Annotated in this window: 59 protein-coding genes and 3 tRNA genes (2 of these 62 only partly in view); 25 read left to right on the forward strand and 37 right to left on the reverse strand. The window is 62.0% G+C overall.

The window, feature by feature from the left end; all coding sequences use genetic code 11:
* From J5M71_RS07380 to J5M71_RS07405, 6 genes are all read right to left on the reverse strand, one after another.
* Positions 1–250, reverse strand: the start of a protein-coding gene (locus J5M71_RS07380; protein ID WP_063912591.1) for a cupin domain-containing protein. 917 nt of this gene lie to the left of the window's left edge; 250 of the gene's 1,167 nt are visible here — the first part of the coding sequence; its start codon is at positions 248–250; its stop codon lies beyond the left edge, outside the window.
* 81 nt (positions 251–331) lie between these two features.
* Positions 332–1,702, reverse strand: coding sequence for an adenylosuccinate lyase (purB, locus tag J5M71_RS07385; RefSeq protein ID WP_063912590.1), 1,371 nt, complete (start codon positions 1,700–1,702; stop codon positions 332–334).
* A gap of 200 nt (positions 1,703–1,902) precedes the next feature.
* Positions 1,903–2,529, reverse strand: coding sequence for a high frequency lysogenization protein HflD (gene hflD, locus J5M71_RS07390; protein WP_015270973.1), 627 nt, complete (start codon positions 2,527–2,529; stop codon positions 1,903–1,905).
* On the reverse strand, positions 2,526–3,650 hold the full coding sequence (mnmA, locus tag J5M71_RS07395) for a tRNA 2-thiouridine(34) synthase MnmA (protein ID WP_207831179.1): 1,125 nt from the start codon (positions 3,648–3,650) through the stop codon (positions 2,526–2,528). Before mnmA ends, hflD begins: the two co-directional genes overlap by 4 nt.
* A gap of 60 nt (positions 3,651–3,710) precedes the next feature.
* Entirely contained in the window at positions 3,711–4,151 is a 441-nt protein-coding gene (locus tag J5M71_RS07400; RefSeq protein WP_207831181.1) for an NUDIX hydrolase, read from the reverse strand.
* A gap of 191 nt (positions 4,152–4,342) precedes the next feature.
* On the reverse strand, positions 4,343–6,568 hold the full coding sequence (locus J5M71_RS07405) for an NADP-dependent isocitrate dehydrogenase (protein WP_207831183.1): 2,226 nt from the start codon (positions 6,566–6,568) through the stop codon (positions 4,343–4,345).
* 428 nt (positions 6,569–6,996) lie between these two features.
* Between J5M71_RS07405 and icd the strand changes: the two genes are divergently transcribed.
* Positions 6,997–8,253 carry an NADP-dependent isocitrate dehydrogenase gene (icd, locus tag J5M71_RS07410; RefSeq protein ID WP_207831185.1) on the forward strand — a complete coding sequence of 419 codons (1,257 nt, stop codon included), beginning with the start codon at positions 6,997–6,999 and terminating at the stop codon, positions 8,251–8,253.
* Between the two features lie 72 nt (positions 8,254–8,325).
* Here icd and cspD read toward each other — a convergent pair whose 3' ends face one another.
* Positions 8,326–8,580: a cold shock domain-containing protein CspD gene (gene cspD, locus J5M71_RS07415; protein WP_207831187.1), complete on the reverse strand. Its 255-nt coding sequence runs from the start codon at positions 8,578–8,580 to the stop codon at positions 8,326–8,328.
* Positions 8,581–8,810: 230 nt separating this feature from the next.
* Between cspD and clpS the strand changes: the two genes are divergently transcribed.
* Positions 8,811–9,173: an ATP-dependent Clp protease adapter ClpS gene (gene clpS, locus J5M71_RS07420; RefSeq protein WP_013973290.1), complete on the forward strand. Its 363-nt coding sequence runs from the start codon at positions 8,811–8,813 to the stop codon at positions 9,171–9,173.
* 30 nt (positions 9,174–9,203) lie between these two features.
* Complete coding sequence (gene clpA / locus J5M71_RS07425) at positions 9,204–11,474, forward strand: ATP-dependent Clp protease ATP-binding subunit ClpA (protein ID WP_207831189.1); 2,271 nt, start codon at positions 9,204–9,206, stop codon at positions 11,472–11,474.
* Between the two features lie 83 nt (positions 11,475–11,557).
* On the opposite strand, the gene infA is transcribed toward clpA, so the two are convergent.
* The 3 genes from infA to aat form a co-directional block, all read right to left on the reverse strand.
* Entirely contained in the window at positions 11,558–11,776 is a 219-nt protein-coding gene (infA, locus tag J5M71_RS07430) for a translation initiation factor IF-1 (protein WP_002553999.1), read from the reverse strand.
* 102 nt (positions 11,777–11,878) lie between these two features.
* Positions 11,879–12,586, reverse strand: a complete 708-nt coding sequence (locus J5M71_RS07435; protein WP_207831191.1) for an arginyltransferase — start codon at positions 12,584–12,586, stop codon at positions 11,879–11,881.
* Positions 12,587–12,642: 56 nt separating this feature from the next.
* Entirely contained in the window at positions 12,643–13,323 is a 681-nt protein-coding gene (aat, locus tag J5M71_RS07440; protein ID WP_207831193.1) for a leucyl/phenylalanyl-tRNA--protein transferase, read from the reverse strand.
* A gap of 440 nt (positions 13,324–13,763) precedes the next feature.
* Between aat and J5M71_RS07445 the strand changes: the two genes are divergently transcribed.
* From J5M71_RS07445 to cysG, 6 genes are all read left to right on the forward strand, one after another.
* Positions 13,764–16,256 (forward strand): DNA translocase FtsK, encoded by a 2,493-nt coding sequence (locus J5M71_RS07445; protein ID WP_207831195.1) that lies wholly within the window; start codon positions 13,764–13,766, stop codon positions 16,254–16,256.
* A gap of 62 nt (positions 16,257–16,318) precedes the next feature.
* The gene (gene lolA, locus J5M71_RS07450) at positions 16,319–16,954 is read left to right on the forward strand and encodes an outer membrane lipoprotein chaperone LolA (protein WP_063912582.1); all 636 of its coding nucleotides are present in this window, start codon (positions 16,319–16,321) and stop codon (positions 16,952–16,954) included.
* 12 nt (positions 16,955–16,966) lie between these two features.
* Positions 16,967–18,292 (forward strand): replication-associated recombination protein A, encoded by a 1,326-nt coding sequence (locus J5M71_RS07455; RefSeq protein ID WP_013973284.1) that lies wholly within the window; start codon positions 16,967–16,969, stop codon positions 18,290–18,292.
* A complete protein-coding gene (crcB, locus tag J5M71_RS07460; RefSeq protein WP_207831197.1) occupies positions 18,289–18,663 on the forward strand; it encodes a fluoride efflux transporter CrcB in 375 nt (124 codons plus the stop codon). The genes J5M71_RS07455 and crcB overlap by 4 nt, the downstream gene beginning before the upstream one ends.
* 30 nt (positions 18,664–18,693) lie before the next feature.
* A complete protein-coding gene (serS, locus tag J5M71_RS07465; protein WP_025339770.1) occupies positions 18,694–19,974 on the forward strand; it encodes a serine--tRNA ligase in 1,281 nt (426 codons plus the stop codon).
* Positions 19,975–21,366, forward strand: a complete 1,392-nt coding sequence (cysG, locus tag J5M71_RS07470) for a siroheme synthase CysG (RefSeq protein WP_207831199.1) — start codon at positions 19,975–19,977, stop codon at positions 21,364–21,366.
* A 33-nt stretch (positions 21,367–21,399) separates the two neighbouring features.
* Here the strand turns inward: cysG and J5M71_RS07475 are convergent, their stop codons facing one another.
* The 7 genes from J5M71_RS07475 to J5M71_RS07505 all read right to left on the reverse strand — a co-directional run bounded on the left by J5M71_RS07475 (position 21,400) and on the right by J5M71_RS07505 (position 26,396).
* Complete coding sequence (locus J5M71_RS07475; protein ID WP_207831201.1) at positions 21,400–22,359, reverse strand: glutathione S-transferase family protein; 960 nt, start codon at positions 22,357–22,359, stop codon at positions 21,400–21,402.
* Positions 22,360–22,451: 92 nt separating this feature from the next.
* The gene (locus J5M71_RS07480) at positions 22,452–23,456 is read right to left on the reverse strand and encodes a glycosyl transferase family protein (protein WP_207831203.1); all 1,005 of its coding nucleotides are present in this window, start codon (positions 23,454–23,456) and stop codon (positions 22,452–22,454) included.
* The gene (locus tag J5M71_RS07485) at positions 23,453–23,788 is read right to left on the reverse strand and encodes a TusE/DsrC/DsvC family sulfur relay protein (RefSeq protein WP_025339766.1); all 336 of its coding nucleotides are present in this window, start codon (positions 23,786–23,788) and stop codon (positions 23,453–23,455) included. The genes J5M71_RS07480 and J5M71_RS07485 overlap by 4 nt, the downstream gene beginning before the upstream one ends.
* Positions 23,785–24,081, reverse strand: coding sequence for a sulfurtransferase complex subunit TusB (gene tusB / locus J5M71_RS07490; RefSeq protein WP_207831205.1), 297 nt, complete (start codon positions 24,079–24,081; stop codon positions 23,785–23,787). The genes J5M71_RS07485 and tusB overlap by 4 nt, the downstream gene beginning before the upstream one ends.
* On the reverse strand, positions 24,081–24,440 hold the full coding sequence (tusC, locus tag J5M71_RS07495; RefSeq protein ID WP_063912576.1) for a sulfurtransferase complex subunit TusC: 360 nt from the start codon (positions 24,438–24,440) through the stop codon (positions 24,081–24,083). Before tusC ends, tusB begins: the two co-directional genes overlap by 1 nt.
* 1 nt (position 24,441) lies before the next feature.
* Positions 24,442–24,834, reverse strand: coding sequence for a sulfurtransferase complex subunit TusD (gene tusD, locus J5M71_RS07500; RefSeq protein WP_144173979.1), 393 nt, complete (start codon positions 24,832–24,834; stop codon positions 24,442–24,444).
* A gap of 182 nt (positions 24,835–25,016) precedes the next feature.
* Complete coding sequence (locus J5M71_RS07505) at positions 25,017–26,396, reverse strand: uracil-xanthine permease family protein (protein ID WP_207831207.1); 1,380 nt, start codon at positions 26,394–26,396, stop codon at positions 25,017–25,019.
* Between the two features lie 83 nt (positions 26,397–26,479).
* On the opposite strand from J5M71_RS07505, the gene J5M71_RS07510 reads away from it, so the two are divergent.
* A complete protein-coding gene (locus tag J5M71_RS07510; RefSeq protein WP_207831308.1) occupies positions 26,480–26,725 on the forward strand; it encodes a hypothetical protein in 246 nt (81 codons plus the stop codon).
* On the opposite strand, the gene J5M71_RS07515 is transcribed toward J5M71_RS07510, so the two are convergent.
* Positions 26,706–27,377: a Bax inhibitor-1/YccA family protein gene (locus J5M71_RS07515; RefSeq protein ID WP_046614862.1), complete on the reverse strand. Its 672-nt coding sequence runs from the start codon at positions 27,375–27,377 to the stop codon at positions 26,706–26,708. The genes J5M71_RS07510 and J5M71_RS07515 overlap by 20 nt on opposite strands.
* A gap of 134 nt (positions 27,378–27,511) precedes the next feature.
* Between J5M71_RS07515 and J5M71_RS07520 the strand changes: the two genes are divergently transcribed.
* Positions 27,512–27,599: transfer RNA gene (locus J5M71_RS07520), tRNA-Ser, on the forward strand.
* Positions 27,600–27,813: 214 nt separating this feature from the next.
* Here J5M71_RS07520 and J5M71_RS07525 read toward each other — a convergent pair.
* The 3 genes from J5M71_RS07525 to J5M71_RS07535 all read right to left on the reverse strand — a co-directional run bounded on the left by J5M71_RS07525 (position 27,814) and on the right by J5M71_RS07535 (position 30,056).
* The gene (locus J5M71_RS07525) at positions 27,814–28,197 is read right to left on the reverse strand and encodes a hypothetical protein (RefSeq protein WP_207831209.1); all 384 of its coding nucleotides are present in this window, start codon (positions 28,195–28,197) and stop codon (positions 27,814–27,816) included.
* Positions 28,198–28,533: 336 nt separating this feature from the next.
* Entirely contained in the window at positions 28,534–28,719 is a 186-nt protein-coding gene (locus J5M71_RS07530; protein ID WP_063912572.1) for a hypothetical protein, read from the reverse strand.
* 293 nt (positions 28,720–29,012) lie between these two features.
* Positions 29,013–30,056 carry an alpha/beta hydrolase gene (locus J5M71_RS07535; RefSeq protein ID WP_207831212.1) on the reverse strand — a complete coding sequence of 348 codons (1,044 nt, stop codon included), beginning with the start codon at positions 30,054–30,056 and terminating at the stop codon, positions 29,013–29,015.
* 207 nt (positions 30,057–30,263) lie between these two features.
* Between J5M71_RS07535 and J5M71_RS07540 the strand changes: the two genes are divergently transcribed.
* Positions 30,264–30,617 carry an SH3 domain-containing protein gene (locus J5M71_RS07540; protein ID WP_063912570.1) on the forward strand — a complete coding sequence of 118 codons (354 nt, stop codon included), beginning with the start codon at positions 30,264–30,266 and terminating at the stop codon, positions 30,615–30,617.
* Here J5M71_RS07540 and J5M71_RS07545 read toward each other — a convergent pair.
* Together J5M71_RS07545 and J5M71_RS07550 are read right to left on the reverse strand one after the other, a co-directional pair.
* Positions 30,602–31,180 carry a cysteine hydrolase family protein gene (locus J5M71_RS07545; RefSeq protein WP_207831213.1) on the reverse strand — a complete coding sequence of 193 codons (579 nt, stop codon included), beginning with the start codon at positions 31,178–31,180 and terminating at the stop codon, positions 30,602–30,604. The two genes, J5M71_RS07540 and J5M71_RS07545, sit on opposite strands and share 16 nt — an antisense overlap.
* Before the next feature lie 700 nt (positions 31,181–31,880).
* Positions 31,881–32,786, reverse strand: a complete 906-nt coding sequence (locus tag J5M71_RS07550) for a LysR family transcriptional regulator (protein ID WP_207831215.1) — start codon at positions 32,784–32,786, stop codon at positions 31,881–31,883.
* A 98-nt stretch (positions 32,787–32,884) separates the two neighbouring features.
* On the opposite strand from J5M71_RS07550, the gene J5M71_RS07555 reads away from it, so the two are divergent.
* Positions 32,885–33,646: a TSUP family transporter gene (locus J5M71_RS07555; RefSeq protein ID WP_207831217.1), complete on the forward strand. Its 762-nt coding sequence runs from the start codon at positions 32,885–32,887 to the stop codon at positions 33,644–33,646.
* Between the two features lies 1 nt (position 33,647).
* Here J5M71_RS07555 and J5M71_RS07560 read toward each other — a convergent pair whose 3' ends face one another.
* The 4 genes from J5M71_RS07560 to J5M71_RS07575 form a co-directional block, all read right to left on the reverse strand.
* Positions 33,648–35,072: a GGDEF domain-containing protein gene (locus J5M71_RS07560; RefSeq protein ID WP_207831286.1), complete on the reverse strand. Its 1,425-nt coding sequence runs from the start codon at positions 35,070–35,072 to the stop codon at positions 33,648–33,650.
* Between the two features lie 139 nt (positions 35,073–35,211).
* On the reverse strand, positions 35,212–37,041 hold the full coding sequence (locus J5M71_RS07565; protein WP_207831219.1) for an SLC13 family permease: 1,830 nt from the start codon (positions 37,039–37,041) through the stop codon (positions 35,212–35,214).
* Positions 37,042–37,179: 138 nt separating this feature from the next.
* Positions 37,180–37,563 (reverse strand): glycine zipper domain-containing protein, encoded by a 384-nt coding sequence (locus tag J5M71_RS07570; protein ID WP_025339704.1) that lies wholly within the window; start codon positions 37,561–37,563, stop codon positions 37,180–37,182.
* 73 nt (positions 37,564–37,636) lie between these two features.
* Positions 37,637–37,828 carry a hypothetical protein gene (locus tag J5M71_RS07575; protein ID WP_003257401.1) on the reverse strand — a complete coding sequence of 64 codons (192 nt, stop codon included), beginning with the start codon at positions 37,826–37,828 and terminating at the stop codon, positions 37,637–37,639.
* Positions 37,829–38,034: 206 nt separating this feature from the next.
* Between J5M71_RS07575 and J5M71_RS07580 the strand changes: the two genes are divergently transcribed.
* Positions 38,035–38,385: a hypothetical protein gene (locus tag J5M71_RS07580; protein WP_207831221.1), complete on the forward strand. Its 351-nt coding sequence runs from the start codon at positions 38,035–38,037 to the stop codon at positions 38,383–38,385.
* 186 nt (positions 38,386–38,571) lie between these two features.
* Complete coding sequence (locus J5M71_RS07585; RefSeq protein WP_207831223.1) at positions 38,572–39,393, forward strand: class I SAM-dependent methyltransferase; 822 nt, start codon at positions 38,572–38,574, stop codon at positions 39,391–39,393.
* On the opposite strand, the gene J5M71_RS07590 is transcribed toward J5M71_RS07585, so the two are convergent.
* The 4 genes from J5M71_RS07590 to J5M71_RS07605 all read right to left on the reverse strand — a co-directional run bounded on the left by J5M71_RS07590 (position 39,394) and on the right by J5M71_RS07605 (position 42,562).
* Positions 39,394–40,161 carry an SDR family oxidoreductase gene (locus J5M71_RS07590; protein WP_063912563.1) on the reverse strand — a complete coding sequence of 256 codons (768 nt, stop codon included), beginning with the start codon at positions 40,159–40,161 and terminating at the stop codon, positions 39,394–39,396.
* 36 nt (positions 40,162–40,197) lie between these two features.
* Positions 40,198–41,265, reverse strand: coding sequence for a phosphotransferase family protein (locus J5M71_RS07595; RefSeq protein WP_207831225.1), 1,068 nt, complete (start codon positions 41,263–41,265; stop codon positions 40,198–40,200).
* Positions 41,266–41,477: 212 nt separating this feature from the next.
* Positions 41,478–41,795 (reverse strand): SCP2 sterol-binding domain-containing protein, encoded by a 318-nt coding sequence (locus J5M71_RS07600; protein WP_046614879.1) that lies wholly within the window; start codon positions 41,793–41,795, stop codon positions 41,478–41,480.
* Positions 41,796–41,851: 56 nt separating this feature from the next.
* Positions 41,852–42,562, reverse strand: a complete 711-nt coding sequence (locus J5M71_RS07605) for a histidine phosphatase family protein (protein WP_063912561.1) — start codon at positions 42,560–42,562, stop codon at positions 41,852–41,854.
* Between the two features lie 197 nt (positions 42,563–42,759).
* Here J5M71_RS07605 and sohB point away from each other — a divergent pair, with 197 nt between their 5' ends.
* The 4 genes from sohB to J5M71_RS07625 all read left to right on the forward strand — a co-directional run bounded on the left by sohB (position 42,760) and on the right by J5M71_RS07625 (position 45,990).
* Entirely contained in the window at positions 42,760–43,779 is a 1,020-nt protein-coding gene (sohB, locus tag J5M71_RS07610; protein WP_207831227.1) for a protease SohB, read from the forward strand.
* A gap of 154 nt (positions 43,780–43,933) precedes the next feature.
* Positions 43,934–44,007 (forward strand) — tRNA-Cys (locus J5M71_RS07615).
* Between the two features lie 238 nt (positions 44,008–44,245).
* Complete coding sequence (locus J5M71_RS07620) at positions 44,246–44,971, forward strand: hypothetical protein (RefSeq protein ID WP_207831229.1); 726 nt, start codon at positions 44,246–44,248, stop codon at positions 44,969–44,971.
* Positions 44,972–45,363: 392 nt separating this feature from the next.
* Positions 45,364–45,990, forward strand: a complete 627-nt coding sequence (locus J5M71_RS07625; protein WP_347709863.1) for a LysE family translocator — start codon at positions 45,364–45,366, stop codon at positions 45,988–45,990.
* Between the two features lie 46 nt (positions 45,991–46,036).
* On the opposite strand, the gene J5M71_RS07630 is transcribed toward J5M71_RS07625, so the two are convergent.
* A complete protein-coding gene (locus J5M71_RS07630; protein WP_207831231.1) occupies positions 46,037–46,345 on the reverse strand; it encodes a chorismate mutase in 309 nt (102 codons plus the stop codon).
* A gap of 359 nt (positions 46,346–46,704) precedes the next feature.
* Here J5M71_RS07630 and J5M71_RS07635 point away from each other — a divergent pair, with 359 nt between their 5' ends.
* Positions 46,705–47,430: a hypothetical protein gene (locus J5M71_RS07635; protein ID WP_207831233.1), complete on the forward strand. Its 726-nt coding sequence runs from the start codon at positions 46,705–46,707 to the stop codon at positions 47,428–47,430.
* A gap of 312 nt (positions 47,431–47,742) precedes the next feature.
* On the opposite strand, the gene J5M71_RS07640 is transcribed toward J5M71_RS07635, so the two are convergent.
* Entirely contained in the window at positions 47,743–48,411 is a 669-nt protein-coding gene (locus J5M71_RS07640; RefSeq protein WP_207831289.1) for an SOS response-associated peptidase family protein, read from the reverse strand.
* A 184-nt stretch (positions 48,412–48,595) separates the two neighbouring features.
* Between J5M71_RS07640 and J5M71_RS07645 the strand changes: the two genes are divergently transcribed.
* The 3 genes from J5M71_RS07645 (at position 48,596) to J5M71_RS07655 (ending at position 51,486) form a co-directional block, all read left to right on the forward strand.
* Positions 48,596–49,810 (forward strand): aldose 1-epimerase family protein, encoded by a 1,215-nt coding sequence (locus J5M71_RS07645; protein ID WP_207831235.1) that lies wholly within the window; start codon positions 48,596–48,598, stop codon positions 49,808–49,810.
* 267 nt (positions 49,811–50,077) lie between these two features.
* Complete coding sequence (locus J5M71_RS07650; RefSeq protein WP_207831237.1) at positions 50,078–50,461, forward strand: cytochrome c; 384 nt, start codon at positions 50,078–50,080, stop codon at positions 50,459–50,461.
* Between the two features lie 560 nt (positions 50,462–51,021).
* On the forward strand, positions 51,022–51,486 hold the full coding sequence (locus tag J5M71_RS07655) for a GNAT family N-acetyltransferase (RefSeq protein WP_233686869.1): 465 nt from the start codon (positions 51,022–51,024) through the stop codon (positions 51,484–51,486).
* Positions 51,487–51,535: 49 nt separating this feature from the next.
* On the opposite strand, the gene J5M71_RS07660 is transcribed toward J5M71_RS07655, so the two are convergent.
* Together J5M71_RS07660 and adhP are read right to left on the reverse strand one after the other, a co-directional pair.
* On the reverse strand, positions 51,536–51,772 hold the full coding sequence (locus J5M71_RS07660) for a hypothetical protein (RefSeq protein ID WP_207831239.1): 237 nt from the start codon (positions 51,770–51,772) through the stop codon (positions 51,536–51,538).
* Between the two features lie 29 nt (positions 51,773–51,801).
* Positions 51,802–52,815, reverse strand: a complete 1,014-nt coding sequence (gene adhP, locus J5M71_RS07665; protein WP_207831241.1) for an alcohol dehydrogenase AdhP — start codon at positions 52,813–52,815, stop codon at positions 51,802–51,804.
* Positions 52,816–53,386: 571 nt separating this feature from the next.
* On the opposite strand from adhP, the gene J5M71_RS07670 reads away from it, so the two are divergent.
* On the forward strand, positions 53,387–53,584 hold the full coding sequence (locus J5M71_RS07670; protein WP_207831243.1) for a hypothetical protein: 198 nt from the start codon (positions 53,387–53,389) through the stop codon (positions 53,582–53,584).
* Position 53,585: 1 nt separating this feature from the next.
* Here the strand turns inward: J5M71_RS07670 and J5M71_RS07675 are convergent, their stop codons facing one another.
* Positions 53,586–53,999, reverse strand: coding sequence for a DoxX family protein (locus J5M71_RS07675; protein ID WP_207831245.1), 414 nt, complete (start codon positions 53,997–53,999; stop codon positions 53,586–53,588).
* A gap of 104 nt (positions 54,000–54,103) precedes the next feature.
* Positions 54,104–54,188: transfer RNA gene (locus J5M71_RS07680), tRNA-Leu, on the reverse strand.
* Positions 54,189–54,390: 202 nt separating this feature from the next.
* Here J5M71_RS07680 and J5M71_RS07685 point away from each other — a divergent pair.
* Positions 54,391–54,637, forward strand: partial view of a hypothetical protein gene (locus J5M71_RS07685; protein WP_207831247.1) — the 5' portion only. Its footprint extends 29 nt past the window's final position; the window shows 247 of its 276 coding nt (coding positions 1–247); the start codon lies at positions 54,391–54,393; the stop codon falls past the right edge of the window.

Genomic DNA, 54,637 nt, shown 5'->3' on the forward strand with positions numbered 1-54,637 from the left:
GCAACTCGGCGAAGGTCTCTTCGGTGAACGGGCCGCGACGCAGCTCCCACGGGTGCGCGCCGTGCTCGAGCACGATACGCGACTCTACTTCCTCTTCCAGAGCCAGGCCGGCCAGCTCGTCGGGGTCGATCGGGCTGATGAAGTCCGGGAAGGCCTGGCGCACCAGCAGCGGCTTCTTCTGCCAGTAGTCGCGCATGAATTCGCGGGCCGAGATGCCGCCGAGCAGCTGCAGTGGAGTATCAGGATTCATGTTCAACCTATTGAAAAAATGTAATTTTCGTCCGGGAATAAAAACGCCCGGGCAGGCCGGGCGTTGAACGCGACGGTCAGCTTAGATGCGTTTGGCCTGTGCTGCCGCGTTGCCGATGTAGGTAGCAGGGGTCAGCTGCTTGAGCTCGGCCTTGGCGTCGGCTGGCATGTCCAGGCCGTCGATGAAGGTCAGCAGCGCTTCCGGGGTGATGCCCTTGCCACGGGTCAGCTCTTTGAGCTTCTCGTAGGGGTTTTCGATGTTGAAGCGGCGCATCACGGTCTGGATCGGCTCGGCCAGCACTTCCCAGCAGGCGTCCAGGTCGGCGGCGATGCGGGCTTCGTTGACTTCCAGCTTGCCGATGCCTTTCAGGCTGGCTTCGTAGGCGATGACGCTATGGGCAAAGCCTACGCCCAGGTTGCGCAGCACGGTGGAGTCGGTCAGGTCACGCTGCCAGCGCGAGATCGGCAGCTTGCTGGCCAGGTGCTGGAACAGCGCGTTGGCGATACCCAGGTTGCCTTCGGAGTTTTCGAAGTCGATCGGGTTGACCTTGTGCGGCATGGTCGACGAGCCGATTTCGCCGGCAACGGTCTTCTGCTTGAAGTAGCCCAGCGAGATGTAGCCCCACACATCGCGGTCGAAGTCGATCAGGATGGTGTTGAAGCGGGCGATGGCGTCGAACAGCTCGGCGATATAGTCGTGCGGCTCGATCTGGGTGGTGTACGGGTTGAACTGCAGGCCCAGCTCGTCTTCGATGAAGGCGCGGGCGTTCTGCTCCCAGTCGATCTGCGAGTAGGCCGACAGGTGGGCGTTGTAGTTGCCCACGGCGCCGTTGATCTTGCCCAGCAGCGGCACGGCGGCAACCTGGGCGATCTGGCGCTCCAGGCGGTACACGACGTTGGCCAGCTCTTTACCCAGGGTGGTCGGCGAAGCCGGCTGGCCGTGGGTGCGCGACAGCATCGGCACGTCGGCATGGGCGTGGGCCAGGGCGCGGATGGCATCGGCGATCTGGCGCATCAGCGGCAGCAGCACTTCGTCACGGCCGGCGCGCAGCATCAGGGCGTGGGACAGGTTGTTGATGTCCTCGCTGGTGCAGGCGAAGTGGATGAACTCGCTGACCTTGGCCAGCTCAGGCAGCTTGGCAGCCTGCTCCTTGAGGAGGTATTCGATCGCCTTGACGTCGTGGTTGGTGGTGCGCTCGATTTCCTTGACGCGTTCGGCGTGCTCGAGCTTGAAGTCGGTGGCCAGGCTGTCCAGCAGGGCGTTGGCTTCGGCGGAGAATGCCGGCACTTCGCCGATCTGCGGGTGGGCGGCCAGGCGCTGCAGCCAGCGCACTTCGACCAGGGCGCGGAAACGGATCAGGCCGAATTCGCTGAAAATAGGGCGCAAGGCCTGGGTTTTGCCGGCATAACGGCCGTCTACAGGGGAAACCGCAGTGAGCGAAGAGAGCTGCATGGGGTGTTCTCGGACAGTCAGGCTTTTGGAAGGGCGCATATCATACATGAATTTTGCGCCCGAGTCGGGTGGCTGACCAAAGGTCGGGCCATTAAAAGCATGTCGCGGCCCTTGTGGGGCGGGTTTACCCGCGAATACGTCGGCTGATCCAGCATCGCATTCGCGGGTGAACCCGCTCCCACAGGGGTGGGGGTCGCCTGTCAGGAAGGCGAACGCATCATGTCGTACAGTTCGTTGAGCAACTTGCGCCGGCTGAACACCAGCTGCCAGCGGTGCCCGCCCAGCTGGCGCCACAGGCGCGCGGCGCGGATGCCGGCCAGCAGCAGGGCGCGGATCTTCGAGGCGTTGCTGGCCTGCTGCAGGAAGCGCATGTCGCCATGTACCTGGATGCGCTGGCGCAAGGTGCTCAGGGTGTCCTGGTACAAGGCTCCACTGGATGCAATGACGTTTTCATGAACCAGGCCGAAATGCTCGGCCTGGGACTGGATTTGCGGCAGGCGGTTGCCGATGGTGTCGAGCAGGTCGCCGCGCTTGTTCAGCTGGCGCTCCAGGCCCAGCATCGACAGGGCGTAGCGCAGCGGCTCGCGCTGCAGGCTGCTGGGGTCGCGCTCCAGCGCGCCGACCAGCGCGCGGTAGCCGTCGCGCAGGTTCAGGTCGTCACCACCGAATACCTCCAGGGTGTCCTTGGGGTCACGCACCAGCAGGCTGCCCAGCATGCAGCCGATGTTGGCCTCGCTGGCCTGGCCGGTGCGGGCGATGCGGTCGACCAATACAGCGGCCTGGAACACACCGCCCAATGCAATCAGCTGCTCCTGCAGGTTGCTCATGCGCGCGGGCTCCAGGGCTCGGCGGCTTCGATCACGCCGCCACCCAGGCACACTTCGCCGTCGTAGAACACCACCGACTGGCCCGGGGTAACGGCGCGCTGCGGCTCGTCGAACACCGCGCGGTAACCGCTTTCGGTCAGCGCCAGGGTGCACCGTTGGTCGCTCTGGCGGTAGCGTACCTTGGCGGTCAGCTGGCGCGGGCTGCTGAGGTCGACCGGGTTGACCCAGAAAATTTCCGAAGCCAGCAGGGCGCGGGAGAACAACCATGGGTGTTCGTTACCCTGGCCGACCACCAGCACGTTGCGGGTCAGGTCCTTGTGCAGCACGTACCACGGCTCGTCGCCGGCGTCCTTCAGGCCGCCAATGCCCAGGCCCTGGCGCTGGCCGATGGTGTGGTACATCAGGCCGTGGTGGCGGCCGATCACTTCACCGTCGGTGGTTTCGATGTCGCCTGGCTGTGCCGGCAGGTACTGCTTGAGGAAGTCGCTGAAGCGGCGCTCGCCGATGAAGCAGATGCCGGTGGAGTCCTTCTTCTTGGCGGTGGCCAGGCCGTGTTTTTCGGCAATGGCGCGGACTTCGGGCTTTTCCAGCTCGCCGACCGGGAACAGGGTGCGGGCAATTTCCTTGCCGCCGACGGCGTGCAGGAAGTAGCTCTGATCCTTGTTCGGGTCCAGGCCCTTGAGCAGTTCGGTGAGTTCACCGGTGTCGCGGCGGCGCACGTAATGGCCGGTGGCGATCAGGTCGGCACCCAGCGACAGGGCGTAGTCGAGGAACGCCTTGAACTTGATTTCGCGGTTGCAGAGGATGTCCGGGTTGGGCGTGCGGCCGGCCTTGTACTCCTCGAGGAAGTGCTCGAACACGTTGTCCCAGTATTCGGCGGCGAAGTTGGCGGTGTGCAGCTTGATGCCGATGCGGTCGCACACGGCCTGGGCGTCGGCCAGGTCTTCACGGGCGGTGCAGTATTCGGTGCCGTCGTCTTCTTCCCAGTTCTTCATGAACAGCCCTTCCACCTGGTAGCCCTGCTCCATGAGCAGAAGGGCGGAGACAGAAGAGTCCACGCCGCCGGACATGCCGACGATGACGCGGGTCTTGGCGGGGTCTTTGAGTGCTGGGCTGGTCATGGTTACCGGTGTGTATCAAGGGGGGAAAAACGTCGATTCTATCAAACCTGCGGCGGCGCGTCAGTCGCGCAGCAGGTCGAGGCTGTGCAAGGGGCCTTTGAGGTAGTCGTCGAGGCAGCGTGGCACCAGTTCGCTGCGCCAGCGGGCGGGGTCGGCCAGCAGTTCGTCGCGGGTCAGCCACACGGCGCGGACAATGTCGCGGTCCAGTGCCAGGTCGGCGTGATGGCGCACGGGGCGGGCGGCGAAGCAGATGCGCTGGTAGGTCACGCCGTTGCTTGGTGCGGTGTACAGGTAGATGCCGACCACGCCGGTGAGCTCGACTTCCCAGGCGGTTTCTTCGAGGGTTTCGCGCAGGGCGGCCTGGGGCAGGGTCTCGTTGGGTTCGAGGTGGCCGGCGGGTTGGTTGAAGACGTGTTGGCCTGCCTTGAATTCTTCGACGAAGAGGAACTTGCCCTCGTGTTCGACGATGGTGGCGACGGTGATGTGGGGTTGCCAGGTCATGAGCAGCTCCTTAGAGGCCTGCACAGCCCTTGTGGGAGCGGGTTTACCCGCGAATGCGTCAGTGGATTCGCCATCGCATTCGCGGGTAAACCCGCTCCCACAGGGTCCGCTCTGGCGGCCAGAAATCGTTTATCCAGAAAGCACAAACCCCGGTGCGTGGCCGGGGTTTGTGCTGTTACTTCAAGCGAGCCTTACAGGGCGGCAATGGCGCTGTTGAGGGTCTGGCTTGGGCGCATCACCTTGGCGGTCAGCTCGGCATCCGGGGCGTAGTAGCCACCGATGTCGGCCGGCTTGCCCTGGACGGCGTTGAGCTCGGCGACGATGGTCTCCTCGTTCTCGGTCAGGGTCTTGGCCAGTGGCGCGAAGCGTGCCTGCAGGGCAGCGTCGTCGTTCTGCGCAGCCAGGGCCTGGGCCCAGTACAGGGTCAGGTAGAAGTGGCTGCCGCGGTTGTCGATACCACCGACTTTGCGCGACGGCGACTTGTTGGTGTCGAGGAACTTGCCAGTGGCCTGGTCCAGGGTGTTGGCCAGCACTTTGGCGCGCGGGTTGTCGTAGGTGTTGCCCAGGTGCTCCAGGGAAGCGGCCAGGGCCAGGAATTCACCCAGCGAGTCCCAACGCAGGAAGTTCTCTTCCACCAGCTGCTGCACGTGCTTCGGTGCCGAACCGCCAGCGCCGGTTTCGAACAGGCCGCCGCCGTTCATCAGCGGTACGATCGACAGCATCTTGGCGCTGGTGCCCAGCTCCATGATCGGGAACAGGTCGGTCAGGTAGTCACGCAGCACGTTGCCGGTCACCGAGATGGTGTCCTTGCCTTCGCGGATGCGGGCCAGGGAGAACTTGATGGCGTCGACCGGTGCCAGGATGCGGATGTCCAGGCCACTGGTGTCGTGATCCTTCAGGTACTTCTGCACCTTCTCGATCATCACGCCGTCGTGGGCGCGGGCCGGGTCCAGCCAGAACACTGCCGGCGTGTTGCTCAGGCGGGCACGGTTGACGGCCAGCTTGACCCAGTCCTGGATCGGCGCGTCCTTGACCTGGCACATGCGGAAGATGTCACCGGCTTCGACGTTCTGCTCGAGAACGACCTTGCCTTTGCTGTCGATCACGCGCACCACGCCGTCGGCCTTGATCTGGAAGGTCTTGTCGTGGGAACCGTATTCTTCGGCCTTCTGTGCCATCAGGCCGACGTTCGGCACGCTGCCCATGGTGGTCGGGTCGAAGGCACCGTTGGCCTTGCAGTCTTCGATGGTGGCCTGGTAGATGCCGGCGTAGCAGCGGTCCGGGATGATCGCCTTGGCATCCTGCAGTTCGCCGGCGGCGTTCCACATCTTGCCCGAGTCACGGATCATGGCCGGCATCGAGGCGTCGACGATGACGTCGCTCGGCACGTGCAGGTTGGTGATGCCTTTGTCGGAGTTGACCATGGCCAGGGCCGGGCGCTGGGCGTACAGGGCCTGGATGTCGGCTTCGATCTCGGCCTGCTTCTCGGCTGGCAGGTCCTTGATGCGGGCGTACAGGTCGCCGATGCCGTTGTTGGCGTTGAAGCCTACTTCAGCCAGGGCGGCGGCGTGCTTGGCCAGCACGTCGTTGTAGAACTCTTCGACGATGACGCCGAACATGATCGGGTCGGAGACCTTCATCATGGTGGCTTTCAGGTGCACCGACAGCAGCACGCCGGAGGCCTTGGCATCGGCGATCTGCTCGGCGATGAAGGCTTTCAGGGCCTTGCGGCTCATGGTGGCGCAGTCGATGACTTCGGCGGCTTTTACCGCGGTCTTTTCTTTCAGCACGGTGGTGCTGCCGTCTTTGCCGACCAGCTCGATGCGCAGGCTGTCGTCAGCTTCGATCAGTGCGGCTTTTTCGCTGCCGTAGAAGTCGCCCTGGGTCATGTGGGCAACGTGCGACTTGGAGTCGGCAGCCCAGGCGCCCATCTTGTGCGGGTGCTTGCGGGCGTAGTTCTTGACCGACAGCGGCGCGCGGCGGTCGGAGTTGCCTTCGCGCAGTACCGGGTTCACGGCGGAACCCTTGATGCGGTCGTAGCGGGCGCGGGATTCTTTCTCTTGCGCGGTGGCCGGCTCGTCGGCGTAGTCAGGGATGTTGAAGCCCTTGCCTTGCAGTTCCTTGATCGCGGCTTTCAGCTGCGGTACCGAGGCGCTGATGTTCGGCAGCTTGATGATGTTGGCTTCAGGGGTGGTAGCCAGCTGGCCCAGTTCCGCCAGGTGATCGCCTACTTGCTTCTCTGCGCCCAGTTGCTCCGGGAAGGCGGCGAGGATGCGGCCAGCCAGGGAGATGTCGCGGGTTTCGACGGCGATGTCAGCCGAAGCGGTGAAGGCTTCGATGATCGGCAGCAGCGAGTAAGTGGCGAGGGCGGGGGCTTCGTCGGTGAAGGTATAGATGATCTTGGAACGGGTGGGCATGCGGGTTAACTCTCTGTGTGCTGAGCGTGCTCGAGTCTCGTGCTGCGCAGGGTAGGCGCATCGCCCTGGCAGCGCCATGAGCGGAAAGTCGAGAGGCTGCGAGCGGTGATGGTGGATGCATCAGTCGAGCGTCAAGTGCTGAGCTGCGGTAACAACCCAGGCTTCGTGGCCAGGCTTTGTGTCCATTCATGGCCGAGGGCGGTCCGCATTTTTCCTAGGGATCGCCCCGATGACCCTTCGGTCGCGGCGCAGTATACCAAACCATTCGGGCTAATCAGCAAGGCCAAGTGATATCGGCCCATTTATAAGACCAAAGACTAAGCGGCAATGTGGCGGGTTGTCGCATGCCTTGCAGGTCCGCAGATGTGGTTTAGGCTCATTGCATCACTTGATGTCCAAACCACACCCGACAGCGGAGTAGTGCAAGCATGGGATACCAGAAAATCAAGGTTCCGACCGACGGCGCCAGGATCACCGTCAATGCCGACCATTCGCTCAACGTGCCTGACAACCCGATCATTCCTTATATTGAGGGCGACGGGATTGGCGTCGATGTCTCGCCGGTCATGATCAAGGTGGTCGACGCCGCCGTGCAGAAGGCCTACGGCGGCAAGCGCAAGATCGCCTGGATGGAGGTGTACGCCGGCGAAAAAGCCACCCAGGTGTACGACCAGGACACCTGGCTACCCCAGGAAACCCTTGATGCCGTGCGTGATTACGTGGTGTCGATCAAGGGGCCGCTGACCACCCCGGTGGGTGGTGGCATCCGTTCGCTCAACGTGGCCTTGCGCCAGCAGCTCGACCTTTACGTGTGCCTGCGCCCGGTGCTGTGGTTCCAGGGCGTGCCGAGCCCGGTGAAAAAGCCTGGCGATGTGGACATGGTGATCTTCCGCGAGAACTCCGAGGACATCTATGCCGGCATCGAGTGGAAGGCCGGTTCGCCCGAGGCGAACAAGGTGATCAAGTTCCTCAAGGAGGAAATGGGCGTTACCAAGATCCGCTTCGACCAGGACTGTGGCATTGGCGTCAAGCCGGTGTCCCGCGAGGGCACCAAGCGCCTGGTGCGCAAGGCCCTGCAGTATGTGGTGGACAACGACCGCGAGTCGCTGACCCTGGTGCACAAGGGCAACATCATGAAATTCACCGAGGGTGCCTTCAAGGACTGGGGCTATGAAGTGGCGCGTGACGAGTTCGGCGCCGAGCTGCTCGATGGTGGCCCGTGGATGAAGTTCAAGAACCCCAAGAGCGGCCGCGAGGTCATCGTCAAGGACGCCATTGCCGACGCCATGCTGCAGCAGATCCTGCTGCGCCCGGCCGAGTACGACGTGATCGCCACCCTTAACCTGAACGGTGACTACCTGTCCGATGCCCTGGCGGCGGAAGTGGGCGGTATCGGCATTGCGCCGGGTGCCAACCTGTCGGACACCGTGGCCATGTTCGAGGCCACCCACGGCACCGCACCCAAATATGCGGGGCAGGACAAGGTCAACCCAGGCTCGGTGATCCTGTCGGCGGAGATGATGCTGCGGCACATGGGCTGGACCGAGGCGGCCGACCTGATCATCAAGGGCACCAACGGCGCGATTGCCGCCAAGACCGTGACCTATGACTTCGAACGGCTGATGGACGGCGCCAGGCTGGTGAGCAGCTCAGGCTTTGGCGATGAAATGATCAAGCATATGTAAAGCAATGCAAAACCGGCCGCTTCCAGTAAGGAGGCGGCCGGTTTTTCGTATGCCGGCAGGCCGCGCGGCAAGTCAGGCGTCGGCAGTGCTGCCGGTTTGCTGTGCGCTGGTGGCAGTGGCGGCAGTGGCGCTGCTGATATTCACCGCGTGCAGGCCTTTGGGGCCCTGGACGATGTCGAAGCTCACGGCCTGGCCGGCCTTGAGCGTCTTGTACCCGTCCATCTGGATGGCTGAGTAATGAGCGAACAAGTCTTCGTCCTTGCCCTCTTCATTGATGAATCCATAGCCCTTGGCATTGTTGAACCACTTGACTTTACCGCTTGCCATCCCTATGTCCCTCTGCAAAGGACTCCATCACTGGAGTATCATCCACTTCATCCGCATACGAACCATGCGAAAAATCTGGTTGACTGCGCGGATCTTTATCGACCACGGTGGGTTCTTATTGTTTGTAACACCGTTTTGCCGATAGTCAAGGTCGCCCGGCGCCTGCGCTGGCCGTGCCTTTCGCAGTCAACCCATAACCTTAACCTGTCGCTCATGATGAAATTCTTTCCATGCATGCACCTAGTGAGATTCGACTAACATTCAATCAGGATCGCCCGCAATCGAATGAGGACGACGGCTCAGGTCTTGCAGTACAGGAAGCCAAGCCGATCCTGCAGGCACCACCGATGTACAAGGTGGTTTTGTTCAACGATGACTACACGCCGATGGATTTCGTCGTCGAAGTGCTCGAGACGTTCTTCAATCTGAACCGCGAGCTGGCGACCAAGATCATGCTGACCGTCCATACCGAAGGGCGGGCAGTGTGCGGATTGTTTACCCGTGACATCGCCGAAACAAAGGCTATGCAGGTCAACCAATACGCCAGGGAAAGCCAGCATCCGCTACTCTGTGAAATCGAGAAGGACGGTTAATCGCCGACCACTTGGGTATGAGGTGAAGCTATGTTAAACCGCGAGCTCGAAGTCACCCTCAATCTTGCCTTCAAGGAGGCCCGTTCGAAGCGTCATGAGTTCATGACCGTCGAACATCTGCTGCTGGCACTCCTTGACAATGAGGCTGCCGCGACCGTTCTGCGCGCCTGTGGCGCCAATCTCGACAAACTCAAGCACGACCTGCAAGAGTTCATCGATTCCACCACGCCCCTGATTCCGGTCAACGACGAAGACCGCGAAACCCAGCCGACCCTGGGCTTCCAGCGTGTACTGCAACGTGCCGTGTTCCACGTGCAAAGCTCCGGCAAGCGTGAAGTCACCGGCGCCAACGTGCTGGTGGCGATCTTCAGCGAACAGGAAAGCCAGGCCGTGTTCCTGCTCAAGCAGCAGAGCGTGGCCCGCATCGACGTGGTCAACTACATCGCCCACGGCATCTCCAAGGTGCCGGGCCATGGTTCGCATTCCGAAAACGACCAGGAAATGCAGGACGATGAGGGTGGCGATACCGCTTCTTCGAGCAACCCGCTGGATGCCTATGCCAGCAACCTGAACGAGCTGGCCCGTGCTGGCCGTATCGACCCGCTGGTAGGTCGCGAGCAGGAAGTGGAGCGCGTGGCGCAGATTCTTGCCCGTCGGCGCAAGAACAACCCGCTGCTGGTGGGTGAGGCTGGCGTTGGCAAGACCGCCATCGCCGAAGGCCTGGCCAAGCGCATCGTCGATGGCCAGGTGCCCGACCTGCTGGCGCAGAGCGTGGTGTATTCCCTCGACCTTGGCGCACTGCTGGCCGGTACCAAGTACCGTGGCGACTTCGAGAAGCGCTTCAAGGCGCTGCTGGGCGAGCTGCGCAAGCGCCCGCAGGCAATCCTGTTCATCGACGAAATCCACACCATCATCGGTGCCGGTGCAGCGTCGGGCGGGGTAATGGATGCGTCCAACCTGCTCAAGCCACTGCTGTCGTCCGGTGAAATCCGCTGCATCGGCTCGACCACGTTCCAGGAATTCCGCGGCATCTTCGAGAAGGACCGTGCCCTGGCACGGCGCTTCCAGAAGGTCGATGTCAGCGAGCCCTCGGTCGAAGACACCGTGGGCATCCTGCGTGGCCTGAAAGGGCGCTTCGAAAGCCACCACAACATCGAGTACAGCGACGAAGCCTTGCGCGCCGCTGCCGAGCTGGCCTCGCGCTACATCAACGACCGGCACATGCCGGACAAGGCCATTGACGTGATCGACGAAGCCGGTGCCTACCAGCGCCTGCAGCCGGAGGCCAGCCGCGTCAAGCGCATCGACGTGCCACAGGTCGAAGACATCGTCGCCAAGATCGCGCGGATTCCGCCGAAGCACGTCACCAGCTCCGACAAGGAGCTGCTGCGTAACCTCGAGCGTGACCTGAAGCTGACCGTATTTGGTCAGGACCAGGCGATCGATTCGCTGGCTACCGCGATCAAGCTGTCCCGTGCCGGCCTCAAGTCGCCAGACAAGCCGGTTGGTTCGTTCCTGTTCGCCGGCCCGACCGGCGTCGGCAAGACCGAAGCGGCGCGGCAGCTGGCCAAGGCGCTGGGTGTAGAGCTGGTGCGCTTCGACATGTCCGAGTACATGGAGCGCCACACCGTGTCGCGCCTGATCGGCGCGCCTCCTGGTTATGTTGGCTTCGACCAGGGGGGTTTGCTGACCGAGGCGATTACCAAGCAACCGCACTGCGTGTTGCTGCTCGATGAAATCGAGAAGGCCCACCCGGAAGTCTTCAACCTGCTGCTGCAGGTGATGGACCACGGCACCCTGACCGATAACAACGGGCGCAAGGCCGACTTCCGTAACGTGATCCTGATCATGACCACCAACGCCGGTGCAGAAACCGCTGCGCGGGCCTCGATCGGCTTCACCCATCAGGACCATGCGTCCGATGCCATGGAAGTCATCCGCAAGAGCTTCACGCCGGAATTCCGCAACCGCCTGGATACCATCATCCAGTTCGGCCGCCTGAGCCACGAGACGATCAAGAGCATCGTCGACAAGTTCCTTATCGAACTGCAGGCACAGCTGGAAGACAAGCGGGTACTGCTTGAGGTCAGTGAGGATGCACGCGGCTGGTTGGCGGCCTCGGGCTACGACGTGCAGATGGGTGCGCGGCCGATGGCGCGGCTGATCCAGGACAAGATCAAGCGGCCGTTGGCCGAGGAGATCCTGTTTGGCGAACTGGCCGAGCATGGTGGCGTGGTGCACGTCGACCTGCGCGATGGCGAACTGGTGTTCGACTTCGAGACGACGGCTGAGGTTGCGTGACAGCGGGGGCTGCAATGCAGCCCCCTGCATCTGGCAGGCACAAAAAAGCCCGGCACATGGCCGGGCTTTTTCATGGCTTAAGCTTAGCGCGCACGGTAGGTGATGCGGCCCTTGCTCAGGTCGTAGGGCGTCAGTTCGACGCGGACCTTGTCGCCAGTGAGAATACGGATGTAGTTTTTGCGCATCTTTCCGGAGATGTGCGCGGTTACGACGTGCCCGTTTTCCAACTCCACGCGGAACATGGTGTTGGGCAGGGTGTCGACGACAGTACCTTCCATTTCGAAGCTGTCTTCTTTCGACATGCAGTAGAGCCCTCGGATCCAGTGTTGGCCCGACGCATAACCGCACCGGGCAAAAAAGTGGCGTGGATTATGCCCGAAAACTGTGTGTCAAGCCAATGCCTTTCAGTTGAGGGTGACCCAGCGCTGATTTATCAACAGTTCGATGGGCCGATACTGCGTCTTGTAGTTCATTTTCTTGCAGTTCTTGATCCAGTAACCCAGGTAAACCGCCTCCAGGTTCTGGCGCAGGGCTTCGGTGATCTGCCAGAGGATGGCGAAGCGGCCCAGGCTGCGGCGTTCTTCGTCCGGCTCGTAGAAGGTGTATACCGCCGACAGGCCGTTGGGCAGCAGGTCGCACACCGCTACCGCCATCAAGCGGCCTTCCAGGCGGAACTCGTAAAACCAGCAGAACGGCAGGTCGCGCACCAGGAAGGTGGAAAACTGGTCACGGCTGGGCGGGTACATGTCACCGTCGGCGTGGCGCGTTTCGATATAGCGCCGGTACAGATCGAAGTATTCTTCCTTGAACACCGGGCGTGCCGCAGTCACGGTCAGGTCGGCGTTGCGCTTGAGGATGCGCCGTTGCTGGCGGTTGGGGATGAAGCGCGCCGCCGGGATACGTGCCGGCACGCAGGCATTGCAGTTCTGGCAGTGCGGGCGGTACAGGTGGTCGCCACTGCGGCGAAAGCCCATTTCCGACAAGTCGGCGTACACATGCACGTCCATTGGCTGGCTGGGGTCGAGGAACAGCGTGGTTGCCTGTTCGTCGGGCAGGTAGCTGCAGGAGTGGGGCTGAGTGGCATAGAACTTCAACCGCGCCAACTCTGTCATGATCAACCCCCTCGGTGAGACTTTGCTTTAAGTGTAAGCCAGCTATGGGAACTCGCCTAGGGAACCCATGTGGCGCTGTTGGGCTGGTCGAGGTGGCGTGCCAGGTAACCGGCGAACTCGGCGCGGCTGATGGCGCGGGCGCCCAGGCTGTGCAGGTGGTGGGTCGGCATCTGGCAGTCGATGAGGACGAAACCGGCCTGGCGCAGGTGGTTGACCAGGGTCACGAAGCCGACCTTGGAAGCGTTGTCGGCGCGGCTGAACATCGATTCGCCGAAGAACAGCTGGCCCATGGCCAGGCCGTACAGGCCGCCGACCAGCTCGCCGTCCCGGCGCACCTCTACCGAATGGGCGATGCCGCGCCGGTGCAGCTCGCAATAGGCGGCGCGCATGGTGTCGGTGATCCAGGTGCCGTCGGCGTAGTCACGCGGCGCGGCGCAGGCGGCGATGACGGCGGCGAAGTCAGTGTCGAAGCTGACCTGGTAACGGCCCTGGCGCATCAGCTTGGCCAGAGAGCGCGACACGTGCAGCTGGTCAGGGAACAGCACCGTGCGCGGGTCGGGTGACCACCAGAGGATCGGCTGGCCGTCCTGGTACCACGGGAAACAGCCATGGCGATAGGCCTGCACCAGGCGCTCGGGGCTCAGGTCGCCGCCGGCGGCGAGCAGGCCGTTGGGGTCGTGCAGGGCCTTTTCCAGAGGAGGGAAGGCAAGCGAGTCGCGGGTCAGCCAGGTGAGCATGGTCTATCGTGCGGTGGGGGAGGGGAGGGCTCAGCATGGCTTGCGCGCATGGCAGGGTCAATGGGTGTGGCCCCTTCCGGGTAAACCCGCTCCCACAGGGGCCCTGCTGCCTTCAGGGGTGTTGCAATACCTGTGGGAGGCAAGCCCGCGAAGAGGCCGGCACAGGCGATGAAAATAGGCAATTTCCTACACATTCATGAAACCGCAGGCACCATCCGCTACATTTGCTGTCACACCTGTGCAAAAACACAGCATAAGCCTTTGTCACAGAAGACAATGCGTGCTCAAATTGCAGGTATACGAAAGTCGCCCCCACTCAAGCTCCTTACGGCGTGCCGTCATGGCAGTGGGCGGGCAGTAATGTTAAAAGTAGTGGTTCATTGGCCGCACCGTCGGCCGATCACTATTGGACGCGCAGCACGCGCAGGAATAGACGCGTTTTGAAGAAATCCACCGCAACTCCAGCTCCCTTGCCCGTCCCCCTGTGGCGGCAGCAGCTGCATTATCGCCTCAAGGAAGGTGCGTTGATCGCAGTCGGCGCCCTGTGCCTGTACCTGTGGATGGCGCTACTGACCTACGACACGTCGGACCCGGGCTTCAGCCACACCAGCAACGTCGACCAGGTGCAGAACGCCGCCGGGCGTGCCGGTGCCTACTTCGCCGACATTCTGTTCATGGTGCTGGGTTACTTCGCCTACATCTTCCCGCTGCTGCTGGCGATAAAGACCTGGCAGATCTTCCGCGAACGCCACCAGCCCTGGGACTGGAGCGGCTGGCTGTTCTCCTGGCGGTTGATCGGCCTGGTGTTCCTGGTGCTGTCTGGTGCGGCGCTGGCGCATATCCATTTCCACCCGCCGGCGAGCATGCCGTTCTCGGCCGGTGGCGCACTCGGCGAGAGCCTGGGCGACCTGGCGCGCAACCTGCTGAACGTGCAGGGCAGCACGCTGATGTTCATTGCCCTGTTCCTGTTCGGCCTGACCGTGTTCACCGACCTGTCGTGGTTCAAGGTGATGGACCTGACCGGCAAGATCACCCTCGACCTGTTCGAGCTGGTGCAGGGCGCCGCCAACCGTTGGTGGGAAGCACGCAACGAGCGCAAGCGCCTGGAGGCGCAGCTGCGCGAGGATGAACCGGTGGTGGTCAAGGCCGCGCCAATGGCTGCCGACAAGCGTGAGCCGGCCAAACCGGCGCTGCGCGAGCGCATTTTCAAACGTGAAGAGGCACCTGCCCGGCCAGTCGAGCCGCGTGAACCCACCCTGTCACGCGAGCCTGTGGTACCGCGCGAGTCGCTGGCACCACGTGAGCCGATAATCTCCCGCGAACAACCTGCCGCGGCTCCGATGATCGTGCCGCCGACACCCGCCAGGGCGCCGGAGCCGAGCAAGCGGGTGATGAAGGAGAAGCAGGCACCGCTGTTCGTCGACAGCGCGGTGGAGGGCACCTTGCCGTCGATCTCCATCCTCGACCCGGCCGAACAGAAGAAGATCGAGTACTCGCCGGAATCCCTGGCCGGTGTCGGCCAGCTGCTGGAAATCAAGCTCAAGGAATTCGGCGTGGAAGTGACGGTGGACTCGATCCACCCGGGCCCGGTGATTACCCGTTACGAAATCCAGCCGGCCGCCGGCGTGAAGGTCAGCCGCATCGCCAACCTGGCCAAGGACCTGGCGCGTTCGCTGGCAGTGACCAGTGTGCGTGTGGTCGAGGTCATTCCCGGCAAGACCACCGTCGGTATCGAGATCCCCAACGAAAACCGGCAGATGGTGCGCTTCTCGGAAGTGCTGGCCACGCCGCAGTACGACGAGCAGAAATCGCCGGTCACCCTGGCCCTGGGCCACGACATCGGCGGCAAGCCGGTAATCACCGACCTGGCCAAGATGCCGCACCTGCTGGTGGCCGGTACCACCGGTTCCGGTAAGTCGGTGGGTGTGAACGCGATGATCCTGTCGATCCTGTTCAAGTCCAGCCCGGAAGACGCGCGCTTGATCATGATCGACCCGAAAATGCTCGAATTGTCGATCTACGAAGGCATCCCGCACTTGCTGTGCCCGGTGGTCACCGACATGAAGGACGCCGCCAACGCCCTGCGCTGGAGCGTGGCCGAAATGGAGCGGCGCTACAAGCTGATGGCGGCCATGGGCGTGCGTAACCTGGCCGGCTTCAACCGCAAGATCAAGGACGCCCAGGAAGCCGGCGAAATCATCCATGACCCGCTGTACCGCCGCGAGAGCATGGACGACGAGCCGCCTGCGCTGAAAACCCTGCCGACCATCGTGGTGGTGGTCGATGAATTCGCCGACATGATGATGATCGTCGGCAAGAAGGTCGAAGAGCTGATCGCCCGTATCGCCCAGAAGGCACGTGCGGCCGGTATTCACCTGATCCTCGCCACCCAGCGCCCGTCGGTGGACGTGATTACCGGCCTGATCAAGGCCAACATCCCGACCCGCATGGCGTTCCAGGTGTCGAGCAAGATCGACTCGCGGACCATCATCGACCAGGGTGGTGCCGAACAGCTGCTGGGCCACGGTGACATGCTGTACATGCCGCCGGGCACCAGCCTGCCGATTCGCGTGCACGGCGCGTTCGTCTCCGACGACGAGGTGCACCGCGTGGTGGAAGCGTGGAAGCTGCGGGGCGCCCCGGACTACAACGACGACATCCTCAATGGTGTCGAAGAGGCCGGCAGCGGCTTCGAAGGCGGCGGCGGCGGTGGCGATGGCGAAGATTCGGAAAGCGACGCCCTGTATGATGAGGCCGTGCAGTTCGTGCTGGAAAGCCGCCGCGCATCCATTTCGGCCGTGCAGCGCAAACTGAAGATCGGCTACAACCGCGCCGCCCGCATGATCGAAGCCATGGAAATGGCCGGCGTGGTCACCCCCATGAACAGCAACGGCTCGCGGGAAGTGATTGCCCCGGGTGGCCCGCGCGACTGATGAACACCTTGCCGGGCGCCAACGGTGGCGTCCGGCCTTTTCAATGCTCGATGAGGATTCCCATGCGCGCGATTCGCATGCTGTTGGTTTCTGCCCTGGCCGCGGCTTCTGTGTCGGCCACCGTTTCGGCTTATGCCGGTGAGCAAGATGTACAACGCCTGACCCAATTGTTGGAAAAGTCGCAGACCATCGAGGCGAACTTCTCCCAGCTGACCCTGGACGCTGGCGGCACCAGCCTGCAGGAAACCTCCGGCAAGATGACCGTCAAGCGCCCGGGCCTGTTCTACTGGCACACCGATGCGCCGCAGGAGCAGGTGGTGGTCTCCGATGGCAAGAACGTCACCCTGTGGGACCCGGACCTGGAGCAGGCCACCATCAAGAAGCTCGATGTGCGCCTGAACCAGACCCCGGCGCTGCTGCTGTCCGGTGACGTGTCGAAGATCAGCCAGAGCTTCGACATCAGCTCGAAGGAGCAGGGCGAAGTGATGGACTTCACCCTCAAGCCGAAAACCAAGGACACCCTGTTCGACTCGCTGCGCGTGTCGTTCCGCAAAGGCCTGATCAATGACATGCAACTGATCGACAGCGTCGGCCAGCGCACCAACATCCTGTTCAATGGCGTGAAGGCCAACCAGGCGGTGCCGGACAGCAAGTTCAAGTTCGACATCCCCAAAGGCGCGGACGTCATCAAGGAGTAACCAGAGCTCGCCATGGACCTGTTTCGAAGCGAACCCGTCGCCCAGCCCCTGGCCGCTCGCCTGCGCCCGTCCAACCTGGACGAGTACGTTGGCCAGGAGCATCTGCTGGCGCGCGGCAAACCGCTGCGCGAGGCGCTGGAGCAGGGTGCGCTGCACTCGATGATCTTCTGGGGGCCGCCGGGGGTGGGCAAGACCACCCTTGCGCGGTTGCTGGCGCAGTTCTGCGATGCGCACTTCGAAACGGTGTCGGCGGTGCTGGCCGGGGTGAAGGAAATTCGCCAGGCGGTCGAGGTGGCCAAGCAGCAGGCTGGCCAGTACGGCCGCCGTACCATCCTGTTCGTCGACGAAGTGCACCGCTTCAACAAGTCGCAGCAGGATGCCTTCCTGCCCTATGTGGAAGACGGCACCCTGCTGTTCATTGGCGCCACCACCGAAAACCCGTCGTTCGAGTTGAACAACGCACTGCTGTCGCGGGCGCGGGTATATGTGCTCAAGAGCCTGGACGAGGCGGCGCTGCGCAAGCTGGTCAACCGCGCGCTGACTGAAGAGCGCGGCCTGGGCAAGCGCAACCTGCGGGTTGGCGATGACGCTTTCAAGATGCTGATGGCTGCCGCCGATGGCGATGGCCGGCGCATGCTCAACTTCCTCGAGAACGCCTCGGACCTGGCTGAAGACGGCAGCGAGATCGACGTCGAGATGCTGCAGAGCCTGCTCGGTGACAGCCGCCGCCGCTTCGACAAGGGCGGCGAGGCGTTCTACGACCAGATTTCCGCGCTGCACAAGTCGGTGCGCGGCTCCAACCCCGATGGTGCCCTGTACTGGTTCGCGCGCATGCTCGACGGCGGCTGCGACCCGCTGTACATCGCCCGCCGCGTGGTGCGCATGGCCAGCGAAGACATCGGCAACGCCGACCCGCGCGCGCTCAGCCTGTGCCTGGCGGCCTGGGATGTGCAAGAGCGCCTGGGCAGCCCCGAGGGTGAGCTGGCGGTGGCCCAGGCCATCACCTACCTGGCCTGTGCACCGAAGAGCAACGCAGTGTATATGGGCTTCAAGACCGCCCTGCGCGAAGCCGCCGAGCATGGCTCGCTGGAAGTGCCGCTGCACCTGCGCAACGCCCCGACCAAGCTGATGAAGCAACTGGGCTATGGCGACGAGTACCGCTATGCCCACGACGAGCCCGACGCCTATGCCGCCGGCGAAGATTACTTCCCCGAGGAACTCGAGCCGCGCCAGTACTACCAGCCGGTGCCCCGTGGCCTGGAACTGAAGATTGGCGAGAAGCTGCGCCACCTGGCCGACCTTGACCGCAACAGCCCCCGCCAGCGGAGAAAACCGTGATTGCACTGATTGCCGCCGTCAGCGCGGGCGGTATTGCCGGCACTTTGTTGCGCTTTGCTACCACCAACTGGGTGGCTGCCCACTGGCCACGGCACTTCTATCTCGGTACGCTGGGGGTCAACCTGATTGGCTGCCTGCTGATCGGCCTGCTCTATGGCCTGTTCCTGCACAAGCCGATCGTGCCGGTCGAGCTGCGCGCCGGGCTGATCGTCGGCTTCCTCGGCGGCCTGACGACTTTTTCCTCCTTTTCGCTGGATACCGTACGCCTGCTGGAAAGCGGGCAAGTGCCCCTGGCTTTGGGTTATACCGGTATCAGCGTGGTGGGCGGGCTGCTCGCGACCTGGGCCGGCCTGTCCTTGACCCGATTCTGAACCAACACCTACACATAACGAGAGAACGATATGCTCGATTCCAAACTGTTACGCGGCCAACTTCAGGAAGTGGCGGATCGCCTGGCCTCCCGTGGCTTCAGCCTGGATGTCGCGCGCATCGAATCACTGGAAGAGCGCCGCAAGGCGGTGCAGACCCGCACCGAGCAGCTGCAGGCCGAGCGTAACGCCCGTTCCAAGTCGATCGGCCAGGCCAAGGCCAAGGGCGAAGACATTGCGCCGCTGATGGCCGACGTCGAGCGCATGGCCAATGAACTGGCTGCCGGCAAGACCGAACTGGACGGCATCCAGGCCGAACTGGACGGCATCCTGCTGACCATCCCCAACCTGCCGGACGCCAGCGTACCGGTCGGTGCCAGTGAAGACGACAACGTCGAAGTGCGCCGTTGGGGCACACCGAAGGCCTTCGACTTCGAAATCAAGGACCACGTCGCCCTCGGCGAAGTCAGCGGTGGCCTGGACTTCGAAGCCGCCGCCAAGCTGTCTGGTGCGCGCTTTGCCGTGCTGCGTGGCCCGATCGCCCGCCTGCACCGCGCCCTGGCGCAGTTCATGATCAACCTGCACACCGGTGAGCACGGCTACGAGGAACACTACACCCCGTACCTGGTGCAGGCTCCGGCCCTGCAGGGTACCGGCCAGTTGCCGAAGTTCGAGGAAGACCTGTTCAAGATCAGCCGCGAAGGCGAGGCCGACTTCTACCTGATCCCGACTGCCGAAGTGTCGCTGACCAACCTGGTGGCCGGTGAAATCCTCGACGCCAAACAGCTGCCGCTGAAGCTGGTTGCCCACACCCCGTGCTTCCGCAGTGAAGCCGGTGCTTCGGGCCGTGACACCCGCGGCATGATCCGCCAGCACCAGTTCGACAAGGTCGAGATGGTGCAGGTCGTCGAGCCGTCCAAGTCGATGGAAGCCCTGGAAGGCCTGACCGCCAACGCCGAGCGAGTGTTGCAGCTGCTGGAGCTGCCGTACCGCGTGCTGGCCCTGTGCACCGGCGACATGGGCTTTGGCGCGGTGAAGACCTACGACCTGGAAGTGTGGGTACCCAGCCAGGACAAGTACCGCGAAATCAGCTCGTGCTCCAACTGCGGCGACTTCCAGGCGCGCCGCATGCAGGCCCGCTGGCGCAACCCGGAAACCGGCAAGCCAGAGCTGGTGCACACCCTCAACGGCTCCGGCCTGGCCGTAGGCCGTACCTTGGTTGCCGTGCTGGAAAACTACCAGCAGGCCGACGGTTCGATCCGTGTGCCGGAAGTGCTCAAGCCATACATGGGCGGCGTCGAGGTCATCCGCTAAATGGATTACCTGCCGCTGTTCCACAAGCTGCAGGGTGGCCGCGTGCTGGTCGTTGGCGGTGGTGAGATCGCCTTGCGCAAGGCGCGCCTGCTGGCCGATGCCGGCGCCGCGCTGCGGGTGGTGGCACCGGATGTCGACGGCCAGTTGGCAGCGCTTGCCCGGGAAGGTGGCGGCGAGGTGCTGGTGCGTGGCTATCAGGCGGCTGACCTGGTCGGTTGCCGGCTGGTGATCGCGGCCACCGACGACCCTGGGCTCAATGCCCAGGTGTCGGCGGATGCGCAGGCGCTGAGCCTGCCGGTCAATGTGGTGGATGCGCCGGCCCTGTGCACGGTGATCTTCCCGGCGATCGTCGACCGTTCGCCGTTGGTGGTGGCGGTGTCCAGTGGCGGCGATGCTCCGGTGCTGGCGCGCTTGATTCGCGCCAAGCTGGAGGCCTGGATCCCGTCCGCCTACGGCGAACTGGCTGGCCTGGCCGCGCGCTTCCGCGACAAGGTCAAGGCCTTGTACCCGGACGTCAACCAGCGCCGCGGCTTCTGGGAAACCGTATTCCAGGGGCCGATTGCCGAGCGCCAGCTGGCCGGGCAGGGCGCCGAGGCCGAGCGCCTGTTGCAGGCGATGGTCGACGGTGCACCGGTGCAGCAGGGTGGTGAGGTGTACCTGGTGGGTGCGGGCCCGGGCGATCCGGACTTGCTGACCTTCCGCGCCTTGCGCCTGATGCAGCAAGCCGACGTGGTGTTGTACGACCGTCTGGTGGCACCGGCGATCATCGAGATGTGCCGGCGCGATGCCGAGCGTATCTACGTGGGCAAGCGCCGTGCCGACCATGCCGTGCCGCAGGACCAGATCAACCGCCTGCTGGTCGATCTGGCCCGGCAGGGCAAGCGTGTGCTGCGCCTGAAGGGCGGCGACCCGTTCATCTTCGGCCGGGGTGGCGAAGAGATCGAAGAGCTGGCCGAGCATGGCATCCCGTTCCAGGTGGTGCCGGGCATTACCGCGGCCAGTGGGTGCTCCGCCTATGCGGGCATTCCGTTGACTCACCGCGACTATGCCCAGTCGGTGCGTTTCGTGACCGGGCACCTGAAGGATGGCACCAGCAACCTGCCTTGGCATGACCTGGTGGCGCCGGCGCAGACCCTGGTGTTCTACATGGGCCTGGTGGGTTTGCCGACCATCTGTGCCGAGCTGATTCGCCATGGCCGTGCGGCCAGTACCCCGGCGGCGCTGGTGCAGCAGGGCACTACGCGAAATCAGCGGGTGTTCACCGGCACCCTGGCGGATCTGCCGGAGCTGGTGGCCCAGCATGAAGTGCATGCGCCGACCCTGGTGATTGTTGGGGAAGTGGTGCAGTTGCGTGACAAGCTGGCGTGGTTCGAAGGCTCGCAGAACAGCTGAAATCGTTGGGGCCGCTTTGCGGCCCTGACAATCTCAAGCCTGCCAGATTCCCTTGCCTGCCAACCGCTCCCGATCATGCGCCAGGTTGAAGTCCTGCAGCGGCCCCTTGGGCACGATCCCGTTCGGGTTGATGGTCTTGTGGCTCATGTAGTAGTGCTTCTGGATATGCTCCATGTCCACCGTACCCGCCACCCCCGGCCACTGGTACAGCTCGCGCAGCCAGTTCGACAGGTTGTGATAATCGCTCAGGCGGCGCAGGTTGCACTTGAAGTGCCCGTGGTACACCGCATCGAAGCGCACCAAGGTAGTGAACAGGCGCACATCGGCCTCGGTCAGGTATTCCCCGGCCAGGTAGCGATTGCGGCCGAGCAAGTCTTCCAGGTAGTCCAGTTCGTTGAACACTTCATCAAAGGCAGCCTCGTAGGCTTCCTGCGTAGTGGCAAAGCCTGCGCGATACACACCGTTGTTCACCGCCGGGTAGATGCGCTCGTTCAGCGCATCGATGGTCGGGCGCAGCGGCTCTGGGTACAGGTCCAGCGTATTGCCGGTCAGTTCATTGAACGCGCTGTTGAAAATGCGGATGATCTCCGACGACTCGTTGTTGACGATGCGTTTCTCTTTCTTGTCCCACAGCACGGGTACAGTCACGCGGCCGGTGTAGTGCGGGTCATCCTGGGTATAGCGCTGGTGCAGGTACTGCAGCGCATCGAGGTGGTCGCCGCTGGAGCCTTGCTGCTGGTCGAAAGTCCAGCCATGGTCCTGCATCAGCCAGCTGACCACAGATACGTCGATCAGGGGCTCCAGGCCCTTGAGGGCACGGAAGATCAGGGTGCGGTGCGCCCATGGGCAAGCCAGCGAGACGTACAGATGGTAACGGCCGGCTTCGGGAGCGGGCAGCTGATTGCGGCGTTGGGCATTTTCGCGCTTGAACGTGCCGTCCTTGCCGTTTTCATACCACTGGTCATGCCAGCGGCCGTCGATCAAAAGGCCCATGGTGAGCTCCTCGGAACAAAGTTGTTTGTCGTTGGAGCCCAGTCTAGGGGAAATCGTTCGAATAACTAGCGCAAAGAATGCCCCCTTAGTATCTAGTTATTCGATTGGTTCCGTGCGCTCCAGTAACCACGTGCGGTTGCGAAAGCCTGCTCACGGTGCTGGCCCAGGCCGCGCAGGGCCAACGCCATGGTCGCGACCACGGCCATTTCACCGTAGCTGTCCTCGGCCTCGCCGCGCCAGACCGCCAGCAATTGCTCGGGCTGCAGGCTGGGCGGCTTCACGTGGCGGCGCTCGCTTAGTGCTGGCCATTCCTCGTCCCAGGCTTCGCCGGCAGTGGTGCCGTACAGGTGGCTGATGACATCGGGGTTGACCTCGATCTCGCCGCCATCACCCTTGATCACCACGGCATGGTCGCCCAGCAGGCGGCTGGCCTCGCGGTGCACCGCCTGGTAACCGGGGTGGAAGATGCTCTGCAGGCCACAGCGCGCAGCCAGCGGGTTGAGCACCCGGGCCAGCGAATGGATGGGCGACCGCAGGCCCAGGGTGTTGCGCAGGTCGATCATGCGCTGCAACTGCGGCGCCCAGTCCTGCAGCGGGAAGAAGGCCAGGTGCTGCTGGTTCAGGGCCTGGCTGACGGCGGCCCAGTCACGGCATAGCGGGATTTCCAGCAAGGACAGCAACTGCTCGGTGTACAGGCGCCCGGCGGTGTGTGCACCGCCACCGTGCATCAGAATGCGCACGCCATTGTTGGCCAGGCACTTGGCGGCCAGCAGGTACCAGGGCAGGTGGCGCTTCTTGCCGGCGTAAGTGGGCCAGTCCAGGTCCACGGCAATGCTCGGCGCCTGCAAGTGCGCGCGCAGAGCCTCGGTGAAGCCGGCCAGTTCTTCGGCGCTTTCTTCCTTGTGCCGCAGCAGCATGAGGAAGGCACCGAGCTGGGTGTCCTCGACCTTGTCTTCCAGCAGCAGGGTCATGGCCACGCGGGCTTCGTCACGGGTCAGGCCGCGCGCGCCGCGCTTGCCTTTGCCAAGAATGCGCACGAATTCGGCGAACGGATGTTCGGCGGGGGTTTCCAGGGTAAGCGGGCGAGGTGCTGTCATATGCAGTTGGTCGGCTTGGGCAGGCCCGCCAGCTTGGCGGCCAGTTTGGCGGGAGTGCCGTTGAACAGGCGGTTCAGGTGCGGGCTGTTGCCCTTGTCCGGGCCCAGTTTGAGGGCCGTGTACTTGATCAGCGGGCGCGTGGCCGGGGACAGCTGGTATTCCTGGTAGAACTGGCGCAGCAGCTCGAGGATTTCCCAGTGGTCCGCCGTCAGCGGGATGCCCTCGCGTGCGGCCAAGGCCTCGGCGGCGGCATGCGACCAGTCTTGCAGGTCGACCAGGAAGCCGTCCTTGTCCAGGGCGATCGCCTGATCGCCAACGTTGAGGGTATTCATAGCCAGCTGTTGACCTTGTCGTAATGCAGCGACAGTTCGACGAACCCGCCGTAGTCCACGGCCTTGGCCAGTTCGTTGCCGACCGCGCGGGCCTGCACGTCTTCTTCCAGGGCGAACAGGCGCTGGGCCAGGCCGGCGGCTTGCAACTGGCGGTGCGGCTCGCTGCCGCTGCGCAGGGCATACACCGCATCGCCGCACAGCAGCAGGGCGTCGTCGGTACCGAGCAGGCGCAGGCAGCTGGCCAGGCGCTCGTCGCCGAACGGGGAGTGGGCAATTACATGCAGGGTCGTCATCAGAGTGTTACCACCTGGTCGAAACGGGCGATCAGTGCGGCCAGGGCCGCGTCGTCCAGCACTTGCACCGGCAGCGCCAGGGTGTCGGCTGCCAGGCCGCGACGTGCGAGGCTGTGGCTGCAAGCGAACAGGTCTTCGACGCCGAACATTGGCAGCGCTTGCAGGTTGGCGGCCAGGTTCTTCTGTTGCACGGCGGTGGGCTGCTGGTCCGCAGCGAGCTGGAATACGCCGTCATCGAGGAACAGCATGCCCAGCGGCAAATCGAACGCGCCGCCAGCCAGGGCGATGTCCAGTGCCTCGCGGGCCGATGGGCCGTTCCAGGGTGCCTGGCGGCTGATGATCAACAAGGATTTGGCCATTTCAGTCGCCTCCGAAGCAGACAAGGCGATCGGCAACCTGCGCCGCCTCATGCAACTGGCCAAGCCCCGACAATTCCCAGGGTTTGGGCAGGTTCACGGCCGGGCGCTGGTAGCGGTTGGCCTCGGCCTCATCGAGCACGCCACGGCGCAGGGCGGCGGCGATGCACACCACTGCGTCCAGCTGGTTGGCTTCGATGAAGGCGCGCCATTGGCCGGCCACATCCAGCTCATCCTGGGGGGCGACCACGTTGGCCGAGGCACTGTGTACCCCGTCCTGGTAGAAGAACAGCCGGGCAATCTCATGCCCGCCAGCCAGCACCGCCTCGGCGTAGCGCAAGGCGCGCCGCGAGGAGGGCGCATGGGCCGGGGAGAACACCGCGATAGCGAATTTCATGGATAACTCATGCAAAAGGAATGGTGCCATGATAAAGCAAAAAAGCCCGCGCCCGCTTGTGCATGGCGGGGCGGGCTTTCTGTCTTGCACCAATCTTCAGGTCTACGCGGCCTCATAGGAGCGGCCTTGTGTCGCGACGGGCTGCAAAGCAGCCCCACGGCCCTGACAGAAGGACTCCAGGCTCAAGCCTGTTCCTTGCTCTCCGGCAAGAACCAGTTCAACACCAGGGCACAGATACCCCCGGTAGCCACGCCCGACTCCAGCACATTGCGAATCGCCGCCGGCATGTGCGCCAGGAACTCCGGCACCTGCGCCACACCCAGGCCCAAGGCCAGGGACACAGCGATAATCAGCAGGGCGCGACGGTCCAGCCGCGTGCTGGCCAGGATATTGATCCCTGACGCCGCAACCGCACCGAACATGACCATGGCCGCACCACCCAGCACGGGTTCCGGCACTGCCTGGATCACCCCGGCAACGCTCGGGAACAGGCCCAGCAGCACCAGCATCACGGCTATCCACAGGCCGATATGGCGGCTGGCGATCCCGGTCAACTGAATCACCCCGTTGTTCTGGGCAAAGATCGAGCTCGGGAAGGTGTTGAACAAACCGGCCAGCAGCGAGTTGGCCCCGTTGACCAGCACACCACCCTTGATCCGCTGCATCCACACCGGTCCTTCGACCGGCTGGCGCGACACCTTGCTGGTGGCGGTAACGTCACCAATGGCTTCCAGCGAAGTCACCAGGTAGATCACCAGCATCGGAATGAACAGCGCCCAGGAGAAGCCCAGGCCGAAGTGCAGCGGCGTCGGCACCTGGAACAGCGCGGCTTCGTGCATGCCGGTGAAGTCCAGGCGGCCCAGGTAGCCGGCCAGCGCATAGCCGACTGCCAGGGCGATAACGATGGCACAGCTGCGCATCCACACCACCGGGATGCGGTTGAGGATGACGATGATCGCCAGTACCACGCCCGACAGCAGCAGGTTCTCGCCATTGGCGAAGGTGCCATTGGCCATGGCGCCGAAGCCACCGCCCATGCTGATCAGGCCGACCTTGATCAGGGTCAGGCCGATCATCAGCACCACGATGCCGGTTACCAGCGGGGTAATCAGGCGTTTGACGAAGGGCAGGATGCGCGACACGCCCATTTCGACGAACGAGCCGGCGATTACCACGCCAAAGATGGCCGCCATCACGCCCTCTACGGGCGTACCTTGCTTGACCATCAGCGCCCCGCCGGCAATCAGCGGGCCGACGAAATTGAAGCTGGTGCCCTGGACGATCAGCAGCCCGGCGCCGAACGGCCCGAAGCGTTTGCACTGGACGAAGGTGGCGATCCCCGAGATGACCAGCGACATGGAAACGATCAGGTTGGTATCCCGTGCGGAAACACCTAGCGCCTGGCAAATCAGCAGGCCAGGGGTGACGATCGGCACGATGATCGCCAGCAGGTGCTGCAGGGCAGCCAGCAGGCCGATCAACAGCCTTGGCTTGTCCTCCAGACCCAGCACCAGTTCATTGGCAGGCGCCGCCGCGCCTGGGCTGTGTTCGTGTGAGCTCATTGCAGAAAGCTGCCCCGAAAGAAAAAAGGAGCGCATTCTACGGGGTGATGGCGGATTGGGGTAGAGCAAAGCACGATGGCGGCATGATCGACGACCATGCGCCTTATTATCTGACTTTATGGTCAGTTATTGAGCGCTATATGCTTCAGCAGGTAGAGCATAAGCCTGAAACCTGCGCGGACCCGGTGGGAGCGGGTTCACCCGCGAAGAAACCAACGCGGTGCCTGGCACCGGCTGCGCCGGTGTTCGCGGGTGAACCCGCTCCCACAAAAAAGCCCGCCGAAGCGGGCTTTCTCACGCAGCAATCAATCAGTCATCACGACCCATGATGCCAAACAGCTGCAGCAGGCTGACAAACAGGTTGTAGATCGACACATACAGGCTGATGGTCGCCATGATGTAGTTACGCTCGCCACCATGAATGATCGCGCTGGTCTGGAACAGGATGCAGACCGACGAGAACAGCACGAAGCCAGCGCTGATCGCCAGTTGCAGGCCGCTGATCTGGAAGAAGAAGCTGGCCACGACAGCACCCAGCAGGACAAAGAAGCCCGCAGTGATGAAGCCGCTGAGGAAGCTCATGTCCTTGCGGGTGATCAGCACATAGGCCGACAGGCCACCGAACACCAGTGCAGTCATGGCAAACGCCGAGCTGACCACCTCGGCGCCACCGGCCATGCCCAGGTAACGGTTGAGGATAGGGCCGAGGATGAAGCCCATGAAGCCGGTGAGGGCGAAGGTAGAGACCAGGCCCCAGACCGAGTCACGCAGTTTGTTGGTAAGGAAGAACAGCCCGTAGAAGCCGATCAGCACCACGAACACGTTCGGGTAGCCGACGCGCATCTGCTGGGCCACGAAGGCCATGACACCGCTGAAGGCGAGGGTAAGTGCCAGCAGGCTGTACGTGTTGCGCAGGACCTTGCTGATCTCCTGCTGCTCGACCTGCTGGCCGTGGTGTACGGCGTAATCCTGTTCGCGCATGGCGACACTCCTTGGTAAACCTGTGGTTTTCAAACGTTCAGATGCTAGGAGTCTATCAGAGCTCCCACAACCCGCGACACAGAGAGTTTGACAGCTTGTTTCATTACGGTATGATGGCGGCCGCAAAACGAGCTGGAAGCGTGGCCGAGTGGTTTAAGGCAACGGTCTTGAAAACCGTCGATGGGCAACTATCCTAGAGTTCGAATCTCTACGCTTCCGCCATATTCAAAGCCCTGATTATTCAGGGCTTTTTGCGTTTTTTGGGCATAGAAAGCCATCCTTGGGAACGTCCGTGGGAATGGATTGTTTCGCAAGCGCTTCCGATACTTCTTGCTTGGTCGGTTTCGCCAAGGCCCCAACTTCCTCCTTGGCGTCATCCCATTCTGACAGGCACGAAAAAGCCCGCCGAGGCGGGCTCCTCGCTGGTTACTGAGCGCTAGCCGCAGCCTCTCAAGCCAAATTGCATCACTGACAACTGCGCGGAAATCTGATCCGTAGGCCGGACCCAAACCTTGTCTCCCACCGTTTCCATGCGGTAGTTGATGGAAATAGCGCTGTCGTTCTTCCCGGTAATGTACAGAACGGCCGACCCCTTCATGCCAAGCAGCCCGTCAGTATCAAGGGCGACCGAGTCAATCTTGGCCACGGACCTGCAGGTGGCGTTCATCTGCCCAAGATTGGTAACGATTTGTAAGCCCAGCTGGCGGACCAGGTCCTCCCCGGTCTTTTCAAAGTCTGCGTGCCTCTTCCATTCGACAGCTGCATAGCCGGAACCAACGAGCAGAATGATAAAAACACCAAGCTTTTTGATACGTGACACTGGTGATCCCGATAGATGTAATGGGTGAATGCTGCTGCAGGGCCTGGATACAGGTTACGTCCAGGCGGATGAGCCGATCCTTGTGCCTGGTGTTCTCCGGGATGATGCAGACGTGGGCATCCTAGTAGAAGAGGTAGATCCCGTCACCCACAAAACCGCGGACGTTGATGTTCACGATCAGTGACGCAGCGCGGAGGTGGGTAATGTTCTGCAGGAGCTGCGTAAAGCTTGAGGTCTGCCCTGTACCTGTGGGAGCGGCTTCAGCCGCGAACACCGGCGCAGCCGGTGCCATGCACCGTGTTGCATTCTTCGCGGGCATGCCCGCTCCCACAGGTTCTATTGCAGGGTCACTGGCTTCATGTCATCCGGTAATTGCCGAATAGCCGCTTCTATCCGCTCGATCGGTGCCGCGAGTTCGTCCGCTTCCTTGTCCTTGCCCTCCCTTCTCAGGCGATCGCGCTCAAGGCGCAGGTTAAGCAAATTTTTCTGCAGTTTCAGGGCCGAGGCATTGAACGGGTCCATGCTTTTCTCATGCTGTAGGCCTCCGTGCCGTTGTAGGAAAACTGGACCGTAGCAGCTGGAATTTGCTGGAGAAACTGATGTTTCATACAGGCAAAGCCCACTGCATCGATTCTTCCTACATTGCGCGGTAAAAAATCCTACAAGCTACGTTTCAAGACATGTCTTTCAAACCTGGCTCAACACCGCGTAGTAGCTGGGAACAAGCAGTTTCGGCAATGCCCGCCTTCAACGCGGCTCAATCGAAGGCGTGTCGTGCTTTTCGAAATCTTATGTAGCAATTGCTGCCCCGAAAACTAAAGGTGATCCGCATCCACCACTGCCTGGGTGAACGCTTGCGGCGCTTCCTGCGGCAGGTTGTGGCCGACGCCGCCGCTGATCAGCCGGTACTCGTACTTGCCGGTAAAGCGCTGCGCATAGGCTTCGGCCGGCGGGTGCGGGGCGCCGTTGGCGTCGCCTTCCAGGGTGATGGTCGGTACGCCGATGCTGGGGAAACTGGCCAGCTTGGCCTCGAGCGGGTCGTAGCGTGTTTCGCCCTGGGCCAGGCCCAGCCGCCAGCGGTAGTTGTGCACGGTAATCGCCACCTGGTCGGGGTTGTCCAGGGCCTTGGCGCTACGCTCGAAGGTGGCGTCGTCGAAGGCCCACTTGGGCGAGGCGGTTTGCCAGATCAGCTTGGCGAAGGCATGGCGGTTCTTGTCATAGCCGGCCTGGCCGCGCGCGGTGGCGAAGTAGTACTGGTACCACCACTGCAACTCGGCGCTGGGGGGCAGGGGGGCCTTGGCGGCTTCCTGGCTGCTGATCAGGTAGCCGCTGACCGACACCAGTGCCTTCACCCGCTCGGGCCACAGTGCCGAGACGATGTCGGCGGTGCGTGCGCCCCAGTCGAAGCCGGCGAGCACGGCACGCTGGATATGCAGCGCGTCCATGAAGGCGATCACATCGCTGGCCAGCGCCGCGGGCTGGGCGTTGCGTGGGGTTGCTGCAGACAGGAAGCGGGTTTGGGCGTAACCACGTACGTAGGGCACTAGCACCCGGTAGCCTTTTGCTGCCAGGGCGGGTGCAACTTGTTCAAAACTGTGAATGTCATACGGCCAGCCATGCAGCAGGATCACCACCGGTCCGTCGGCCGGGCCTTGCTCTACGTAGGCCACATCGAGCACGCCAGCGTTGACGTGTTTCAACGGGCCGAAGTCATCTGCCGCTGTGGCGGCTGGCTGGGGCTGCTGTGGTGCAGCCGTGGCGATGTTCGCCGCCAGCAGGCCAAGTGGCAGCAGGGCACAGGCGAGCAGTGTACGGCTGAAGCGGTGTGGCAGGGTGGTGGTCGAGTGGCGGGCAGACATCGGGCATCTCCTTGGCGAGGCCATCGGTGCGGGTTGATGGGGGCCAGTAAAGATGACGGCTGTATCGAGGATGTGTCCGCGCAGCCTGCAGGAAACGTTGTTGTGTATCAGGTCTCAATTTGTACACATGAAGATACAAATACCGGGTGGCAGCGGTTTTTGCCGCTTCTGCTACGATCGATAGGTTTCCCGGGCAGGGAGAGGCCCATGCATTACGTCGTGATAGCACCTCATCGCAGTGAGTACCCGCGGCCCATCCGCTTCGCCAAGGGCACTCTGCTGGATATCGGCCCGCGCTACGAGGGCGAGCCAGGCTGGCAGGACTGGTACCTGTGCACCTGCGCCGGCCAGGAGCCGGGCTGGGTGCCGGCCCAATTGATCGAGCGCCTCAGCGTGTGCAAGGGCAGGGCGCTGGACCACTATTCGGCGCATGAACTGGATGCCGACCCAGGGCAGTTGGTGCAGATGGTGCGCCCGCTCAATGGCTGGGTCTGGTGTCGGCGCCATGGCGATGACGAGTTTGGCTGGTTGCCTGCGCAGAAGCTTCAGCGGCTGTCCTGAAGCGCGCCTCCGGCCAGTACCTGCTCCGTGCGCAGAATGCGCGCGTAATCCAGAGCCAGGTTGCTCAATGACAGCGCATGCACATCCTCCGCGGGCCAAAGCCGGCCTTGCAGGTCGTGCTGGTCAAAGGTGAAGCAGGCATCCTCTACTACCACCACATCGAAACCGAGATTGCCCGCCGAGCGTGCACTGGATTCCACGGAATTGTTGGTAATTACCCCGGTGATGACCAGCTCGTTGATGCTGCGCGCGTGCAACCAGCGCTCCAGGCCGGAGTTGGCGAAGGCATCGGGCACATGTTTGTCGAACACGGTTTCGCTGGCCAGCGGGGTGAATGCGGGCTGGAATTCGCAACCGGACTGGCCCGGCCAGAACACCGAGTCCACCGAGCGGGACAGGTGGCGCACATGGATCACCGGGCGCCCTGACTGACGCCACGCAGCCAGCAGCTCGCCTATACGCAGTTCGGCCTCGGGGTTGTTACGCCGGCCTAGGCGCGGGTGGTGGATGCCAACCTGAAGGTCAATCAACAACAGGGCAGCGTTGGTCGCGAAAGCGGTCATGACGGGATGGCACTCCTTGGCAGGTTCGGGCGCTTGACCCTAGCACAGCGTGGATGACTGCAAAAATTGCTGTCACGCGTAAGGGGCTGGTGCGTTGCTCTTGTGGGAGATTACCCAGCCCTTTGGGCTGCGCTGTCGCGCAGAGAACTCAGTGCGCAAGCGGTCCGCGTACCGTGTGGGAGCGGGCGTGCCCGCGAAGAATCCAACGCGGTGCCTGGCACCGGCTTCGCCGGTGTTCGCGGCGGTTCGACGCCTCGACACGCCCGCTCCCACAAAGAATCGGCGCCGTTGCATCTGATCCGCTTTTTTTCCACAAACCTGAATCTGTAACCGTATCAGCTCACGCCCGACAATATGTCCATTCCCGCATCACACTTGTAGAGGTTCCAATGGGCAAGCTTGCGCTATTCCTGGGTGGTTTTCTGCTGCTGACCATTCTGATTGGTATTCTTGGCACCATTCCGCCAAGCTGACGTTCATCATCCAAATTCCCCGCGGCCTGCCTGTCCTCCGGGCGGGCCCATTGCTCTTCGTTGTTGGCCGATTCACCCTACCGATTTGTACGATAAGTCATTCTTTGCACTGGGAAATCTGTCCACAAAAAACGTGGGTAGGTCTGTGGATAAAGTGCTGCAAGCCAGGCCCACGGCGGGCTCTGTTAAATTGAGCAGAATTTGAACAGCCGTTTCAGGGGGGTGTTTCAGTAGGCCAGGCCGGCGCGGCGTAGGGCCACCAGCAGGTCGCGCACCCGTGCCGGCAGCTCGCCGGCGGGGTACACGGCATGCATCTGCGGGTCCTGGCCGTTGCTGGAGGTCAGGCGGTATTGCGGGCATACCCGCACCAGCCGCCCGGCCTTGACCTGCGCTTCGCCAACCCAGGCGGCCAGGCGGGCGATGCCGGCACCGGCCAGTGTGCTGTGGTACACCGCGTCGCCTGAGTCCAGCCGCAGCCTGGGCCTGGGGCGCAGGCTGGTGATCTGGCCGTCGCGGCAGAAGTGCCAGGCCTTGAGGATGCGCGGGGCGGTGTGCAGGATCAGCGCGTGGCCTTCGAGGTCCTCGGGTTGTTGTGGCGTGCCGGCCAGGGCCAGGTATTCAGGGCTCGCATACAGGTGGCGCCGGTAATCCCACAGTGGGTAGCCGATCAGCTCGCTCGACTGCGGGAAGGCGCCGCGCACCACGAAATCGAACTTGCCTTGCAGTGGGTCCAACGCCCCGTCGCTGTACTGCACGTCCAGGGTTACCTGGGGGTGGCAGCGGGAAAACTCGGCAAGCACCTGGGGCAGCACATGTTCACCCAGCACCTGCGGTACGGCGAAGCGGATCCAGCCTTGTGCGCTGCCGCTGAGCGCGGCCAGTTCGTCGGCGGCATCACGTTGCACATCCAGCAAGCGTTCGGCATGGGGCAGCAGGCGCTCGCCGGCTTCGGTCAGGGTCACAGCGTTGGCGTTGCGGTTGAGCAGTTTGCTCCCTGCGTTGTCTTCCAGGGTTTGTACCGCGCGGGTTACTGCGCTGGGGGAGCGCCCCAGGGCGCGGGCGGCGGCAACGAAGCTGCGCTTGTGCGCCACGCTGACGAACGCCTGGATTTCCCGCAGCATGTCCAATGCCATTGCCTGCTCCTCGTTGCAGTTTTCGCAATGTGGCATTTCAACACAAGCGCGGCACTTTGATTAGCCTTGCAGGCGTCTCCACTGCCTGGAACCGCGTCATGATGGATATCGCTGTGCTTTCCGTGTTCGCCTTCGCCGCTGGGCTGATCGACGCTGCCGTGGGTGGCGGCGGGCTGATCCAGATCCCGGCCTTGTTCAACGTGCTGCCCACCGCGCAACCGGCGGCATTGCTTGGTAGCAACAAACTGGCGTCGGTGTGTGGCACGGCCTTCGCGGCGCGTTCGTTCATTCGCAGGGTGACGCTGGACTGGGGGTTGATCGTGCCGGCGGCGCTCAGTGCCTTCGTCATGTCGTTCGCCGGTGCCGCCACGGTGTCGCTGGTGCCGCCCAGCGTGATGCGCCCGGCGGTGCTGGTGCTGATCGTGCTGATGGCCATCTACACCTTCTGCAAGAAGGACTTTGGCACGCTGCACAAACCCGCAACGATCGGCCGCAAGGAGCAGTGCCTGGCGGTGCTGATCGGTGGTGCGATCGGCTTTTACGATGGCCTGTTCGGTCCGGGCACCGGCAGCTTCCTGATCTTCCTGTTCATCCGCTTCTTTGCCCTGGACTTCCTGCACGCCTCGGCATCGGCCAAGGTGGTCAACATCGCCACCAACCTGGCGGCGCTGGTGTTCTTCGTGCCATCGGGCAACGTGCTGTACGCCATCGCCTTGCCCATGGCGGTGTGCAACATCCTCGGCGCGCTGACCGGTGCCTGGCTGGCGGTGCGCAAGGGCGCGGGCTTTGTCCGCGGGTTGTTCCTGGTGCTGCTGTGCGTGCTGATCGCCAAGTTGACGTGGGACCTGCTGGCCGGCTAGTTCACATCACCTGGCGTTGCGGTTCGGCCTGCTCGACGCGGTTGCGGCCATGGGCCTTGGCCCGGTACAACGCCTGGTCAGCGCGCGCCAGCAGTTCGTCGAGGGTGGGGGCCGGCATGTCGGCGGCACAACCGGCCAGGCCGATACTGACAGTAATCTGCAGGGGCTGCTCGGCCTGCACCACATGCAGGTCCTGCACGGCGCGGCGCAGGCGTTCTGCCGTGAACTTGGCCCGATCTGGCGCCAGGCCCGGGAGGACCACGACGAACTCCTCGCCGCCCAGGCGGGCGAACAGTTCGCCATCATGCAGCTGCTCCTGCAGGGTCCCGGCAAACTGGCGCAGCACCTGGTCACCAACCGCATGGCCGTGGGCATCATTGATCGACTTGAAGTGGTCGATGTCCAGCATCATCAGGGTCAGCGGCAGCGCCTGGGCGTGTTGCTCACGGCTGTCCAGCAGCGCGTTGGCGCGGCGGGTGAAGGCGCTGCGGGTGAGCACGCCGGTGAGGTGGTCGATGGTGGCCTGATGCGCCAGGCGGGCCATCAGGCTGCGGTTGGCCTGGCTGACGCAGGCCACCACCAGCGGCCCGAGCACCAGCATGGCGATGCCAAGGCGCGCCGACATCAGCGTGGTCACCCCGGGCTCGCTTTGCGGCACGCTGAAATGCATAAGGTTTTGCGCTACCGCCACGATCAGCGTGCTGCCAGCGGTAAGTGTCAGCAGAGAGACCAGAAACGGGGAGTAGGTCCAGGCGCACCACAGCAGTGCGGCAATCGGGAAGGCAATGGCCCCGGGGCCGCCGAAGGCAATGCTGAACGCCAGCGAGGCCAGCAGCACAAGCAACGGTGCCAGGCGGATGGCCTGGGCGCCACCGCGCACCAGCGCCCGTGCCGAAGGCGCCGTCAGCAGCACTGGCAGCACCAGCACGCTGGTGGAGAATTGTTCGCTGAACCAGGCCAGCCAGGTGGCGCGCAAGGACTGTTCGAACCACGGCGCGGCCATTACCGCCGCCATGCTGGCCGCCACGATCGCCGCGGCGGCGGAGGCGCCAAACACGCTGAGCACGCCGTGGGGGGTACGCATGCGCCGGTGCAGGCGCGGCAAGCGCGAGAGCAGCAGCCAGAGGGTGGCCACCACGCCCAGGTTGCACAGGTTGAACCACAGGGCGGGTACCCAGGCACTGCCGCACAGCAGGTCGGCGCCGACCATGGCCAGCCAGACCAAGGTAAAGCCCGTCAGCGTGGCCTGCCGGGGATAACGCAGCAGCACGCCGGCCAGTACCGCATTGACCGGCCAGAATAGCGACAGGGATTCGATCGGACGGGCCAGGATGCCGCCCAGGGTGAGGGCAAAGGTCAGGCCGAGCAGAACGACGTAGTGCAGCACGCGCGATTGGGCTGGAAAAACCATGGGCTCGACCGGCAAAGCGGAAACGAAATCCAGGACAACGGCTTGAAGCACCTGGGGCAATTGCGCACAAGTTTGTTTCGTCAGAGGACTTGATGTCAATCTGCCGCGATTGGTCGAGATAATGCCAAATTGCCTCCATCCGCTACCGATCACCTCACAGCCCGAAGAACCACGGCACCATCAACACGGTCACCAGCATCACCAGCACGGTAAACGGCACGCCGACCTTGACGAAGTCGGCGAAGCGGTACTGCCCCGGGCCCAGTACCAGCGTGTTGACCGGCGATGACACCGGCGTCATGAACGCCGCCGAGGCGGCCAGCGCCACGGTCATGGCGAACGGGTAGGGCGACATGCCCAGCTGCGCGGCGGTGCTGACGGCCACGGGTGCCATCAGTACCGCGGTGGCCGTGTTGGAGATGAACAGGCCGATTACTGCCGTGACCGCGAACAGGCAGGCAAGAATGGCACTTGGGCCGGCACCGCCCAGCACGCTGACCAGGCCACCCACCGCCAGGTCGATACCGCCGGTTTTCTGCAGTGCCTGGGCAAAGGGCAGCATGCCGACGATCAGCACCAGGCTTTGCCAGTGGATGGCCCGGTAGGCGCTGTTCATGTCGATGCAGCGGCCGGCGCCCATCAGCAGGCAACCGATCAGTGCGGCAATGACGTTGGGTACCGCGCCGCTGACCATCAGCCCGACCATCACCGCCAGGCTCAGCAACGCCTGTGGTGCGCGGGTGCGGGCGGGCGCGACCAGGTCGATTTCTGCGGGCAGGCTCAGAACCAGGAAGTCCTTGGGCTTGCTTTGCAACTGGCGCACGGCTTTCCATGGGCCGACTACCAGCAGGGTGTCGCCCAGGCGCAGCTTTTCTTCCACCAGTTGTTCTTCGATCGCTGCCTGCTCGCGGCGCAAGCCGACCACGTTGAGGTCGAAGCGAGTGCGGAAGGCCAGTTCGAGGATGCTCTTGCCGATCAGTTTCGAGCCAGGTGGCAGCGAGACCTCGGCCATGCCCAGCTCCTGGGACTGGTCGATGAAGTAGGCGGCCTTGAAGTGCAGAGGCTCCAGCTGCATGGTCTGACACAGGCTGCGCAGGTCGTCGTGGTTGGCGAACAGGTCGAGCAGCAGCACGTCGCCCTGGTGCAGCACGGTGCTGGAGTCGGCGGCGATCACCCGCGTGGTGAACTTGTGCTGGCGTTCGATGCCGATCACGTTGGCGCCATGGCGGGTGCGTAGCTCCAGCTCGCCCAGGGTGTGGCCGATCAGCGGGGAGTGGGGGCGGATGCGCAGGCGCCGCTCACGGCCATTGAGCTTGTAGTCCAGCACCAGGTCCAGCAGGGTGCGGCGGCTTTCCACGCGGCCGTCCTTGCGCACTTCGCCGTTCAACCAGTGCCGGGTCAGCAGCATGTAGCCGATGCCCAGCACCAGCACCACCAGGCCAAACGGGGTGAAGCTGAAGAAGCTGAAGCCCGCTTCGCCATGGCGCACCAGTTCGCTGTGCACCACCACGTTGGGTGGTGTGGCCACCAGGCTTAGCATGCCGCTGATCAGGCCGGCGAAAGCCAGTGGCATCATCAGGCGGCTGGGCGAAATCTGTAGGCGCGCGGCGATGCTCAGCACCACCGGAATGAAAATGGCCACCACACCGGTGGAGCTCATCATCGAACCCAGCCCCGCCACGGCCACCATCAGCAACACCAGCAGGCGGGCCTCGCTGTTGCCGGCCCGCTCGCTCATCCACTCGCCGATGCGGTAGGCAATGCCGGTGCGCACCAGGCCTTCACCGACCACGAACAGGGCGGCGATCAGTACCACGTTGGGGTCACTGAAGCCGGCCAGCGCCTGTTCCACGGTGAGGATGCCCGACAGCGGCAGGGCGAGGATCACCAGTAGCGCGACCACGTCCATGCGTGGGCGATTGATGACGAACAGGACGATGACGATGGCCAGCAGGCCGAGGACCCAGAGTAGCTCTTGGTTCATGAGGAGGGGGTGTTCCTTCACACGGGGGCAGGATAGACAGTAGCAGCCAGTGTGCCGGAACGTGGTGAAGGGGGTGTTGATGTACTGCAGGGTTTGCAAAACAAAAGGGGCCGCATTGCGGCCCCTTGGTCACCGGGATCAGTGACGGTGACGACGGTGCTTGCCGTTGTTGTCGCCCAGGTGGTTGCCGATGGCACCACCAGCCGCGCCACCCAGGCCGGCACCTACGGTGGAGCCGGTCTTGCCGCCCACCGCACCGCCCAGCAGCGAGCCGCCGGCCGAGCCCAGGCCACCGCCGATGGCGGCTTCGGTACGGTTGCCCTTGCGTGCACCTACCGCACTGCCGGCTGCGCCGCCGAGGCCGGCACCGATGGCCGCCCCCGTTTTGCCGCCGATCTGTTGACCGACAACGTTACCCAGAACACCACCCAGGCCACCGCCAATGGCGGCGGTACCGTCACCGGCGAAAGCGCCCTGGCACAGCAGCAGGCCGAGGGCAAGGGAAGGCAGAGTCAGACGCATGATACGAACCTCAAAGGAATCATCAGGTTAAGGTGCCGCGCAACGGGCGGCGGCTCAGGGTTGAAAAGACGCTTCAGCGGTAGTAGCGGTCACCACGGTACCGACGATAGTCATCATCATCGTCGTCGCGGTCATGCCGATGGTGGTGGCGATGGTCACGATCACGGTCACGCCAGCCATCGTCGTCGTCATGGTAGCGATGGCTATGGCACCCTGCGGTCAGCAGGACAACGGCAATCAGCGAAAGGCTTGCAAGACGGGTCATCACGATATAGGTCCTTGATCCGCAAAGGTTTACGGCACACCTTCTGAGACTGGGAAGGATCCATTTGGTTTCGCTGTCAGGCAAAAAATTTGTCGGGCCAGCGATGAGCGGCATGCCTTGTCTGCGACTGCCACCTGTGCGCGGCAATTCACTCGCGTGGCTTGCCAGTGCTAGAGTCGCGTTCTTTTTTACCCTGAGGATGGAACATGCGTGCGATTCTGCCGATGGCCGCGGCGCTGATGCTGGTCGGTTGTGCTTCTGCAACCATGGAAACGGCCCGCGGCGGCAAGCCGACTGCGCAGCTCGACTCGCACAAGGCGCCGGCGCTGGTGGCCCAGTGCATCCAGTTCAGCTGGCAGGAAGAGAAGGTGTTCGGCGACGATGCCAGTGGCTACCTGGAACCACGCAAGCAGGGTGGGTTCACGGTGTATACCCGTGAGGCCGAGGCGTTCGTGGATGTGTACCCGCAGGCGGGTGGGGCGCGGGTGGATTACTACGCGCAGAAGAACGACGGCGTGGCCCTGCAGCGCCGGGCGGCGGCGGCGACCTGCCTGTAACGTCAAAACACATTCCCCTGTGGGAGCGGGTTCACCCGCGAATGCGTCGGTACATTCAACACCGCATTCGCGGGTAAACCCGCTCCCACAGGGGGCGCGCGAGCTTTACAATTTTTAGCAATGCAGTCCTGTCGCAGGGAGATTCGTGGGGGCTAGCATAAGCCCCCACGAATCAAGGAAGACACCATGGACCGCTCATTGCAACTCAACCGCGCCAGCTGGGATGAACGTGCTCCGCTGCACGCTGCTTCCAACGACTACGAAGTCGAACGGCTCATCCGGCAACCCGAACACCTTTCCGAAACCGTACGCTTCGACCTGCCATTGCTTGGCAATATCGACGGGCTCAACGCCGTTCACCTGCAGTGCCACATCGGTACCGACACCCTCTCGCTGGCGCGCCTTGGCGCCAAGGTCTGTGGCCTGGACTATTCCACGGCTTCGCTGGCCGAGGCGCGGGTGCTGGCCGAGCGCTGTGCGGCACCCATCGCGTATGTCGAGGCCGACGTCTATGCCGCCGACAAGGTGCTGCCAGCTGGCACGTTCGACCTGGTCTACACCGGGATCGGCGCGCTCTGCTGGCTGCCCCGCATCGAGCCGTGGGCGCGTACTGTCGCGGCCCTGCTGAAACCAGGTGGGCGGCTGTTTCTGCGCGACGGGCACCCGATGCTGATGGCGGTCAACGAAGACCACCAGGACCGCCTGCAACTCGAGTACCCGTATTTCGAGCACGAAGAGCCGACGGTGTGGCACAACGACCAAACCTACGTCGAAACCGAGCAGCGCCTGTCTCACACCGAAACCCACGAGTGGAACCACGGCCTGGGCGAGGTGATCAGTGCCTTGCTGGCGCACGGCCTGCAGCTGACCGCCCTGGTCGAGCACCAGAGCATCCCCTGGGAGGCGCTGCCGGGGCAGATGGTCAAGGGCGACGACGGTGAATATCGCCTGCGCGAGCAGCCCGCGCGCCTGCCCCTGAGTTACACCCTGGTGGCAGTAAAAGCCTGATCAGGACAGGTAGCCGCCGTCGACATTGAGCGCGGTACCGGTGGTGTAGCTGGAGGCATCGCTGGCCAGGTACAACACGGCGCCGGCCATTTCCTTGGGGTCGGCCACGCGCTTGAGCGGGATATGCTGCAGCGCGGCGTTGAGGATGGCGTCGTTCTTTACCAGTGCCGAGGCGAACTTGGTATCGGTCAGGCCCGGCAGCAGGGCGTTGCAGCGGATACCGAACGGCGCGCATTCCTTGGCGAAGACCTTGGTCATGTTGATGACCGCCGCCTTGGTCACCGAATAGATGCCCTGGAACAGGCCGGGCGACACCCCGTTGATCGACGCCACGTTGATGATGCTGCCGCCACCCTGTTCACGCATCAGCTTGCCGGCCTCTACCGACATGAAGAAGTAGCCACGGATGTTCACGTCCACGGTCTTCTGGAAAGCACCCGGGTCGGTATCCAGCACGTTGCAGAACTGCGGGTTGGTGGCGGCGTTGTTGACCAGGATGTCCAGCCGCCCGAATTGCTCGCGGATGCCGGCGAACACCTGCTGGATCTGCTCCAGTTCACCGATGTGGCAGGCTACCGCCGTTGCCTTGCCGCCGGCGGCGATGATGGCGTCGGCCACCTGCTGGCAACCGTCGAGCTTGCGGCTGGACACGATCACATGGGCACCTTGCTGGGCCAACAGGTGGGCGATGGCCTCGCCGATGCCACGGCTGGCGCCGGAAACGAAGGCAATCTTGCCGTCGAGGTCGAACAGGTGGGTCTTGGACATGCTGTTTTCCTTGTTATCCGTCGTCGAAGTCGGGGCTCAGAGGCTGGACTTGGCGATGACCTGCAAGGTCATCTGCTCCAGCAGGCGGTTCATGTGGATGAACTGGGCAAAGCGCTTGTCCTGGGTCTGGCCGTGGTAATAGCGGTAGTAGATCTGCTGGACGATGCCGGCCAGGCGGAACAGGCCATAACAATAGTAGTAATCGAAGTTGTCCAGGCGGATGCCAGCGCGCTCGGCGTAGTAATCGACGAACTGGCGGCGGTTGAGCATGCCCGGGGCGTTGCTCGGCTGGCGGCGCATCAACTGCACTGGCGCCGGGTCGTCGGCCTGGATCCAGTAGGCCAGGCTGTTGCCCAGGTCCATCAGTGGGTCGCCGAGGGTGGCCATTTCCCAGTCCAGCACACCGATGATGCGCATGGGGTTGTCGGCATCGAGGATCACGTTGTCGAAACGGTAGTCGTTGTGCACGATGCCGGGCCGCGTGTGGTCGGCGGGCATTTTCTCGTGCAGCCAGGCGGTTACCTGTTCCCAGCGCGGGGCGTCCGGGGTCAGGGCCTTTTCATAGCGACTGGTCCAGCCCTCGATCTGGCGCTGCACATAGCCTTCCGGCTTGCCCAGGTCGGCCAGGCCGCAGGCGTTGTAGTCCACCTGGTGCAGTTCCACCAGGCGGTCGATGAAGCTCTTGCACAGGGCCTCGGTGCGGTTGGCGTCGAGGTCCAGTTCGGCCGGGATGTCCGAGCGCAGGATGATGCCCTTGACCCGCTCCATCACGTAGAACTCGCCGCCGATCAGGCTGGTGTCGGTGCAGTGCACATAGGCCTTGGGGCAGTAGGGGAAGCCGCTGTTCAGCTGGTTGAGGATGCGAAACTCGCGGCCCATGTCGTGGGCCGATTTGGCCTTCTGCCCGAACGGTGGGCGGCGTAGTACGAAGTCGCGGCCCGGATAGCTGACCAGGTAGGTAAGGTTGGAGGCGCCGCCAGGGAACTGGCTGATGCTCGGCAGGCCATCCAGGCCGGGGATGTTGGCCTTGAGGTAAGGGTCGATGACCGCCGCGTCGAGTTCTTCGCCGGGGCGTACCTGGGTGGACTGGTCGGTGAGCGTCATGCGTTTTCCTTATTCTCGATCACAAGGACTATTGGCTAATCTAATGGTCAGCTGGGTGTGGGACAAGCGTGCCAGGTGCCATATAGGCGAGGGTGTTGCTGCCCGATCAACTGCCTTGATGAAGCGACTGGCGATAGGGCCCGAACAGGCGGGCAAAAAAAAACCGAAGCCGGTCAGGCTTCGGTTTTTCGATCATCCGGTACCCCCGACCCTCAGGACGGGAACAGCTCGCTGAGCTTCATCGACAGCATCATGTCGCCTTCAACGCGCAGCTTGCCGCCCATGAACGCCTGCATGCCGTCGGTTTCGCCGCTGACGATACCCTTCAGGGTTTCGCTGTCCATTACCAGGGTGCAGTTGGCATCCGGGTTTTCGCCTTCCTGCAGGTCGCAGGTGCCGTCCTTGACGATCAGTGCGTAGTGCTTGCCTTCGTCGGTGATGTTGAAGCCGAACACCAGGTCCAGGCCGGCGGCAGCGGATGGGTTGAACTTCTCTTGCATCTTTTTAACGGCATCAGCTACGGAGGTCATGGCGCATTCCTTATAGAGTGATTTACACGTCCCCGCAGGGACACAACAAGCCGGGCTCATCGATAGGTGACAAGCTCCGGCGCCCTCAACAGTTGCACATGGGCCTGGCTGTTGAAGGAAGCCAGTGCCACGTCGCGGCCGCGGAACTTCAGCTGGCTGAGCGACGTGTTGATGATCTGCCAGTTCAGCGCGAACGCCTGGCTGGGGGTAATACGGGTAACCAGGTGGAGCAGGGCGGCAATGGTGCCGCCCGAGGTGAAGATGGCAATATTGTCACCGCTACCGGCGGCATCGAGTACGCGCTGCAGGCCGCCTTGCACGCGGGCGGTGAAGGCCTGCCAGGTCTCCAGGCCATCGTCGGCATGTTCGCCATCGTGCCAGCGCTGCACCATCAGTGCGAACAGGCGCTGGAACTCGCTGCGGTGCTGCGCGCCATTGCGCAGGATGTGCAGGGCGTCGGGCTCTTGCGGCAGCAGCCCGGGCAACAGGGCGCGGATCACGCCATCGGCATCGAACTCATTGAACGCAGCATCGGTCTCGACAGCCGGCACCGGGCTGCCGTTGGCATGCAGTGCTGCCAGGGCCAGGCGCGCGGTATCCTGCTGGCGGCGCAGGTCGCCTGCCACGCAGCGGTCCAACCGTACCCCGAGCTGGGCCAGGTGCTCACCCAGGGCCTGGCTCTGGCGCTCGCCCACGGGCGAGAGGACATCGTAGTCATCGGCGCCGAAGGAGGCTTGGCCATGTCGGATCAGGTAGAGGTTGCCCACGAAAGGTTCCGGCCTGTTGGAGGTTGCTGCGAGGTTAGGATGCGGCACACGGGCTGTCAACGAAAAAACATACAAGCGTTTGAAAAGGTTGTTTGAAAGGTGTTGCCGGCGTTTACAGCGGCTGGCAGCACCTCAGGCGCAACGGTATGCTTGCAACAGTTACGCGCCGTCGTGGCGCAGGTCTTTAAGGAGTCAACGTGGAGTTTCTTGCCGAATACGCAAGCTTTCTCGCCAAAACCGCCACCCTGGTCATCGCCATCCTGATAGTGCTGTCGGCTATCGCCGGGCTGCGCGGCAAGGGGCGGCGCAAATCGGGTGGGCAATTGCAGGTCACCCGCCTGAACGAGTTCTACAAGGATCTGCGCGAGCGCCTGGAGTCCGGCCTGCTCGACAAGGCCCAGCTCAAGGCCTTGCGCAAGCAGCAGGCCAAGGCGGAAAAACAGCAGAAGAAGGGCAAGGCCGAGGAAAAGGACCGGGTCTTCGTGCTGGACTTCGATGGCGACATCAAAGCCTCTGCCACCGAAAGCCTGCGCAACGAAATCACCGCGCTGCTGACCCTCGCCACCCCGCGTGACGAAGTGGTGCTGCGCCTGGAAAGCGGTGGCGGCCTGGTGCACAGCTACGGCCTGGCCGCATCGCAGCTGGCGCGCATTCGCCAGGCCGGCATCCCGTTGACCGTGTGTATCGACAAGGTGGCTGCCAGCGGCGGTTACATGATGGCCTGCATCGGCGAGAAGATCGTCAGCGCGCCGTTCGCCGTGCTGGGTTCCATCGGCGTGGTGGCGCAGTTGCCCAACGTCAACCGCCTGTTGAAGAAGCACGACATCGATTTCGAAGTGCTGACCGCCGGTGAATACAAGCGCACCCTGACGGTGTTCGGCGAGAACACCGAGAAGGGCCGGGAGAAGTTCCAGGAAGACCTGGACATCACCCACCAGCTGTTCAAGGACTTCGTTGCCCGCTATCGTCCGCAGCTGCACATCGACGAAGTGGCCACTGGCGAAGTCTGGCTGGGCGTCGCGGCACTCAACCGCAAGCTGGTGGACGAGTTGCAGACCAGTGACGAGTACCTCAGCGAGCGCGCGCGCAGCGCCAACCTGTTCCACCTGCACTACGCCGAACGCAAGAGCCTGCAGGAGCGAATCGGCATGGCTGCCAGTGGCACGGTGGAGAACACCGTGGTGGGCTTGTGGAGTAAACTCGGCCGCCTGCGCTAACACCTTGAACCCGTTGAAATTTTTTTTCGTTCAGGGGGTTGCAAGGTTAAAGGAATGAAGACATAATGGCGCCCATCGAAACGCAGCAAACTTTGAAAAAGGTTCAGCGTTTCAAGGAGATAGCGAAGCGCAAGCTGCTAGATCCGACCTTTGAGGCCGAGTAGCAAAGTGGTTATGCTCCGGATTGCAAATCCGTCTACGCCGGTTCGATTCCGACCTCGGCCTCCACCATTCGAAAGCCCCGCAGATTAACGTCTGCGGGGCTTTTCTTTGCGGGTCAAAAAAGCCAAGAGTTCCGAAACTAAAGGCATGGAGTTCCGAAACTTCAGCCTTTCGAGGGCTTGGCGATGGCGCCGAGGTGGAGGGCACTCAAACCAGATCTGGTCGCGCTTATGCCTGAGCTGGAGAAAGGAAGCGTCCGGCCGATACAGGCTTTCTGTAAGTGGAACTCAAATAGGGATAGATGATGCTTGACAAGGATGGGTACGATTTAGTCTGCACGAGCGCAGCTGATCTTGGCGACGCACAGAGGCCGCGCCTGAAGAGCGTGGTGATAGAGGGGCTCGGCGCATCAGTTGGCGAAATGTTTCCTGGCTTTGCCGCGGCCTTTCCTCGTACTGTGGCGGCGATCGAGCGTGAGTATGCTGTGCCGATAATGCTGTTCGAGAGTTATAGGGGTACTTGGATAGCATCGCTGGCGGCTGAGGGGCGAGCAATGAACCTGTTCTTCTACCTGGTGCCCGAAACGCTTGCAACAGAGGGGCCTACATTCGAGCGAAACTGTACGATGCTGCCGCCCCGTTGGAAAGAGCTGTATCGCTATTTCTGGTCTTTTATGTTGACCGAGCGCTCCTATCTGTCCATGGATTGGACCAACTCCCCCTTCTCCTACAGCGGCCGTCTGTCAATCGAACGCTATCGAGTGCTACGTGGGGTTAAGAAGGCCGTTATCAGGGATTTCGTCAAAGGCATCCAGGCGAGTTCCGAGCACTACCTGCGTTGCTGGCTGCTGACTGATGCGGGCGATGCCCTGTTTCTTGACGAAGGCAAGTGCGATGGGAAGGTCTATCACGTTAAGTACGATGACTTTGCCGATTACCGTCTGCTCGAAGATCCGGAGACGGTGCTGGACAGCTACCTGGCGCACTACGTGAGTGCGCAGTCACCAGAAGGGTTTGACTTCAGGACGTAAAGGAGTTGGGAGTAGGTCGGCAGAGCGCCGGAGGAGAGCGAAAATAGGTTCCAAAACTGAAATGGCGACCCTTGCAGTATGCGGCCTGTAGCCGTGCCGTTTCGTCGTTGTTTTGGAATCTATTTTGCGTTGCAGGCAGCATGGAGTGAAGGTTTATAACGCGGTCTTGAAAACCGTTCAGCAGAACCTGCGCCTGGGCCGCACCTGTTGGGCGGCTCGATTGCCCTATGCGAACGGCTGCTTTCGAGCCACTGCAGACATAGCGTTTTTCGCTGACTTGGACAACTCGGCAGGTCTAAACCCATCAGAGCCAACAATCCTTGAGATTCCTCCTTGCCATTGGCATACCCCACCGTCAGGATGGATGCTTTATCAGGCTTAAGGAGAGAGCCGTGTTTCCAATGAATGTGTGGTTTGCCTACACTGCTGCCTGCGTGCTGTTGGTATTGGCGCCGGGCCCTGACAACCTGTTGGCCATTGGCCGTGGTCTCAGCCAGGGCAAAGTCGCAGCGGCCGTATCCGGCATGGCGTCAGGCGCGGGCATTCTGTTTCACGTCGCAGCCGCTTCGTTAGGATTGACCCTTCTGATGCAGACCTCGGTGGTCGCTTTCTGGGTGATCAAACTCATTGGTGCTGGCTATCTGCTCTGGCTCGGCATCAAGGTCTTGCGCGCACGCAGTTTGATCAGCTTTCAGCCGGCGTCCCGGCAATCGTTGTCCAGCATTTTTCTAACCGGTCTGCTTTCGGCTGTGCTCAACCCGAAACCAGGCTTGTTCGTGTTGGCATTCATTCCCCAATTTGTCGATCCGGCTCGTGGATCGGTCAGCGTGCAGATGATGGTTTACGGGGTGTGGTTTGCTATACTCACAGCTTTCGGTTTTGCCTTGATGGGCATTTTCGCCACGGTGTTATCTCGCTACCTGTACCAGCGGCCGCGGCTGGTAAATGGGCTAAATGTGGGCGCTGGCCTCACCTTTGTCGCATCTGGTGTTTCGATTGCGGCTTTGAGTCAAAGGTAGTGGGTGAGGAAAAGCGGCGGGGCTTCGGATGAGCCCCGCGTTGTCATCAAGATGCTGAAGGTTCATTGGCCAGCTTCGCATGGGTGGCCAGTTCTTCAGTGATGAAGGCCGAAATCATTGCCCGGTAGACCTGCTCCACGACCTCAGCCGAGGCACCAGTTTCGTCAGCCATTTCACGAACCTTCCTTATCACTTGCTCAACCCGAGCAGGCGCACGCACATCATCGGTGGTTTTCTTGAAGGCAGCTGCTTGCGTCACAAGCCGGCCCCGTTTGGCGAGAAGCGAAACGAGGTTGCGGTCGATTTCATCGATCCCTTGGCGGACTTCGTCCAGAGAGGTGCAAAGTACATCCATTTGCTTGACTTCCTTTTCATGAGCCTGCGCTTTATTAGGGCAGGCAGTTGCTGGTGATTTGGTGCTGTATTGTAGCCTCTGGTGAATGTCCGCAATGGGTCGAAAGCGGACAGTCAACGGCGGCTACCAAGTGATACCAATTTTGATACCACTAACGGGGAAATGAGGGGGCAGGAGGGGTGTTTTGCCGAATAAACTCAACCCCTTAGCACCGCCAGACACCCCTAGGAAACTGCATGGTAATGTGGCAATAGAGATCTATTTAGTACCGATCATGGCCGAGCCTATACCGGAGCTAGAGGAATGATCCGTCCGGCCGATACAGGATTTCGAAGTTGGAGCTCGAATAGGGATAGATGATGCTTGACAAGGATAGGTACGATTTAGTGTGCACAAGCGCAGCTGATCTTGGAGAGGCTCAGCGGCCGCGCCTGAACAGCGTGGTGATCGATGCGCTTGGCGCATCCGTTGGCGAAATGTTTCCTGGCTTTGCCGAGGCCTTTCCTCGTACCGGTGCGGCGATCGAGCGTGAGTATGCGGTGCCGATAGTGATGTTCAGGCTGTTTGAAGGTACTTGGATGGCCTCGCTGGCGGCTGAAGGGCGGGAGTTGAACCTGTTCTTCGACATCGTGCCCGTTATACTTGAAACAGAGGGTCCTGCATTCGAACGAGACTGTGCGATGCTGCCGCCCCGCTGGAAGGAACTGTATCGCTATTTCTGGTCTTTTATGCTGACCGAGGATTCCTATCTGTCCATCGATTGGACCAACACCCCGTTTTCCTACAGCGGACGTCTGTCAATCGAACGCTATCGAGTGCTACGTGGGGTTAAGAAGGCCGTTATCAGGGATTTCGTCAAAGGCATCCAGGCGAGTTCCGAGCACTACCTGCGTTGCTGGCTGCTGACTGATGCGGGCGATGCCCTGTTTCTTGACGAAGGCAAGTGCGATGGGAAGGTCTATCACGTTAAGAACGATGACTTTGCCGATTACCGTTTGCTCGAAGATCCGGAGACGGTACTGGACAACTACCTGGCGCACTACGTGACGACGCATTCACCAGAAGGGTTTGACTTCAGGACGTAAAGGGGTTGGGAGTAGGTCGGCAGAGCGCCGGAGGAGAGCGAAAATCAGTTCCAAAACTGAAACGCCGGCCCTTGTAGAATGCGGGTTGCAGACTGGCAAATACTGATTCGTTTTGGAACTGGTTTTAGCGCCAAAGGCCCATGAGACGGCGAGTCTTCTATCGGATTGCAAATCCGTCTACGCCGGTTCGATTCCGACCTCGGCCTTCACCATTCAAAACCCCGCAGACTAACGTCTGCGGTTTTTTTGTTATGGGTGTTGCTCGAAGGAAAAACATCTGGCGTGTGAGCGGTGGCGATCACTCGGCGCCTTTCAACACTGAAGCGGGTGAATCAGCTCGGCGCCCTGGTTGCGCACATTCCCCACGGCTGTGCTCACCCGATACCACTCGAAGGCTTCGACCGGCTCTCCCAGGTTGAGCACCAGTTGCTCCGCGTGCTCGCTCGGCATTTCCGCCGCGATCCATTCATATGCCAGCTCAGGTGACAGCACCACAGGCCGGCGGTCGTGAACATCGACCATCCCGCCTTGGGCATCGGCGGTAATGATGACGAACCCGTCGTGCTCGCTTCCAGTGAACTGGCCGATCGAGGCGCACAGGGCAGGGCGCCCATCCTGGCGGCGGATGTAGTACGGTTGCTTCTTCGGCCTGCCTTCATCAACCCATTCGTACCAGCCGTCGATGGGCGTGATGGCCCGGTGCGGCCAGATCGCCCGGAAGAACGGGCCGTGCGCAACTTTTTCGACTCGGGCATTGATCGGCGCAGCGCGATCGGTTGCCCAATGCGGCCGCCAGCCCCACCGCACCAGGTCCGCCCTCGGGCCTGCATCATCCACACGCAGCACTGCTACCGGCGTGGTCGGCGCGACATTGTACCGGCCAAGCGGCTGGTCACCGACGTTGTTCCTCCAGGCCTCTGGCAGGCTCAGGGTTTCAACGAAGTCATGTATGCCACGGTATTGGCTCAACCTTCCACACATACGCCCTCCAACCTGAAGGATAGCCGCTGCCTCGTCGTGGTGACGCGCACTTGTGTTCTGCCTGCCGTAACCACTGCCGGAGGCTGCGCTGGGCATCGAATGCGCCGAGATGTCTGGCTTCCTGGCTTGCTGAAACGTTTCTTCGCGTTTATAAAAAGGCACAACTCCAAGAAAGGCTACTGCCATGTCCCTCCTCAAGCTGTTCATTGCTCTCGGCGCCCTGTCCGCAACCTCTCATGCCCTGGCCTGGGATTACGTTCTACTCGATACCGACAAAGCCGCCCAGAACTGGCAGATCACCAGCCAGCAACTTGGCGTAAAAACCGACAAGCCCTTCAGCGTTACCCTGCGCACCTTGCACGGAGGTCGGCAGGAGGGGGTCAGCATTGTCGACATCGATAACGGAACGATGAAACTCTCCGTAGTGCCGACCCGCGGTATGAACATCTTGCAGGCGTCGGTCGGTAATGTGCGCATGGGCTGGGATTCGCCAGTCAAGGAAGTGGTCAACCCGTCCTTCATCGAACTCAATGGGCGTAATGGTCTGGGCTGGCTGGAGGGTTTCAACGAACTGGTCACCCGCTGCGGTTACGAATGGGTCGGGCACCCCGGCATCGACAACGGCGAACTGCTGACCCTGCACGGTCGGGCCGCCAATATTCCTGCGAGCAAAGTCACCCTGCACATTGATGAGAAACCACCGTACGCCATCACCTTGCGCGGCGAACTGAAAGAGCAGGCGTTCAAGAAAGTCGACTTCTCCGTTATGACCGAAGTGGTCACCGAACCCGGCAGCGCGGTGTTCGTCCTCAATGACACCCTGACCAACAACGGCGACTATCCGAAGGAATACCAGGCGCTGTATCACAGTAACTTCAGCACCCCGTTCCTGGAGCAGGGCGCTCGTTTCGCCGCACCGGTGAAACAGGTCTCGCCGTTCAACGACAAGGCCAGGGGCGATCTGCCCGATTGGCAAACCTACCGTGCGCCCACCAAGGACTATGATGAAACGGTTTACAACGTGGTGCCGTATGCTGATGGCCAAGGCAATACGTTGGCTGTGTTGCACAACAAGGCTGGCAGTCTGGGCGTTTCGGTCGGCTTCAATATTCGGACGCTGCCTGTATTCTCCCTGTGGAAAAATACCGATACCCAAGGCCAGGGCTATGTCACGGGGCTGGAGCCAGGGACGAGTTTTTCCTACAACCGCCGTTACCAGCGGCCACTGAACCTGGTGCCGACAATCGGACCGAAGGAGCGCAGGCAGTTCCACATCAGCTACAGCTTCTTGCCGGACAAGGTGGCGGTGGACAAGGCCCTGAAGCAGGTGAGCGAGATTCAGGGTGGGCGCGAAACCGAAGTGCGGCAGATGCCATTGGTTGATCTGACCAAAGGGTAGTGCTGGCCAGAGCATGTCGGCCGATGTTGCAAAGCATCGGCCAGATATTCACGTGTGATCCCGTCGACTTATTCAAGGTTTATCAAGTTGCTGGCTTCTGGCCGTTGCCTTCTTAGGGGCGTCTTACCGTTCGACAGACGACCGAACCGCATCTAAGCTGTCCTTCCTCGGAAAGAGGCGTATTCATGTCGGCAGCCGAGCTGCCTGATTGGAGAGGTTGTGATCGCGTACGGTTCGTTTCGTTAAAATTGATTGGCGCAAGAAAAAATGAAAAGCAGAAAATTGTTCATCGCCTTGCTTGGATTCTGCGCAGCAACCCAAGCGCAGCATTCATTGGCGGAAAATATCAATGGAAAGAAACTCTACATGCAGAGATGCTCGGTTTGTCATGGCGCGGATATCAAAGGAACAGGGCCGCTGGCAAGGAAAAGCAATCCTCCGACGCCAGACCTTACGACGTTGAGTTTCAGGAAGCGATTAGCCGATTATCCCGGAGTAATTGTATCTTCGATAGTGCTTCGCCCAAATGGAAGTTTGATTCCAGACACATTAAAAGAAAACAATGTCAAGATTCCGCCTCACTCTTGGAGTGTTCAGGATCTGCGAGATGTTAACCAATACATGAGCAGCTTGATTTCAAAAGCTCAGTGAGCAAGTGTTAATGAAGGATCGGGGTCAATTAAGAGACTCCGCTAAGATCTCTCAACGACTTCAGGAGTAGAGCTTCACAAAAATAATCCCGGGATTGCCTCATCCAGATTCTCGACATAACTGCTCTCAATGAAACCGAACTTTCCGAGTGGTTTTTGCAACGGATCATTTAAGGCATTTGTCTATGTGAATAACTTTACGGCTCCGCACTGAGATTCCAGTGTACGGAGGATCGCGGAGCCGACGCCGTGACGGCGCTGTGAGTTTCTCACCATGATGAGCCGGATGAATGCGTGTCCAAAGAGCGAAAAGTTAAGTACACTATACCCCAGCAACATCGACGCATTGCGAGCTTCCACTGCGATCCAGGATCGCTTGTGCAATTCCCAGGCAATTCCCAGGCAGCCCCTGGAATGTTGCCCCGGTCGGCCGGATCAGCCGACTGTCTCTTCATCCGCGAACAAGGAGGTGCCCCATGACCCAGTTTCCAATGATGTGTCCGTCAATGAACCGTCAACGAAATTCTGGAGGGGCCCTTGCTGCCCCGCGGAGAATCCAACATGTCCACTCTTTGCCCACCGGTGCTTCTTGTTGCCCTCAGCTCGCCTGAGGAGGAAGCCCACTGCCGCACTCTGCGTGTACGCGACGACCAATCTGACTTTATCGCCAGTAACGCCGAATCACTGGAACAGGCTGCCGATAGCCCCTGGTGTGAACCCTTGGCCGTGCGTGCCATGCAGACCGGTGAAATGGTCGGTTTCCTGATGCATGCCCTCGATCCGGATGAGAACAGCCGCTGGATCTATCGCCTGATGATCGACCACCGCCACCAGGGCCGCGGTTATGGGCGCGCCGCCCTGCGCGCGCTGCTGGCATACCTGCAACCGTTGCCAGGTGGTCCCGGTGTTGCCCTTGGCGTCGCCCCGGAGAACATCGGGGCAAAACATCTCTATGCCTCCGAAGGCTTTGTCGAGACCGGCGAAGTCATCGATGGCGAGCTGATCATGCGACGGATGTCGGCATGATCGAAGGCGGGGGCGCCCAGGCGTCCCCGTCGCTCCGCCCATTCAGGCGCTAGCCTTCCGGCGGGCATATCCCGCAAACGAATTCATCCGATCCAAGGCGATGCGAGCCGAACTCCACAACGTAGCCAGCACCGCGGCGCTGCGCCTCGGCCCTGGCAGTCTTCTGGTCGGCATAGACATCGACGAAATGCCAGGGATGCCGGTCTCTCAGCACGCCCCATCCGAGCACCCAGCCGTCCCTGGCCGGGTCGGGTGGCAGGTTTTTCGCCAAGCTGCGGATGCTCATACATTCACCTCGATGTGCTAGCCAGCCTTCTACTCTGAAGCGAACTGAATCACCATCCGCCCTTTGATCTTGCCCTCCAGCATCTCCTCGAAGATCTGGTTGATATCCTCGATCGGCCGCAGGGCCACCTTCGGCACCACTTTCCCTTCTGCCGCAAACTGGAAAGCTTCCTGCAGATCCTGGCGGGTGCCGACCAGCGAGCCGATCACTTCGATACCGTCCAGTACCAAGCGAGGGATATTCAGGTTCATGGCTTCCGATGGTAGCCCGACAGCAACCAGCCGCCCCCCGGCGCGCAGGGCGTCGACCGCCGAGTTGAACGCAGCCTTGGCAACGGCGGTAACCACGGCGGCATGGGCGCCACCAGTCTTGGCCTGGATAACCTTGGCGGCATCCTCGGTGCGTGAATTGATGACAAGGTCGGCGCCCATCTCGCTGGCGAAGCGCAGTTGCTCTTCGTTGACATCGATGGCGATCACTTTGGTGTTGAAGACGTTCCTGGCATATTGCAGAGCCAGGTTGCCCAGGCCGCCAAGGCCGTAGATGGCGATCCACTGGCCGGGGCGGATGTTGGAGATCTTCACCGCCTTGTAGGTGGTCACGCCGGCGCAGGTAATGCTGCTGGCAGCAGCGGAGTCGAGCCCGTCGGGCACTTTGACCGAGTAGTCGGCCTTGACGATGCAGGCTTCGGCCATGCCGCCGTCCACGGTGTAGCCGGAGTTCTTCACTTCGCGGCACAGGGTTTCGTTGCCGCTGGTGCAATACTCGCAATGCCCGCAGCCCTGGTAGAACCAGGCCACGCTGGCGCGATCACCCGGCTTGAGCGAGGTGACGCCTGGCCCTACTTCCTGGACCACGCCGATGCCTTCGTGGCCTAGCACTACGCCGGTCTTGTCACCGAAGTCGCCATTTTTCACATGCAGGTCGGTGTGGCACACACCGCAGCACTGCATCTTCAGCAGCGCTTCACCGTGCTCGAGGGGGCGCAGGGTTTTCTCCACCACAGCCACGCGACGGCCTGGTGCAACAACAGCAGCTTTCATAGGAGCCTCCGTGTCTATCCGAGTGAGCTTGGGTTATCGCCGGGTTAGCATAGCCCTTGCCTGGAGGGGCAAAACTGCTTCAGGTCATGGTCTGGGGGGGTAACCGCCTTGTACTCACTTACCGGCCTTGCGCTCCCACAAGTGCCCTGCGTATGACGGCTGCCAGAGACTAGGCACAAAAAGAAAAGCCCGCGGCAATAATGCGGCGGGCTGCAAGAACATACGGAGCAGGGTCAGTGTGCCCACACGGACGTCAGTATTTCGTGAAGGTCAGGTCATGAGCGTGTCATGGTCCGGTAATTGCGGTGCCAGGCGCTGCTGTTCAGGGCCTGGTACAGGGGGTTCTTCCACTCGCAGCGGGCAATATGCACGCAGTTCAATATGATTTGCCAAGGCTGGAGAAAGGAAATACCAAGGGACAAAAAAAGCCCGCCATGGAAGGCGGGCAAGCAACGTTTGAAGGGAGAGCCTGCATGCTGGACCCGGCCGGTTAACCGAGCATTAAGCGGTAGCGCATTGACCTGCACGGCCGATCGGCCTATACAGGCCTGCCTTTAGCCCAGGAGCCAACATGCACGACGAAGACGACCTGCACGAACCCGAGCACGATCACCTGCTTGACCACGAATTCCTCTACGACGATGTGGAGCCGGAAGCGGATGCCCAAGGCGCCGAGGACGAGGTGGAGGAAGACGAGGAAACGCTGGATGACCTCGATGACGAGGAACGCGATCACCCAGCCTGGTTCGACGATTGCGAAGACGACTGACTCAGCGCCCGTCTACCGAAAAACGCCCAGGGCCGCTCACTGCCAGCAACAGCAGGCCACCCATGATGCTGAGGTTTTTCAGGAACTGGGTCATGTTGGCGCTGCGCTCAGGGTCGACCATGCTCCAGAACGGGTGGCCCAGCAGCGCCGTGCCCAGCACGAACAGCGCAAACAGGAAGGCCAGCGGCCGGGTGTAGAAACCGAGGATCAGCAGGATGCCGACGACGAACTCCATGAGCACGGCAACTGCCGCTGCCAGCATGGGGGCAGGGGCGCCCAGTGAGGTCATGTAGCCGACCGTGCCTTCGAACCCGGTCAGCTTGCCCCAGCCAGACAAGACGAACAGGATCATCAGCAGCAGGCGGGCAATCAGGATAATGATGTCGCGTTGACCATCGAACAGGGAGTAGCGCATGGCGGCGTTCCAGTGGACGGGTACAAGGTCCACTCTAGCAGCTGCGCCCAGGATTGCTGGCAGACAGCAAAAAGGCGCCGCGAGGGCGCCTTTTCAAGGAAGTTTGGTGCGAGTGGCGGGACTCGAACCCGCAAGGCTCACGCCGACAGATTTTAAGTCTGCTGTGTATACCAATTCCACCACACTCGCACGCTTGAAGGGGTCGCAACGACCAGCTCGCTTCTAAGCAGAAGGGCTTTGCAATCAAGCGCGCTTTATAACCCATTGTTATAGTTGAGTCAACCGCAGCACCTATGATCAACAGAATGAAGGGTCGATCGTATGGGCAATTGACACCTTGCTGTCATTACGCCACTGTTGCCCTCATTATTGGATCCAGGAGTGTGCGGTAATGACCCAATCCGCTACTTCCGGGCGTATCGTGCGCCCACGGCTGTTCTGGCGACTACTGTTCGTGCAGGTGGTCGTGTTGGGGGCATTTCTCTACCTCAGCCTGATCAGCCTGGGCGGTTACCTGCTGATGCTGGGGTTCGATGCCGAACACCCTCAACCGCAGCGGTTGATGGCCCTGGCTGGTGGCGGGCTTATCCTGCTGGTCGGCTTGTGGCTGCTGAAAGTGGCGATGCCGCGACACATAA

The sequence above is a fragment of the Pseudomonas sp. 43(2021) genome (genome assembly GCF_017490805.1).
Lineage (GTDB): Bacteria > Pseudomonadota > Gammaproteobacteria > Pseudomonadales > Pseudomonadaceae > Aquipseudomonas.

Bases quoted from the DNA above. Each gene is read 5' to 3' on its own strand.
- J5M71_RS07530 (WP_063912572.1), bottom strand. From the start codon at position 28,719: ATGGACCCGTTCAATGCCTCGGCCCTGAAACTGCAGAAAAATTTGCTT.
- J5M71_RS07435 (WP_207831191.1), bottom strand. From the start codon at position 12,586: ATGACAGAGTTGGCGCGGTTGAAGTTCTATGCCACTCAGCCCCACTCC.
- hflD (WP_015270973.1), bottom strand. From the start codon at position 2,529: ATGAGCAACCTGCAGGAGCAGCTGATTGCATTGGGCGGTGTGTTCCAG.
- icd (WP_207831185.1), top strand. From the start codon at position 6,997: ATGGGATACCAGAAAATCAAGGTTCCGACCGACGGCGCCAGGATCACC.
- J5M71_RS07485 (WP_025339766.1), bottom strand. From the start codon at position 23,788: ATGAATACCCTCAACGTTGGCGATCAGGCGATCGCCCTGGACAAGGAC.
- J5M71_RS07455 (WP_013973284.1), top strand. From the start codon at position 16,967: ATGGACCTGTTTCGAAGCGAACCCGTCGCCCAGCCCCTGGCCGCTCGC.
- J5M71_RS07565 (WP_207831219.1), bottom strand. From the start codon at position 37,041: ATGAACCAAGAGCTACTCTGGGTCCTCGGCCTGCTGGCCATCGTCATC.
- purB (WP_063912590.1), bottom strand. From the start codon at position 1,702: ATGCAGCTCTCTTCGCTCACTGCGGTTTCCCCTGTAGACGGCCGTTAT.
- J5M71_RS07660 (WP_207831239.1), bottom strand. From the start codon at position 51,772: ATGAGCATCCGCAGCTTGGCGAAAAACCTGCCACCCGACCCGGCCAGG.
- clpA (WP_207831189.1), top strand. From the start codon at position 9,204: ATGTTAAACCGCGAGCTCGAAGTCACCCTCAATCTTGCCTTCAAGGAG.
- J5M71_RS07515 (WP_046614862.1), bottom strand. From the start codon at position 27,377: ATGCGCGAACAGGATTACGCCGTACACCACGGCCAGCAGGTCGAGCAG.
- tusB (WP_207831205.1), bottom strand. From the start codon at position 24,081: ATGACGACCCTGCATGTAATTGCCCACTCCCCGTTCGGCGACGAGCGC.
- tusC (WP_063912576.1), bottom strand. From the start codon at position 24,440: ATGGCCAAATCCTTGTTGATCATCAGCCGCCAGGCACCCTGGAACGGC.
- J5M71_RS07675 (WP_207831245.1), bottom strand. From the start codon at position 53,999: ATGCGCTACTCCCTGTTCGATGGTCAACGCGACATCATTATCCTGATT.
- cysG (WP_207831199.1), top strand. From the start codon at position 19,975: ATGGATTACCTGCCGCTGTTCCACAAGCTGCAGGGTGGCCGCGTGCTG.
- J5M71_RS07575 (WP_003257401.1), bottom strand. From the start codon at position 37,828: ATGACCCGTCTTGCAAGCCTTTCGCTGATTGCCGTTGTCCTGCTGACC.
- J5M71_RS07550 (WP_207831215.1), bottom strand. From the start codon at position 32,786: ATGGCATTGGACATGCTGCGGGAAATCCAGGCGTTCGTCAGCGTGGCG.
- J5M71_RS07670 (WP_207831243.1), top strand. From the start codon at position 53,387: ATGCACGACGAAGACGACCTGCACGAACCCGAGCACGATCACCTGCTT.
- clpS (WP_013973290.1), top strand. From the start codon at position 8,811: ATGCATGCACCTAGTGAGATTCGACTAACATTCAATCAGGATCGCCCG.
- J5M71_RS07620 (WP_207831229.1), top strand. From the start codon at position 44,246: ATGCTTGACAAGGATGGGTACGATTTAGTCTGCACGAGCGCAGCTGAT.
- J5M71_RS07595 (WP_207831225.1), bottom strand. From the start codon at position 41,265: ATGACGCTCACCGACCAGTCCACCCAGGTACGCCCCGGCGAAGAACTC.
- J5M71_RS07580 (WP_207831221.1), top strand. From the start codon at position 38,035: ATGCGTGCGATTCTGCCGATGGCCGCGGCGCTGATGCTGGTCGGTTGT.
- J5M71_RS07600 (WP_046614879.1), bottom strand. From the start codon at position 41,795: ATGACCTCCGTAGCTGATGCCGTTAAAAAGATGCAAGAGAAGTTCAAC.
- J5M71_RS07510 (WP_207831308.1), top strand. From the start codon at position 26,480: ATGATCGACGACCATGCGCCTTATTATCTGACTTTATGGTCAGTTATT.
- mnmA (WP_207831179.1), bottom strand. From the start codon at position 3,650: ATGACCAGCCCAGCACTCAAAGACCCCGCCAAGACCCGCGTCATCGTC.
- J5M71_RS07635 (WP_207831233.1), top strand. From the start codon at position 46,705: ATGCTTGACAAGGATAGGTACGATTTAGTGTGCACAAGCGCAGCTGAT.
- J5M71_RS07645 (WP_207831235.1), top strand. From the start codon at position 48,596: ATGTCCCTCCTCAAGCTGTTCATTGCTCTCGGCGCCCTGTCCGCAACC.
- adhP (WP_207831241.1), bottom strand. From the start codon at position 52,815: ATGAAAGCTGCTGTTGTTGCACCAGGCCGTCGCGTGGCTGTGGTGGAG.
- infA (WP_002553999.1), bottom strand. From the start codon at position 11,776: ATGTCGAAAGAAGACAGCTTCGAAATGGAAGGTACTGTCGTCGACACC.
- J5M71_RS07480 (WP_207831203.1), bottom strand. From the start codon at position 23,456: ATGACAGCACCTCGCCCGCTTACCCTGGAAACCCCCGCCGAACATCCG.
- J5M71_RS07640 (WP_207831289.1), bottom strand. From the start codon at position 48,411: ATGTGTGGAAGGTTGAGCCAATACCGTGGCATACATGACTTCGTTGAA.
- J5M71_RS07570 (WP_025339704.1), bottom strand. From the start codon at position 37,563: ATGCGTCTGACTCTGCCTTCCCTTGCCCTCGGCCTGCTGCTGTGCCAG.
- serS (WP_025339770.1), top strand. From the start codon at position 18,694: ATGCTCGATTCCAAACTGTTACGCGGCCAACTTCAGGAAGTGGCGGAT.
- J5M71_RS07630 (WP_207831231.1), bottom strand. From the start codon at position 46,345: ATGGATGTACTTTGCACCTCTCTGGACGAAGTCCGCCAAGGGATCGAT.
- lolA (WP_063912582.1), top strand. From the start codon at position 16,319: ATGCGCGCGATTCGCATGCTGTTGGTTTCTGCCCTGGCCGCGGCTTCT.
- J5M71_RS07585 (WP_207831223.1), top strand. From the start codon at position 38,572: ATGGACCGCTCATTGCAACTCAACCGCGCCAGCTGGGATGAACGTGCT.
- J5M71_RS07590 (WP_063912563.1), bottom strand. From the start codon at position 40,161: ATGTCCAAGACCCACCTGTTCGACCTCGACGGCAAGATTGCCTTCGTT.
- J5M71_RS07555 (WP_207831217.1), top strand. From the start codon at position 32,885: ATGATGGATATCGCTGTGCTTTCCGTGTTCGCCTTCGCCGCTGGGCTG.
- J5M71_RS07400 (WP_207831181.1), bottom strand. From the start codon at position 4,151: ATGACCTGGCAACCCCACATCACCGTCGCCACCATCGTCGAACACGAG.
- J5M71_RS07655 (WP_233686869.1), top strand. From the start codon at position 51,022: ATGTCCACTCTTTGCCCACCGGTGCTTCTTGTTGCCCTCAGCTCGCCT.
- J5M71_RS07505 (WP_207831207.1), bottom strand. From the start codon at position 26,396: ATGAGCTCACACGAACACAGCCCAGGCGCGGCGGCGCCTGCCAATGAA.
- cspD (WP_207831187.1), bottom strand. From the start codon at position 8,580: ATGGCAAGCGGTAAAGTCAAGTGGTTCAACAATGCCAAGGGCTATGGA.
- J5M71_RS07475 (WP_207831201.1), bottom strand. From the start codon at position 22,359: ATGGGCCTTTTGATCGACGGCCGCTGGCATGACCAGTGGTATGAAAAC.
- J5M71_RS07540 (WP_063912570.1), top strand. From the start codon at position 30,264: ATGCATTACGTCGTGATAGCACCTCATCGCAGTGAGTACCCGCGGCCC.
- J5M71_RS07535 (WP_207831212.1), bottom strand. From the start codon at position 30,056: ATGTCTGCCCGCCACTCGACCACCACCCTGCCACACCGCTTCAGCCGT.
- J5M71_RS07650 (WP_207831237.1), top strand. From the start codon at position 50,078: ATGAAAAGCAGAAAATTGTTCATCGCCTTGCTTGGATTCTGCGCAGCA.
- J5M71_RS07545 (WP_207831213.1), bottom strand. From the start codon at position 31,180: ATGACCGCTTTCGCGACCAACGCTGCCCTGTTGTTGATTGACCTTCAG.
- tusD (WP_144173979.1), bottom strand. From the start codon at position 24,834: ATGAAATTCGCTATCGCGGTGTTCTCCCCGGCCCATGCGCCCTCCTCG.
- J5M71_RS07405 (WP_207831183.1), bottom strand. From the start codon at position 6,568: ATGCCCACCCGTTCCAAGATCATCTATACCTTCACCGACGAAGCCCCC.
- aat (WP_207831193.1), bottom strand. From the start codon at position 13,323: ATGCTCACCTGGCTGACCCGCGACTCGCTTGCCTTCCCTCCTCTGGAA.